The organism is Acetobacter farinalis (assembly GCF_011516935.1).
GTDB classification, from domain to species: domain Bacteria; phylum Pseudomonadota; class Alphaproteobacteria; order Acetobacterales; family Acetobacteraceae; genus Acetobacter; species Acetobacter farinalis.
In genome coordinates, this window is the sequence record NZ_WOTF01000003.1 from 173,014 (window position 1) to 230,684 (window position 57,671).

General features: G+C 56.8%; 47 protein-coding genes, 3 tRNA genes, 2 pseudogenes, 1 riboswitch and 1 other annotated feature (2 of these 54 only partly in view). Of the genes and pseudogenes, 28 read left to right on the forward strand and 24 right to left on the reverse strand.

The window, feature by feature from the left end:
* Both GOB82_RS05680 and ispF read right to left on the reverse strand, forming a co-directional pair.
* Nucleotides 1-1,137 carry the 5' portion of an 8-oxoguanine deaminase gene (locus tag GOB82_RS05680; RefSeq protein ID WP_166120824.1) on the reverse strand. The gene continues 228 nt to the left of window position 1, outside the view, so the window shows 1,137 of its 1,365 coding nt (coding positions 1-1,137); it begins with the start codon at nucleotides 1,135-1,137; its stop codon lies off the left edge, out of view.
* Nucleotides 1,138-1,254: 117 nt separating this feature from the next.
* Nucleotides 1,255-2,409, reverse strand: coding sequence for a 2-C-methyl-D-erythritol 2,4-cyclodiphosphate synthase (gene ispF, locus GOB82_RS05685; RefSeq protein WP_166120827.1), 1,155 nt, complete (start codon nucleotides 2,407-2,409; stop codon nucleotides 1,255-1,257).
* A gap of 424 nt (nucleotides 2,410-2,833) precedes the next feature.
* Here ispF and GOB82_RS05690 point away from each other — a divergent pair, with 424 nt between their 5' ends.
* Complete coding sequence (locus tag GOB82_RS05690) at nucleotides 2,834-4,975, forward strand: glycosyltransferase (protein WP_166120830.1); 2,142 nt, start codon at nucleotides 2,834-2,836, stop codon at nucleotides 4,973-4,975.
* A gap of 173 nt (nucleotides 4,976-5,148) precedes the next feature.
* Here GOB82_RS05690 and GOB82_RS05695 read toward each other — a convergent pair whose 3' ends face one another.
* The 8 genes from GOB82_RS05695 to GOB82_RS05730 all read right to left on the reverse strand — a co-directional run bounded on the left by GOB82_RS05695 (nucleotide 5,149) and on the right by GOB82_RS05730 (nucleotide 12,633).
* Nucleotides 5,149-6,558: a polysaccharide pyruvyl transferase family protein gene (locus tag GOB82_RS05695; RefSeq protein ID WP_166120833.1), complete on the reverse strand. Its 1,410-nt coding sequence runs from the start codon at nucleotides 6,556-6,558 to the stop codon at nucleotides 5,149-5,151.
* Between the two features lie 14 nt (nucleotides 6,559-6,572).
* Complete coding sequence (locus tag GOB82_RS13595) at nucleotides 6,573-8,660, reverse strand: glycosyltransferase (RefSeq protein WP_166120836.1); 2,088 nt, start codon at nucleotides 8,658-8,660, stop codon at nucleotides 6,573-6,575.
* Nucleotides 8,661-8,752: 92 nt separating this feature from the next.
* Nucleotides 8,753-9,907, reverse strand: a complete 1,155-nt coding sequence (gene glf, locus GOB82_RS05705; protein ID WP_166120839.1) for a UDP-galactopyranose mutase — start codon at nucleotides 9,905-9,907, stop codon at nucleotides 8,753-8,755.
* 236 nt (nucleotides 9,908-10,143) lie between these two features.
* Nucleotides 10,144-10,220 (reverse strand) — tRNA-Arg (locus GOB82_RS05710).
* 37 nt (nucleotides 10,221-10,257) lie between these two features.
* Nucleotides 10,258-10,563 carry an ETC complex I subunit gene (locus GOB82_RS05715; RefSeq protein ID WP_166120842.1) on the reverse strand — a complete coding sequence of 102 codons (306 nt, stop codon included), beginning with the start codon at nucleotides 10,561-10,563 and terminating at the stop codon, nucleotides 10,258-10,260.
* A gap of 22 nt (nucleotides 10,564-10,585) precedes the next feature.
* A tRNA-Pro gene (locus tag GOB82_RS05720) sits at nucleotides 10,586-10,662 on the reverse strand.
* Between the two features lie 57 nt (nucleotides 10,663-10,719).
* Nucleotides 10,720-11,205, reverse strand: coding sequence for a xanthine phosphoribosyltransferase (gene gpt, locus GOB82_RS05725; RefSeq protein ID WP_166120845.1), 486 nt, complete (start codon nucleotides 11,203-11,205; stop codon nucleotides 10,720-10,722).
* 318 nt (nucleotides 11,206-11,523) lie between these two features.
* Nucleotides 11,524-12,633: a PQQ-dependent sugar dehydrogenase gene (locus tag GOB82_RS05730; protein ID WP_166120848.1), complete on the reverse strand. Its 1,110-nt coding sequence runs from the start codon at nucleotides 12,631-12,633 to the stop codon at nucleotides 11,524-11,526.
* Between the two features lie 258 nt (nucleotides 12,634-12,891).
* On the opposite strand from GOB82_RS05730, the gene GOB82_RS05735 reads away from it, so the two are divergent.
* Nucleotides 12,892-13,587, forward strand: coding sequence for a YfdX family protein (locus GOB82_RS05735; RefSeq protein WP_166120851.1), 696 nt, complete (start codon nucleotides 12,892-12,894; stop codon nucleotides 13,585-13,587).
* Nucleotides 13,588-13,681: 94 nt separating this feature from the next.
* Here the strand turns inward: GOB82_RS05735 and GOB82_RS05740 are convergent, their stop codons facing one another.
* Both GOB82_RS05740 and GOB82_RS05745 read right to left on the reverse strand, forming a co-directional pair.
* Complete coding sequence (locus GOB82_RS05740) at nucleotides 13,682-14,653, reverse strand: NAD(P)H-dependent glycerol-3-phosphate dehydrogenase (RefSeq protein WP_166120854.1); 972 nt, start codon at nucleotides 14,651-14,653, stop codon at nucleotides 13,682-13,684.
* A 171-nt stretch (nucleotides 14,654-14,824) separates the two neighbouring features.
* A tRNA-Ser gene (locus GOB82_RS05745) sits at nucleotides 14,825-14,914 on the reverse strand.
* Between the two features lie 156 nt (nucleotides 14,915-15,070).
* Here GOB82_RS05745 and efp point away from each other — a divergent pair.
* From efp to GOB82_RS05760, 3 genes are all read left to right on the forward strand, one after another.
* Nucleotides 15,071-15,637, forward strand: a complete 567-nt coding sequence (gene efp, locus GOB82_RS05750) for an elongation factor P (RefSeq protein ID WP_166120857.1) — start codon at nucleotides 15,071-15,073, stop codon at nucleotides 15,635-15,637.
* Nucleotides 15,638-15,676: 39 nt separating this feature from the next.
* A complete protein-coding gene (locus GOB82_RS05755; protein ID WP_166121106.1) occupies nucleotides 15,677-16,507 on the forward strand; it encodes an inositol monophosphatase family protein in 831 nt (276 codons plus the stop codon).
* 97 nt (nucleotides 16,508-16,604) lie between these two features.
* Nucleotides 16,605-19,610, forward strand: coding sequence for an ATP-dependent DNA helicase (locus tag GOB82_RS05760; RefSeq protein ID WP_166120860.1), 3,006 nt, complete (start codon nucleotides 16,605-16,607; stop codon nucleotides 19,608-19,610).
* A gap of 117 nt (nucleotides 19,611-19,727) precedes the next feature.
* Here the strand turns inward: GOB82_RS05760 and GOB82_RS05765 are convergent, their stop codons facing one another.
* Nucleotides 19,728-19,931 carry a cold-shock protein gene (locus GOB82_RS05765; RefSeq protein WP_043550519.1) on the reverse strand — a complete coding sequence of 68 codons (204 nt, stop codon included), beginning with the start codon at nucleotides 19,929-19,931 and terminating at the stop codon, nucleotides 19,728-19,730.
* A gap of 119 nt (nucleotides 19,932-20,050) precedes the next feature.
* Nucleotides 20,051-20,728, reverse strand: coding sequence for a dienelactone hydrolase family protein (locus GOB82_RS05770; protein ID WP_166120863.1), 678 nt, complete (start codon nucleotides 20,726-20,728; stop codon nucleotides 20,051-20,053).
* A gap of 206 nt (nucleotides 20,729-20,934) precedes the next feature.
* Between GOB82_RS05770 and GOB82_RS05775 the strand changes: the two genes are divergently transcribed.
* The 3 genes from GOB82_RS05775 (at nucleotide 20,935) to GOB82_RS05785 (ending at nucleotide 25,395) form a co-directional block, all read left to right on the forward strand.
* Nucleotides 20,935-21,228, forward strand: coding sequence for a co-chaperone GroES (locus GOB82_RS05775; protein WP_025828601.1), 294 nt, complete (start codon nucleotides 20,935-20,937; stop codon nucleotides 21,226-21,228).
* Between the two features lie 60 nt (nucleotides 21,229-21,288).
* Nucleotides 21,289-22,929 (forward strand): chaperonin GroEL, encoded by a 1,641-nt coding sequence (gene groL / locus GOB82_RS05780; protein WP_166120866.1) that lies wholly within the window; start codon nucleotides 21,289-21,291, stop codon nucleotides 22,927-22,929.
* Nucleotides 22,930-23,220: 291 nt separating this feature from the next.
* A complete protein-coding gene (locus GOB82_RS05785; protein ID WP_166120868.1) occupies nucleotides 23,221-25,395 on the forward strand; it encodes an HAD-IIIC family phosphatase in 2,175 nt (724 codons plus the stop codon).
* A gap of 40 nt (nucleotides 25,396-25,435) precedes the next feature.
* Here GOB82_RS05785 and cysE read toward each other — a convergent pair whose 3' ends face one another.
* Both cysE and GOB82_RS05795 read right to left on the reverse strand, forming a co-directional pair.
* Nucleotides 25,436-26,287, reverse strand: coding sequence for a serine O-acetyltransferase (gene cysE, locus GOB82_RS05790; protein ID WP_166120871.1), 852 nt, complete (start codon nucleotides 26,285-26,287; stop codon nucleotides 25,436-25,438).
* Nucleotides 26,288-26,340: 53 nt separating this feature from the next.
* Complete coding sequence (locus GOB82_RS05795; protein WP_166120874.1) at nucleotides 26,341-27,594, reverse strand: UbiH/UbiF/VisC/COQ6 family ubiquinone biosynthesis hydroxylase; 1,254 nt, start codon at nucleotides 27,592-27,594, stop codon at nucleotides 26,341-26,343.
* Between the two features lie 207 nt (nucleotides 27,595-27,801).
* On the opposite strand from GOB82_RS05795, the gene GOB82_RS05800 reads away from it, so the two are divergent.
* From GOB82_RS05800 to tnpC, 6 genes and pseudogenes are all read left to right on the forward strand, one after another.
* Complete coding sequence (locus GOB82_RS05800; protein ID WP_166120877.1) at nucleotides 27,802-28,140, forward strand: P-II family nitrogen regulator; 339 nt, start codon at nucleotides 27,802-27,804, stop codon at nucleotides 28,138-28,140.
* A 67-nt stretch (nucleotides 28,141-28,207) separates the two neighbouring features.
* A complete protein-coding gene (locus GOB82_RS05805) occupies nucleotides 28,208-29,530 on the forward strand; it encodes a glycosyltransferase family 2 protein (protein WP_166120880.1) in 1,323 nt (440 codons plus the stop codon).
* Nucleotides 29,531-29,655: 125 nt separating this feature from the next.
* Nucleotides 29,656-29,957: pseudogene (locus GOB82_RS05810) on the forward strand (transposase); the annotation flags it as partial.
* 362 nt (nucleotides 29,958-30,319) lie between these two features.
* Nucleotides 30,320-30,679 carry an IS66-like element accessory protein TnpA gene (gene tnpA, locus GOB82_RS05815; RefSeq protein WP_166120883.1) on the forward strand — a complete coding sequence of 120 codons (360 nt, stop codon included), beginning with the start codon at nucleotides 30,320-30,322 and terminating at the stop codon, nucleotides 30,677-30,679.
* Nucleotides 30,676-31,023: an IS66 family insertion sequence element accessory protein TnpB gene (gene tnpB / locus GOB82_RS05820; protein ID WP_166120886.1), complete on the forward strand. Its 348-nt coding sequence runs from the start codon at nucleotides 30,676-30,678 to the stop codon at nucleotides 31,021-31,023. Before tnpA ends, tnpB begins: the two co-directional genes overlap by 4 nt.
* Nucleotides 31,024-31,086: 63 nt before the next feature.
* Nucleotides 31,087-32,697, forward strand: coding sequence for an IS66 family transposase (gene tnpC / locus GOB82_RS05825; RefSeq protein ID WP_166120889.1), 1,611 nt, complete (start codon nucleotides 31,087-31,089; stop codon nucleotides 32,695-32,697).
* Nucleotides 32,698-32,947: 250 nt separating this feature from the next.
* Here the strand turns inward: tnpC and GOB82_RS05830 are convergent, their stop codons facing one another.
* The gene (locus GOB82_RS05830; protein ID WP_166120892.1) at nucleotides 32,948-34,027 is read right to left on the reverse strand and encodes a transposase; all 1,080 of its coding nucleotides are present in this window, start codon (nucleotides 34,025-34,027) and stop codon (nucleotides 32,948-32,950) included.
* Between the two features lie 68 nt (nucleotides 34,028-34,095).
* Between GOB82_RS05830 and GOB82_RS05835 the strand changes: the two are divergent.
* The 4 genes and pseudogenes from GOB82_RS05835 to GOB82_RS05850 all read left to right on the forward strand — a co-directional run.
* Nucleotides 34,096-35,122, forward strand: a pseudogene (locus GOB82_RS05835) (IS3 family transposase); the annotation flags it as partial.
* Nucleotides 34,188-34,304: a sequence feature (AL1L pseudoknot), on the forward strand. It overlaps the preceding pseudogene by 117 nt.
* Nucleotides 35,123-35,433: 311 nt before the next feature.
* Nucleotides 35,434-36,432, forward strand: a complete 999-nt coding sequence (locus GOB82_RS05840) for an IS481 family transposase (protein WP_166120895.1) — start codon at nucleotides 35,434-35,436, stop codon at nucleotides 36,430-36,432.
* 179 nt (nucleotides 36,433-36,611) lie between these two features.
* On the forward strand, nucleotides 36,612-38,012 hold the full coding sequence (locus GOB82_RS05845) for an ammonium transporter (RefSeq protein ID WP_166120898.1): 1,401 nt from the start codon (nucleotides 36,612-36,614) through the stop codon (nucleotides 38,010-38,012).
* A gap of 447 nt (nucleotides 38,013-38,459) precedes the next feature.
* On the forward strand, nucleotides 38,460-39,005 hold the full coding sequence (locus GOB82_RS05850; protein WP_166120901.1) for a hypothetical protein: 546 nt from the start codon (nucleotides 38,460-38,462) through the stop codon (nucleotides 39,003-39,005).
* Nucleotides 39,006-39,421: 416 nt separating this feature from the next.
* Here the strand turns inward: GOB82_RS05850 and GOB82_RS05855 are convergent, their stop codons facing one another.
* From GOB82_RS05855 to GOB82_RS05865, 3 genes are read right to left on the reverse strand one after another with little or no spacing between them, the layout of a single operon-like run.
* Nucleotides 39,422-40,387, reverse strand: a complete 966-nt coding sequence (locus GOB82_RS05855; RefSeq protein ID WP_166120904.1) for a retroviral-like aspartic protease family protein — start codon at nucleotides 40,385-40,387, stop codon at nucleotides 39,422-39,424.
* 4 nt (nucleotides 40,388-40,391) lie between these two features.
* A complete protein-coding gene (pip, locus tag GOB82_RS05860) occupies nucleotides 40,392-41,354 on the reverse strand; it encodes a prolyl aminopeptidase (protein ID WP_166120906.1) in 963 nt (320 codons plus the stop codon).
* Nucleotides 41,354-42,334 carry a tyrosine recombinase XerC gene (locus GOB82_RS05865; protein WP_166120909.1) on the reverse strand — a complete coding sequence of 327 codons (981 nt, stop codon included), beginning with the start codon at nucleotides 42,332-42,334 and terminating at the stop codon, nucleotides 41,354-41,356. Before GOB82_RS05865 ends, pip begins: the two co-directional genes overlap by 1 nt.
* 136 nt (nucleotides 42,335-42,470) lie before the next feature.
* Between GOB82_RS05865 and GOB82_RS05870 the strand changes: the two genes are divergently transcribed.
* Both GOB82_RS05870 and GOB82_RS05875 read left to right on the forward strand, forming a co-directional pair.
* Nucleotides 42,471-44,732 (forward strand): primosomal protein N', encoded by a 2,262-nt coding sequence (locus tag GOB82_RS05870; protein WP_166120913.1) that lies wholly within the window; start codon nucleotides 42,471-42,473, stop codon nucleotides 44,730-44,732.
* 160 nt (nucleotides 44,733-44,892) lie between these two features.
* Nucleotides 44,893-45,366 carry a hypothetical protein gene (locus GOB82_RS05875; RefSeq protein ID WP_166120916.1) on the forward strand — a complete coding sequence of 158 codons (474 nt, stop codon included), beginning with the start codon at nucleotides 44,893-44,895 and terminating at the stop codon, nucleotides 45,364-45,366.
* 123 nt (nucleotides 45,367-45,489) lie between these two features.
* On the opposite strand, the gene yajC is transcribed toward GOB82_RS05875, so the two are convergent.
* Nucleotides 45,490-45,849, reverse strand: coding sequence for a preprotein translocase subunit YajC (gene yajC, locus GOB82_RS05880; protein WP_166120919.1), 360 nt, complete (start codon nucleotides 45,847-45,849; stop codon nucleotides 45,490-45,492).
* Nucleotides 45,850-46,015: 166 nt separating this feature from the next.
* On the opposite strand from yajC, the gene GOB82_RS05885 reads away from it, so the two are divergent.
* The 7 genes from GOB82_RS05885 to folE all read left to right on the forward strand — a co-directional run bounded on the left by GOB82_RS05885 (nucleotide 46,016) and on the right by folE (nucleotide 52,498).
* Nucleotides 46,016-46,888 (forward strand): ATP-binding protein, encoded by an 873-nt coding sequence (locus GOB82_RS05885; protein WP_166121109.1) that lies wholly within the window; start codon nucleotides 46,016-46,018, stop codon nucleotides 46,886-46,888.
* Between the two features lie 43 nt (nucleotides 46,889-46,931).
* Nucleotides 46,932-47,426 (forward strand): DUF2721 domain-containing protein, encoded by a 495-nt coding sequence (locus GOB82_RS05890; protein WP_166120922.1) that lies wholly within the window; start codon nucleotides 46,932-46,934, stop codon nucleotides 47,424-47,426.
* Nucleotides 47,427-47,578: 152 nt separating this feature from the next.
* Nucleotides 47,579-48,685: an aromatic ring-hydroxylating oxygenase subunit alpha gene (locus GOB82_RS05895; protein WP_166120925.1), complete on the forward strand. Its 1,107-nt coding sequence runs from the start codon at nucleotides 47,579-47,581 to the stop codon at nucleotides 48,683-48,685.
* A complete protein-coding gene (locus GOB82_RS13525; RefSeq protein ID WP_166120928.1) occupies nucleotides 48,678-49,682 on the forward strand; it encodes a bifunctional GNAT family N-acetyltransferase/(deoxy)nucleoside triphosphate pyrophosphohydrolase in 1,005 nt (334 codons plus the stop codon). The genes GOB82_RS05895 and GOB82_RS13525 overlap by 8 nt, the downstream gene beginning before the upstream one ends.
* A 108-nt stretch (nucleotides 49,683-49,790) precedes the next feature.
* Nucleotides 49,791-49,870: riboswitch (SAM riboswitch) on the forward strand.
* 105 nt (nucleotides 49,871-49,975) lie between these two features.
* Entirely contained in the window at nucleotides 49,976-51,184 is a 1,209-nt protein-coding gene (gene metZ, locus GOB82_RS05905) for an O-succinylhomoserine sulfhydrylase (protein WP_166120931.1), read from the forward strand.
* A gap of 179 nt (nucleotides 51,185-51,363) precedes the next feature.
* Entirely contained in the window at nucleotides 51,364-51,837 is a 474-nt protein-coding gene (apaG, locus tag GOB82_RS05910; RefSeq protein ID WP_166120934.1) for a Co2+/Mg2+ efflux protein ApaG, read from the forward strand.
* Nucleotides 51,838-51,889: 52 nt separating this feature from the next.
* Nucleotides 51,890-52,498, forward strand: coding sequence for a GTP cyclohydrolase I FolE (folE, locus tag GOB82_RS05915; RefSeq protein WP_166120937.1), 609 nt, complete (start codon nucleotides 51,890-51,892; stop codon nucleotides 52,496-52,498).
* A 232-nt stretch (nucleotides 52,499-52,730) separates the two neighbouring features.
* On the opposite strand, the gene GOB82_RS05920 is transcribed toward folE, so the two are convergent.
* Nucleotides 52,731-53,309 (reverse strand): DJ-1/PfpI family protein, encoded by a 579-nt coding sequence (locus GOB82_RS05920; RefSeq protein ID WP_166120939.1) that lies wholly within the window; start codon nucleotides 53,307-53,309, stop codon nucleotides 52,731-52,733.
* Complete coding sequence (gene moaB, locus GOB82_RS05925; protein ID WP_166120942.1) at nucleotides 53,302-53,856, reverse strand: molybdenum cofactor biosynthesis protein B; 555 nt, start codon at nucleotides 53,854-53,856, stop codon at nucleotides 53,302-53,304. The genes GOB82_RS05920 and moaB overlap by 8 nt, the downstream gene beginning before the upstream one ends.
* Nucleotides 53,857-54,105: 249 nt before the next feature.
* On the opposite strand from moaB, the gene GOB82_RS05930 reads away from it, so the two are divergent.
* The gene (locus tag GOB82_RS05930) at nucleotides 54,106-55,512 is read left to right on the forward strand and encodes a carbohydrate porin (RefSeq protein ID WP_242007216.1); all 1,407 of its coding nucleotides are present in this window, start codon (nucleotides 54,106-54,108) and stop codon (nucleotides 55,510-55,512) included.
* On the opposite strand, the gene GOB82_RS05935 is transcribed toward GOB82_RS05930, so the two are convergent.
* Nucleotides 55,496-57,671: the 3' portion of an AAA family ATPase gene (locus tag GOB82_RS05935; protein WP_166120947.1), read on the reverse strand. Its footprint extends 599 nt past the window's final position; only the last 2,176 of its 2,775 coding nucleotides appear in the window; its start codon lies beyond the right edge, outside the window; the stop codon is at nucleotides 55,496-55,498. The two genes, GOB82_RS05930 and GOB82_RS05935, sit on opposite strands and share 17 nt — an antisense overlap.

The following is a 57,671-nucleotide window of genomic DNA, read 5'->3' on the forward strand; positions in this document are numbered from 1 at the left end:
CGCCAGATGCCCGATATCATCCCGCCCCAGCACGGCAGCACCACCCCGGGTGGCAAGCTCCAGCACTTCCCGCGCCTGCATCATGGGGCGGCCATCTTCCGCCTCCAGCAGGCGGCCAAGCAGCATGGCCTGCCGGGCTTCCCCCAACATATGGCTGCCATCATTGGAGGCTGAGCCATCCACACCCAGCCCCACCCGCATGCCGGAAGCCACCATACGGCGCACCGGCGCAATGCCTGAACCCAGCCGCATATTGGAGCATGGGCAATGGGCCATGCCTGTACGGGTAGCCCCGAAACGGCTGATGCCCGCCTGATCCAGCTTCACGCAGTGAGCATGCCAGACATCCGGCCCCACCCATTCAACATCCTCGGCATACTCTGCGGGCGTCATGCCAAAACGCGCACGACTGTAGGCAATATCACTCTCGTTTTCCGCCAGATGCGTGTGCAGCATGGTGCCGGTGGCCCGTGCCAGCCGGGCCGCCTCGCGCATCAAATCAGGACTGACGGAAAACGGAGAACACGGCGCCACCACCACACGCTGCATGGCGAACGGTTCCGGGTCATGAAACGCCTCAATCACCCGTTGCGTGTCACGCAGAATAGCGGCTTCCTCTTCCACCACCCCATCCGGCGGCAGGCCTCCCTTACTCTCCCCCACACTCATGGACCCGCGCGCGGCATGAAAGCGCATGCCCATCTGCTCGGCAGCCTCCATCTGGTCATCCAGACGGCAGCCATTGGGGAAGAGATAGAGATGGTCACTGGTGGTCGTGCAGCCAGACCACAGCAGTTCCGTCATGGCCGTGCAGGTCGAGACGCGGACCATCTCCGGCGTAAGACCTGCCCAAACCGGATAGAGCGCCTGCAACCACCCGAAAAGCGCGCTGTCCTGCGCGGCGGGCAGAGCACGCGTCAGTGTCTGATACATATGATGGTGCGTGTTCACCATGCCAGGCATCACAACATGCCCGGTCATGTCCTGCACCTCATCCGCCTGCGGCAGAGGGTCCGCCGCACCGCCAAGAGCCAGAATTTCCCGGCCCCGCACAAGCACCCATCCGCCCGCCAGCTCGTCACGGTGCGCATTCATGGTGACCAGACGCAGGGCATTTTTCAGCAGAAGGGTACGCATCCGTTTCTCTTCCATCCGCCGGGAGACCCTCTCAGGCTTTCGCTCCCTTGAGCCAACCGGTTGTAAAGCGTCCCCTTGTGCACACTGTGAAGCGACAGACCGCCGCCCCAAAACAGATCAGGGAAGCAGAACCGAGACAGCCGCCGTGCAGGCAATCCCTTCTTCACGTCCTGTAAAGCCCAGACGTTCAGACGTGGTGGCCTTGACCGAAATCCGGCCCACATCCACCTCCAGCAGGTCCGCCATACGCTGGCGCATGGCAAGAGCGTGCGGACCAATTTTCGGGCGTTCACAGATCAGCGTGACATCCGCATTGATCAACATGCCGCCCCGCTCACGAATACGCTGGCCCGCATGCACCAGAAAGCGAGCGCTGTCCGCATCTTTCCATTCGTTTTTGCTGGGCGGAAAATGCGTGCCGATATCCCCTTCCGCAAGAGCGCCGTAAATCGCGTCACACAGGGCGTGAATCCCCACATCCGCGTCGGAATGCCCGGCAAGACCCTTTGTATGCGGCACAGTAATCCCGCACAGAATCAGGGGGCGACCTTCTTCAAAGGCATGCACATCATACCCCAGCCCCACACGCGGCAGGAGGGTCGGGCCGATCAGTCGTTCAAGGCGCACGAGGTCATCCTCATAAGTCAGCTTGATATTATCGTCATCCCCAGGCACCAGAGCAACGCTCAACCCGGCCTCTTCCAGCAGTGTCGCATCATCTGTTGCGGTCACTGAGGCCGCCCTGCGGTGCAGGTCCAGAAACAGATCAAAACGGAAGCCCTGCGGTGTCTGGGCACGGAACAGGTGCTCACGCGAGACTGTCCCGGCAATCACGCCTTCCTGCCCACGCTTCAGCGTGTCAGCCACCGGCACGGCGGGAATGGCCCCCGGATGCTCCGCCAGGGCAGAAACAACGCCCTGAACCAGCTTTGCCGTCACGTAAGGCCGCGCGCCATCATGCACCAGAACCAGATCCGGGCGCTCGCTCTCGGGCAAGGCATCCAGAGCTTCAAGCCCGGCCCGCACACTGGCCTGGCGGGTTGCGCCCCCGGCCACAGGCGGCAACACGGCAACACCGTCCAGTGCCTGCGCCAGCGCCTCGGGGTCTCCCACAGGCTGAAGGCAGCTTACATGCGGCAGAAGGGCCTCCGCTGCATGACGGATAACCGGCAGGCCCGCCAGCATCACATATTGCTTCGGGATTGCAGACCCGCTGGTCGCGGCGTAACGGCTGCCTGTTCCGGCAGCCAGAAGAATGGCGGCTATTCGCATGTTCGGAGCAATGCTGCGGGAAGCCTGACACGTCAAGGCCCAAAATTAAGCCCCGAAGCCGCCCACCGGGCATATTCTACCATCACAAGTCAGATATTATACAAGAACCACGCCTCTACACTTCTCATCCAAAACGAATTCCAGAATACCTCACCAGAAAAAAGATCAATATTTATTTGTGCTTATAAAATCCAATTTTTTATTGAGATAGAATTTATACAACTCCCTGATGTCAAAAAAAAATGTTACAGCGCGGCCAATATCTTGCTAATTTCAACAGATCTTAACGCTCCACAGACTGAACATGAGAACCATGAAAACATTAATGCTCACCTTTGAATGCCCTCCTGACGTTACGGGAGGTGGACTATGCACTTATGTTCAGGAATATATTAACGCAAAAATAGAAAAAAAAGAGCCGACAGTGATCCTGACGGCTGATTTCAGTGTACATGATGAAGTCTGCACTTATTTTGACTGCGTAAAAGTTATCCGTTTCAACCCGTCCACCGGTGAGTCCTTTAAGTATATGGGCCACTGGGCCGCCATAAGCTACGAGTTCTCCAATCAGGTCAAAAAAATCATCACGGATGGTTTCAAGCCCGACTGGCTGGAAGTGTGTGACGGCTTTGGCCTGGGATACTTCACGCTTCAAAGGAAAATGTGCCTCGAAGCCCCGTTCAAAGATCTGAAGGTACTCGTGACCGCCCATACGCCTGTCACGATGATTGACGAATGGGATAAGAAAAATATCTATGAACTTCCCACATATTTCACAAAATGCATGGAGCAGTTCTGCTTTCAGGCGGCCGATAAAGTTATCTCTCCCAGCCACTTCCTCAAGAAAAAGCTACTCACAGAGTTTCTCGAAAAAGAGATTCAGATTGACGTCATCCCGAATCCTTACGAGAAAGCCAAACTCAACCGGCCTCTGGAGAACGCCCGCGCCCGCACAGCCCACCTCCATGACATTCCGGATTACGCCATTGCCTCCAGACTCTGCTACTGGAAAGGCATCGAGCATGCTCTGGCGGGTTTTAACCTCTACTGGAGCAATGGCGGCCTTTCATCCCTCTACATCTACGGCTCTGACACGACATATTTCAGAAACAACAAATCCTTTCAGGAAACACTGAGCAATAAATACCGGAAATGGATTGAAAAAGGCCTCCTGAAATTTGCAGGCCTTAAAGAACATTCCGAAATTCTCCTTATCAAGAAACATCTCAAGGCGCTCTTCCATCCGTCTCTGTTCGAGAATTACCCGTACACCGTTATCGAACACATGGCTGAAGGTGGCATTATCGCCGCGTCCTCCAATGGTGGTCAGGCAGAGTTTATCAAGGACGGAGAAAACGGCTTCCTGTTTGACCCGCACTCCCCAACCGCCATTCAGGACGTTATCCTGAAAATCGACAGTCTGGACGGCATTGAAAGCCGCTATATTGCCAACAACGCAATCAAAACCATCAAGGAAACCTGTTCCTATAACACTGTCATGGCACAGAAAGAGCAGGTGCTTGCTGCGTCGAAACACACTGTAGCCAGCTCTTCCTTCCCCTTTGTGACCGGAAAAGAGCTTACGCACCCGGCCAGCAAAACCGGCTCCGCCCTGACAGTCGTCATTCCCCATTACAACCTTGGCGGATTGCTGATTGAAGCCATTGAAAGCATCAAATTCAGCAGCTTGCCCGACATCAACATTATTGTTGTGGATGACGGCTCTACCGACAGTGAGTCCCGCATTATCCTGAAAACGCTGGAAGCCCGCTACACGCATCTGGAAGTTCTCTACAAGAAAAATTCCGGCGTGGCGGACACCAGAAACGTTGGCGTGAAACATGCCAAAACAGATTACATCGCCCTGCTGGATGCTGACGATATTATCTGCTCCAACTATTATGAAACAGCCGTCAATATTCTCGAACGTTACAATAATGTCGGGTTTGTTGGCTGCTGGAACGAAGATTTCAACCAGAACGGTCGTATCCGGCTATGGCCGACTTTCAATCCTGAAGTTCCCTTGCAGGTGATCATGAACACCACCAACTGCCAGGGGCTGGTTGTCCGGCGCGAGGCCTATCTCACCTACGGCCAGCATGACCCGGATCTCGGCATGTTTCTGGATGACTGGGAATCAACCATCTCCATGGTTCTCAATGGTGTGCGCGGCGTGATGATTCCGCACCCGCTGTTTAAATACCGCATCCGGGAAGATTCCATTTTCCGTGACAAGTTCCGGATGTTTAACATCAACTACAATTACATTATCGATAAGCATAAGGCCCTGCTTGCAGACTCTTATGGTGAAATCATAAAATTCCTGAATGCCAATGGCCCGAATACACAATACCATAACCCGACCTTCGTCTCGGGCAACAATACACACACAACCACCTATGTCCCCAGTCCACCTGAAAAACTCCCCTGTCACCCCGAAGGGCGACTGGTTCAGCTTGTTCATAAATACTATGACACGGTAAATCAGCCAGGCACGATCCGCACGCTCCGTATCGGCCTGCGCAATATTGGCGTTGGCAAGCTTGCAGCACGGCTGCGCAAATAACACCGCCCCTTGATGGCCGCATTCACCTCAGCCTGTGAGTCCGGCCATCAGAGAATTTATTTTCATCAAACTGCCCGGGTGTTTCTCGTCTGGCTTCACCACTCATACCAGACGAGCCTCAAACCCGTCTTCTTCCTGATCTCTCCTTACAGAAACAGAGAGATCAAGACATTTTACCGGACGAAAACTCTCCGCAATATCCGGAGAAAAAATCCAAATACCGGCACGCGGAATATCCCGTAATACCATTCCCCCAAACGATGCAGACGTGACGAACGTATTTTTTCAAGGTCTGCCACAGCAAGCCTCAAGTCTGTCATCTCGTGCTTCAGACGAAACTGCTCATTCTCCATCTGCACCATGGCCTGCTTCAGACGAAGTTTTTCGTCCTCCAGACGCACGGCCTCATGCTTCAGGTTCAGAATGTCATTCTTCAGCCCCACCTCACCACGCTGCAAATGCAGGGCTTCATTTTTCAAGTCTGCCATCTCATGTTCCAGAGAACGGACATGTTCGGCAAACTCCTCCTTCTGCCTTCTTTCGCTTGCTTCCTGCTCTGAAAGGTTTTGCACCTGATCCTGCAGATTATCCTTATCGGCCAGAAGGGAATCATTCTGCTGCAAAACCGCCGTAAGACGCTCCCATTCCTCTTGACGCTCCAGATTAAGTTTTTTGATCGTTTCCTGAAGCTGTTGCACTTCAGATGCTTCGCCATGCCCTGCGCTCCCGGCCTCTGGCAAGCGATCATGAAACGAAACCTTTGGGAAACGATGCAATGTATAATCAAAAATAGCTTTGATTTTAAAGTAGCTTGACGGCTCAAGCCGAACGGTACGCCCTATCAACGCCGCAAGAACAGCCATGTGGAGGCGATCTGTTTCAACACACTCAAACTGGTTGATCAGCCCGGCCACAGCACGGAGAGGCCCCAGACACTGCGCTTCTTCCGCCCACTGAACATCGTTAAACAGAAGTGGCAGATCAACAGAATCACGAGGATGATTTTTCCGTATCCCCTCTTCATCACGACGCAGAATTTGCAGAACCGGATATTGGCCTTCTTCCTCCAAACCAGAAAAATGCTCTTCCTTGGTATAAAAGGCCATATCCGGACAGAGGAAAATCCGGCTCTCAGGCATACCCAGCCTGAGCAGTTCCTCATAACTCTGCCGCTCACGGCAGAAAATTGTCACCTGCTCGGCATAAGGAACAAGTTCGGCACCCAGCCCCGCGAAACTTGTCGGGAGAATGAGCAACTGCCCGCCACCTTGAAGAAAGGCCACAGCCTGCTCTGAATAATGGAACCAGAGTCCTTTGACCCAGCCCCCTCCCCCACCCAGCACAACATGGCTGTGGCCCAGAAACGCCTCTTTATGATGACCATAGATACAGGAGGGAGCCCACTCCATCTCCTTGAAAAAATCGAGCGTACCGAGCGCAATCAAACCATCACCAAGGTTTCCATAACCTGGGAAGAAAACCGCATTATTTTCTTTAAAATGCTGAACGCATGCAACCAGAGCAGAATTTTCCCTGATTTCTGCACGAATGGCCTTTCTGACATTTTTATAGGTATCTGCCATTTCAAAGCGCCCCCTTATTTAAGACGTTTTTCCAGAAGCTCATAAAATGCGGCAACCCTTCTGGCATATGTTGACTGCGCATGCTGTTGTTCAAAATGCTCATACAAACACTGAACTTTACTCTCAATTTCAAACTGTGGTGCGGCCAGAAATGCCTTGATCTGCTCAAGATACCTCGCAACAAGCACGTTATCATCCATGCTGTTCTGCACCAGAAAACCGGAATTTTCCTGTATCAATTCTGAAATACCACCCACATCAACCGTAATGATCGGGATCTTCATTTCAGCGGCTTCAAGAAGAACATTAGGAAGACCATCAAAGAGAGAGGTATATAAAAATGCATCCCCACTTGTAAACGGAAGGCTTTCCAAACCTCTAAAGTCGCCCTTGTAAACGATATTCGGGCAATCCCTGAAGTATTCCGGATCAAACCGATCAAGAACAGAGCTCCCGTAGACATAAATTGGCGTCTCGATCCCCTGATCATGTAATTCAAGAGCAATTTTACGCAGCAGGTCAGGCCGCTTTTGGGCATCAAGACGCGAAGCCCATATCAGACGACGCTCCCCTTCCTGCTGAACAACGGGACGTTCAGCAGGCTGCGTGTAGGTATAAAGCGTTTCAGAAGCCTCCCTATAGGTCGGAATGCGATATTCAAGCTGAGCTAAAGCCGCATGATTGTCCGAAATAACGTAATCTATGTGATTTCTATACTCGGAAAGGAAATTGTACTCACTTCCATCTTCATACAGAACATTATTCAGAACATAACAAGGAGGACAAAAATAAAAACAAACCAGCTGATAGGACAAAAAGAAATCAGCATAGGCCTTCATAACAGAAACACAGAACGGACAAAATTTAAGAAAAATTCTCGCCTGATTGGCAAAATTCTCAATAATCCTGACAGATATTTCCGGTATTTTCTCTCTATCTGTCTCACCAAGAAGCTCATACAGATCAAGAACCGTCACACCCTCAGGAACCTGGCAGCGTTCCTTGGAAAGACAAAGCTCTTCTCCCAGAAGAATCAGACAGGAACGTTTCTCCTCTTTGATCACTTCCCTTATGAAATTCAGAATATATTTCTCACCGCCCCCTTTGGAAAGAAACGGCAGAAAGAAAACATCCGTATAACTCTGGCCTTTCAGAATTTCACAAATTTTTGCATACGCACGGCCAAAGGTCTCAGGAATCCCAATATTGGTGAAAAACCGGGCGTCATGAAGCACATAAGGATGTATCTCCGGGTCAATGAGGTTCGCCCGATGAACAAGCTCCTGTATATAGAGAGAATCCATATAATGTTTTTTGAAATCGATATGTTTTTGGGCAATAACTGCCTCAGAGCGCTTCTGCTCCAGTATCCTTAAAAAACCCTCTCCACTGAAAAAATCAGAATTATACGCTATACGCTTCTGATCTCCTTGTAGAGCGGCCATGATACTTCCCCGCCTTTGCCGATAGAAAACAATTGTATCGGCAGCAATTTCAAACTCAAATCCCGCACTGACCAAACGCAGATTGATATCATAATCTTCATAGGCATAAATTGGATGAGATGCACAATCCCGATAGAGTATTTCAAGGATATCCTCCCGCCGCGCCATAAACCGCGAAACATAAGGATGCTCTCCAGCCATCCGGTAAATACCAACCTGAGCCAGCGGATAGAAACGGCAAACATAATTTTCATTCCCAAATGCGTGATAGTATTCCGGGAATAAAATCAGCTTGTCCTTTTCAGTCTGTTGAAAGTTTTTATGAAACTCATAAATGAAATTTCTGGAAACAAGATCATCAGCATCGGCTGTGATGATATACTCACCACTCGCTGCTTGAACCCCGCAATTCCGCGCGAGCCCCAGAGAGTGCACCTGGGTTGTTTCGAGTTTGACGGCATCAAAGCCTGAATAATCGTATTGTCTCAGGAGAGTGAGTGTTTTTTCATCGGCATGATCCACCACAATAACCAGTTCAGACCGGATATTGTACAGGTGAGCATGTTCAACAGTCTCTAACAGAGAACGCAGGGTCGGGTACAGAAGATCCTGTTCATGATGAACATTCAAGATAATAGAGACATCTATACCCGACACAGAAAAACCCTAAATGTTTCTTTTTAAGCTTACGCTCCCACGCTTTATAATACAAATCTCATTCACAAAGAACAAAAAAGGTGATTTATTTTTTATGCCGGATCTACAAAGAAAGATGGCAGAATAGTGTCATCTTCCTGAAGCACTATATCAATCTGATCACATGCGGCGAGTGCTTCTGTAATGGTGACATCCATGTCCAGATAGCGATAGGTGCCCAGACGACCAAGGAATGACACCTTTTTTTCAGCTTTTGCGAGCTCGATATAGCTATCAAGCATTTTCTTTTCATTAACCAGACGGATCGGATAGTACGGGATATCCGTCTCACCCGCGAGGCGGCTATATTCACGGAAACAGACGGTTTTAGAGAACTTTTCCTGCTCCCATGGCGCAAAGTGCTTATGCTCGGAAATGCGGGTAAAAGGCACAGCTTCATCACAATAATTGATGACAGCAGTCCCCTGATGGTCGCCTTCATCAACAAACCGCTCAAAATCAAGCGTCCTGTACCCAAGGCGGCCAAGACGGAACTGGAAGTAGCGATCTATCGGTCCGGTATAGAACACATGATCATAAGGTTCTTCCAGGCTCTCAAAAGAGCAACCCAGACGGATATCAATCCCGTCTACAGCCAGAATATTCTCTATAATGGCTGTATAGCCATCTTCCGGCATACCCTGATACGGATGATTGAAATAGTTATCATCATAATTAAATCGTAAAGGCAGCCGCTTCAGAATAGACGCGGGCAGTTCCGTGGGCTCAAGCCCCCACTGTTTACGCGTATAGCCGTAGAAAAACGCCCGATAGAGTTCAGGGCCAATCATGCTCAGCGCCTGCTCTTCAAAAGAGCGCGCCTCTTTAATGGAGCGGTCCGCCTTGCTTTCAATAAACGCCCGCGCCTCTTTCGGCCCCATGGTGGTGCCAAAGAACTGGTTAATGGTCAGGAGGTTCACAGGCAGCGTATAGACGCGGTCGCTGGAAATTGCTTTCACCCGATTCACATAGGGCCGAAACTTTCCAAAACGCTGAACATAGTCCCAGGCTCTCTGGTCCGCCGTATGGAAAATGTGCGGGCCATATTTATGGACCATCACGCCGGTTTCTGCATCCCGTTCTGTATGACAGTTGCCACCCATATGAGGGCGCTCATCAACAACTGTCACCTTGTGACCGCGCTCAGCCAGATGCCGGGCAATAATTGCCCCGCTAAAGCCAGCCCCCACGACGCAGAATGATTTCAAACTCTCAACTCCTGACAGATCAACATATTGACGCACTTAAATAACGGATAGCCCCGCAACTGTCTCGCGTGCGCTCCCGCCTTTCAGCCCTACCCTTCGGCCCATGACTCGGCAAGCCGAAGGAACGAAACACCATCGCAAAGACGTGCTTACTATAATTTTTTCTGGGAGAAATTGTGTTATTTTCAGGTAGCACCACGCCGCAGGCATAGCCTGACGGCACATCTTGGTGAAGATGGTGCGCCCTGCTGGATTCGAACCAGCGACCCACAGCTTAGAAGGCTGTTGCTCTATCCAACTGAGCTAAGGGCGCGCACTGTGCACCCCGATAATCTGAAACATCGCGGAAATCAATGGGTCCAGTTTTCGACCCGGTCAAACCAGAAATTATCAGCATAGACTTTGGGGACTTGCCGGCGCTCTGCCGGGATCTCAACCGTATAGTCAAGATTCTCGCGCTGCGCATAGGCCGCAGCCTCTTCGCAGGACGCGAAGCGCAGGCGAATTTGAGACTTGGTATCCTGGCTTCCTGTCCAGCCCATCAGCGCATCCTGATGTTTAGGAGCAGTCTGACCGTATTCAAACACCCACTCACGCGTGCCAGCCAATCCTGACTGCCCCGCAGCTTTGGGCTGCCTGTAAATCCGTGCCGGCATGCCTATGCCTCCAGATAATATATGGTCGGGGCGCCCGGACTCGAACCGGGGGCCTCGTGTACCCAAAACACGCGCGCTACCAGGCTGCGCCACGCCCCGAATGCAGCGGAACCTAGGCGGCATTCATAAGGCTGGCAAGCCCACTATGGTAAAAAATCAGTCAGCCCCCTCCATTTTTCGGCTGGCAAGCGGGGGAACGAACAGCGGAGCGGTATCCCACGGGAACAAAACCCAAGTATCCTGCGGCACTTCCACAACAAAATGATTGGTCAGTGCCTTCCCTGCGGGTTTGGCATACAGGCAGGCAAAATAGGCTTTGGGCAGCCTCTCCCGCACGACGCGGGCGGTCACGCCGGAATCAACCAGATCATCCACCACCAGAAAGCCCTCGCCATCACCGGCCGCATCGGGGGCTTTGATAATGGTGGGCTTGCCGCGTTCTTCCTCATCATACGTGACAACGGAAATCGTCTCGACCAGACGGCAGTTCAGTTCGCGTGCGATAATGGCCGCCGGGATCATCCCGCCGCGTGTGACGGCCACCACACCTTTGAACGGCATTCTGGGCACAAGAGCCTCAGCAAGAATGCGGGCATCCCTGTGTAACTGATCCCACGTGACAGTCGCGTAGTTTACGGCCATCTGGCGCTACTTCCTCTTCAAACAGATACAGGTCAGACAGACCAGCCCGGTTCAGACCAACCCGCGCCGGACCTTGCCATGTTCTTCTGCCACCAGTCAGGGGCAGCCTGCAAATTCAGGAACCATGGCATGACCTGCGCGATTGACCGGGGGCTGAATGAGCACGGCTGCATTCGCCTTGGCAGGGAGGCGCTGGGGATCGCCTTTTCGGCACGCGGCAAGGTAAAGCCCGAACGGACATTGCCCCTCCCTCTGCCCATGACGCCGGGCCGGCACCGGCCACGCGCAACCAGGTCCGGACGTCTGCCCGGCCTTAAATCAGCGCGCTTTTCCGTAAGTCAGACGATAAAGCGCGCCCGAAAGATCATCACTGATCAGCACACTGCCATCCGCCATGGGCTGCACATCCACCGGTCGCCCCCATACCCTCTGCCCCTGCCGGAATCCGCTGACCAGCACCTCCGGAGTCTGCGGTTTTCCATCCGCTCCAAAACGCACCGCCACAACCTGATACCCAACCAGAGCGCTGCTGTTCCATGAGCCATGCTCTGCAATCATCAAAGCTCCCTGCAGGGCTTTGGGAAACTGGGAGCCACCATAAAAACGTAACCCCAGCGCCGCGACATGCGCCCCCAGCAATAAAGCAGGTGGTGTAAACTCACGGCATGACCGCTGCATTCCGAACTCAGGATCGGGCAGAGTGCCCTGATGACAGTACGGATAGCCAAACGACTCCCCGGGGTGGCTCACCCTGTTCAGTTCATCAGAGGGAAGAGTATCTCCCAGATTATCGCGCCCGTTATCCGTAAACCATAATGCCCCGGTGCCCGGCTGCCATGTGAACCCGACCGTGTTGCGTATGCCAAACGCCACATCCTGCCGGTCTGTTCCGTCAGACCGCATACTCAGCAAGCGGCCAAAATCATGCCCAACGTCACAGATATTGCACGGTGCGCCAATAGGCACATACAGCCTGCCATCCGGGCCGAACGCAATGAATTTCCATGAATGATCGCCGCCCCGATACGGGAGGGAGTCCGCAACGGTCTGGGGCGCCGGGGGCGCGTCCAGATGGTGCTCAATATCACGTAACACCACAATCCGGCGCGGCTCGGAGACATAGAGAGCCCCCTGATGGAACGCCACACCCACCGGCATATCCAGCCCCCGAGCAAGTGTGCGCACTTTTGTGGCCCGTCCGGCCTTATCTGTGGAAACGGCGTACACCACGCCCTGCCCCATCGTGCCGACAAAAACCGTGCCCTGCGCGCCAAGGGCGATTTCTCGCGCACCCGGAACCTGATCGGAAAAAACCGCGATATGAAACCCCGCAAGCACCCGAAGCTGATCAGGCTCCGGCGCCGCCAAAGCCGACCCGCCTCCCGATGCACCGGCAAGCAGGCTGAGTGCCACGGCACAAGAGCACAAGACACTGGTCCCTTTTCAGCATGGCACCCCCTTTTTCCTTCAATAAAGACCGCCGCGTTATTCTGACACAAACATTACTCTTCGCACTTTACAAAATAAATACATCAGACTTTCCAGTGTAGAACGCGCATCTGCACACCCTCACATGGTCTGGATGCCTGCACTTGAGAGTTGCCCACAGCATCAGAGTGGCCCATAAAGATAGAATAGGGAGGGTTTTACTGACACTCCTTCATAATGAACAAACGGACATTTACAATGCGCATGAAAACTTCTCTGGCCGTTCTGGCCTTTCTGACCGCAGCACCGGTTGTCGCTCACGCCGATTCCGTTCACACCAAGTGGGAAAAGTTCAAGGCAGGCCACGCCTTCCGCCAGCTGTCCGCCGATGGCGAACGCGCCATGGCAGATATCGCCAAAGCGCGTGAAACGCTTGCCTCCGGCAAGACCGATGCAGCCATTCCTGCCCTGTACGATGCCAAAAAACGCCTGACAGCCGCCGACAAGGCCGGGAAGAAATTTGATGCGGCGGAAAGCCAGCTTCAGCCCGCCCCGCAGCATCCGGCCTCTCCCTCCCATACGCCCGTAACCACGCCGACCACGTGGATTCCTGTGGGTGGTGAATTTATTGCCTCTGAAACTCTGGCTCCGGAAAAGAAGGCCGCCATTGCCACAGCAAACGGCCAGCTTAAAACCGGACAGCCCGATCAGGCCGCCCAGACCATGGAAGTTGTCGGTGAAGACGCTGATTTCATTGTCGCCCTCGCCCCGCTGGCCCAGACACAGGGCGCGCTGAACCGCGCAACAGTCTTCGCGGAAGGCAAGCACGCGCCGGAAGCCGTCGCAGCGCTTGACGAGATCCTCAATGGTCTTGTCTTCGTCTCAGAAGGGTTCATCGCTACAGCCATCCCCGACCACGGGCACGGCAAGACTCCCGCAAAATCCAAGAACTAAGCATTTTGGTGGTCCAGCGGCGGGGCATGTCCCCCCGCCGCCGGGCCTGCCATGATGCTGGTCTGGAGTTCAGGCACTCCGCTCTTTTGCCTGATCAATCAATTCTTTTCATTTCAGGCCCCGCAGGCCGCGCAAGAAGCTGCTCAACCAGATCCTGCAAAGGCACACGGCCTGTCACGATAGCCGCCACGGCATCCATCACGGGCACACTCACCTGATGGCGGCAGGCCAGTCTGGCAAGCGCCTGCGCTGTTACAACCCCTTCCGCAACACCGCCCGCTATACGCTCGGCCTCCTGTGGGGAGAGCCCTTGCCCCAGCGCATGGCCCACGCGAAAATTGCGGGATGACGTGCCCGTACATGTCAGGAGCAGGTCTCCCATACCGGACAGGCCGGAAATGGTGGCGGCATTGCCCCCCAGCACCTGCGCCAGACGGCTGATTTCTGCCAGCCCACGCGTTACAAGGGCGGCGCGTGCATTCTCGCCAAGCCCCGCCCCGATCGTCACACCTGCCGCAATGGCGATAACATTTTTGGCCGCCCCGCCAAGCTGCACGCCGATGGTATCGGTGCTGTCATACAACCGGAAAGCGGGCGTTCCGAGACCATCCGCCAGAGCGCGTGCAAGCCCGCCTTCTCTGGCGGCAAGCACAGCCGCAGCAGGCAGACCCTCAGCAATTTCATGTGCAAAATTGGGGCCGGAGAGCACGGCTCCGGCATGGCCGGGCTTTACGCGCTCAAGACTATCAAGCGGAAAATGCAGGTTTTCCGGCTCAACGCCTTTGCAGCACAAAATAATCGGGGACTGTGTGTCCAGCTGTGCCAGTATGCCGGGCAGATGCTGCATGGGCACGGCCACAAGCGTCATATCCGCCTGCACAGTCAGCGCATCCGTCACGGTTATAGTCTCAGGAAGAGGATAGGCGCTCAGCCGCGGCATGGCCCCGCTGGCAAGGCGCGCGGCAGGAGTCCGCGCCCAGAGATGAACAGCCGCCCCGGTTCTGGCCGCATGGAGAGCCAGTGCCGTACCCCAGGCCCCGGCCCCGATCACCGCAATGCGTTTCATGTCAGGACCACCTCCAGCAGAACAAGCATCATGCCCATCTCACCAGACAGGTGATGAGCCTTCCTTGAAAGGCTTTAAAGAATTCTACGGAATTATGCCACGGAAGACCACGAGGCAGGGAAAGCCACTTTCCGGAGAATACTGAGAATTTCAGGGATTTTCTTTATCTGATGGCGGAAGGGGTGGGATTCGAACCCACGGTACGGTTACCCGCACGCCAGTTTTCAAGACTGGAGCCTTCAACCACTCGGCCACCCTTCCTGCACCAGAATGAGTGCCTTATAAACACGGTCGTGCTGGCTGTCCAGCGGGTGAAAAAGCCTTTTGTCTTTCCTGTTTCCGCTCCTCGCGGGTTGCTCTAACCGGCCCGGAGTTGTAGAAGCCCGGTCTTTAACCCCATCCATTCAGGGACGAGTTATGAAACAGCAGGCGAACCTGATCCGGGCCGGACAGGTCATCGAGCATGATGGCCGTCGCTGGACGGTGCTCAAACAGCAGATCATCACCCCCGGCAAGGGCGGCGCGTTCATCCAGGTGGAAATGCGCGACCTCAAGACCGGCAACAAAACCAACGAACGCTGGCGTACAGCCGACAGTGTCGAGCGCCTGATGACCGAGGACAGGGAATATCTGTATTCCTACACCGATGGTGCGTCTCTGGTGCTGATGGACCCTGAAACGTTCGAACAGAGCATGATCCCTGTTGATCTGCTGGGTGACCAGGCACCGTTCCTGCAGGACAACATGACCATCAACGTTCACCTTGTGGAAGGTGATCCGGTCGGGGTTGAACTGCCGCCGCACGTCACGCTGGAAATTATTGAGGCTGATCCGGTGGTCAAAGGCCAGACGGCAAGCTCTTCCTACAAGCCCGCAGTGCTCTCCAATGGTGTGAAAACCATGGTGCCGCCCTTCATTGAAGCCGGCGAGCGCATTGTTGTCCGGACTGAAGACGCCTCTTACGTCGAACGCGCCAAAGACTGATCTTTCGCATTACTCCAGACAGGACAAAACATCGTGGCCATGCGTCTTTCTCCCGTCATGACGGTGATGCAATCCGCTGCCCAGAAGGCAGCCAAGCGTCTTCTGCGCGATTTCAATGAAGTCGAGCAGCTTCAGGTCAGCATCAAGGGACCGGGTGACTTTGTTTCTCAGGCAGACCTTCGTGCAGAGCAGACTCTGCGCGAGGAACTGGAGCGAGCCCGCCCAGGCTATGCCTTCCTGATGGAGGAATCTGGCGAGTCCGGTGGTGAAAACTGGACATGGCGCTGGATTGTGGACCCGCTGGACGGCACGACCAACTTCCTGCACGGCATTCCGCACTGGGCCATTTCCATCGGTCTTCAGCGCCGCATGCCGGATGGCCGGATCGAACTGGCTGCCGGGCTGGTCTACAACCCTGCCGCCAACGAGATGTTCTGGGCGGAAAAAGGCACGGGCGCGTTTCTCAATGAGCGCCGCATCCGTGTTTCCGCGCGGCGGGACATGCAGGAATCCGTTTTTGCAACCGGCATTCCGTTTGCAAAGGTGCCTGCCCGCCAGCGCCTCCCGTTTGCCCGCGTCATGGGGAACCTCATGCCGCGCGTTGCGGGAATCCGTCGCTTTGGTGCCGCCGCACTCGATCTCGCATGGGTCGCGGCTGGCCGGTATGAAGGCTACTGGGAATTCGGCATCAAGCCGTGGGATTGCGCAGCGGGCATCCTGATCGTGCGTGAAGCAGGCGGACAGGTGACTGACCCGGCCGGTCTGGATCTGGATACCATGCCTGATGATGTCATGATCGTGGCTGGCAACGGCATCATGCACAAAAAGCTGCTTGAGATTGTTGCAGACAGCCTGACAGACCAGCCCTGAGTCACCGCTGAAAAGGCGACAGACTTCCCCTGCAGGCAGGAGTCGCCTTTTTACACCCCCTAGCCACACACGCCAGATTGCGTAAGGTGGACCCTCCATGCAGGCCTCCTTCCCCTCTGCGCACGACGCGCCCGCCATTACGGCGCATCATCGTGGCTTCTCCCTTCTGACAGAAGACGGCGAGTTTCTGACGCTCTCCGCGCCAGAACTCCGCGCCCGGCTGAGCAGCATGCCCTGCCCGCTGGTCGTTCATGCGCCGTCTTTCGCACGGAAGCTGGAGATACCCCCTCCAGGGCAACCCTCCCCCTGGCTGGACCTTCTGGAACTTTTCACCTTCGTTTATCCAGCGCGCACGGCCGCCCCCACACCACGTGGTCTGGCTCTGGCGCTTGACATTGAGGACGGGCGGATTGGTCAGGCCGAGGCGGATCTTCTCCCCTTACTGGTCGAGACCATGCTGGCCGAACTGGCCCGCCAGAAATCCGGCCCCCATGGAGAGATGCTGGCAGCTCTTACCGTCCGGCTGGCACAGGCTGGCTGGCCCTGGGCTGGCACCGTGGCCGAAACGCTGGGACTGCCGGAAAAGCTGGACAGCAAGGGCGCCCTGCCGGAAGAAGCGCTACAGCCTGCGGATGCCCTGCGCGTGTGGCGGGTCCTGCCCAAATGGGAGGATATCGCCCCCCGCCCCCCGCCAGCCTCACACCCCATCACGCCAGCCGAAGCCCGCGCCCGCCTGCGTTCCTTGTTAGGTGAAGGCTCGGAAAGCCGGGCCGGACAGGCCGATTTCGCAAGTGTATCCACCGCCGCGTTTGAACCGCGCATCCATCGGGGCAACCCGGCCATCGTGCTGGCGGAAGCCGGAACAGGAACCGGGAAGACCCTTGGGTATATCGCTCCGGCCAGCGTCTGGGCACAGCGCAATGGCGGCAGTGTCTGGATCAGCACCTACACGCGCCATCTACAACGCCAGATTGAACAGGAAACCCACCGCCTGTTCCCCGATGCCGCCACACGCAGGCATCATGTTGTTCTACGCAAAGGGCGCGAGAACTATCTCTGCCTGCTGAACATGGAAGAAGCCGTCAACAGCGCAAGCTCCCGCCCGGCTGGCGTGACCATTGCACTGGCCATGCTGGCGCGCTGGACCCGCGCCACAGCGGACGGAGATCTGCTGGGGGGAGACCTGCCCGGCTGGTTTGGAGACCTCTACGGTCAGGGGACGATCTTCGGCGTGGCGGACCGCCGCGGGGAGTGCATTCACGGCGCCTGCCCGCACTACCAGCGGTGCTTTGTAGAACACACTATCCGCCGCGCGCGGGAGGCAGATCTCGTCATTGCCAACCACGCCCTCGTCATGGCGCAGGCGGCCTATGCACAGGCCGCCATGGGGGACGATACCGAGGAAACGGAAGAAGACGGCACGCCCTCCCGCTACGTATTCGATGAAGGCCACCATCTGGCGGACGCCGCCGACGGTGCCTTTTCAGCCGAACTGTCCGGGCTGGAAGCCGCAGAACTCCGCCGCTGGCTGCTGGGGGCCGAAGGCAGGCGCTCCCGTGCTCGCGGCCTGAAGCGGCGGCTGGATGATCTTGTTGTCGGCTTCCCGCGTCTGGAAGCGCCACTTGATGCCGCCCTTATGGCCGCCCATGCCCTGCCCGCGCCCGGCTGGTCCGCCAGACTCGCGGGCACAGATACAGCCGACGCGCCCCCGCCGGAACCACCCGCCCCTGAAGACCCGTCCGGATTGTTTCCACCCACCCCCATCCTGCAGGAACCGGTTCTGGAAAACCCGACCGAGAGCTTCCTGCGCCTGCTCCGCCAACAGGTGCTGGCACGAAGTGAGGATCGTCGGCAGACACACCAGTATGGGGCGCTGGAATGTGACCTGCACCCGTTGATCCCGGATATGGCCGCAGCCGGACAAGCGCTGGCCCGGGCGCTCAGCCGCATTGCTGAACCCCTTCGCACCCTTGCTGAACGGTTGCAGGCACGCCTTCAGGATGATGCGGACACACTGGACAGCGTCACACGTGGCCGTATCGAAGCCATGGTGCGGGGCTTGCGTCGGCGCGCCATCAGCCGGCTGGATGCATGGATTTCCATGCTCGATACGCTTGAACAGCCCCCGCCACCGGACGTTACGCCTTCCCATATCCACTTCATCCGTCTGGACAGACGGCAGCAGCAGCGCCCGGGGGAGCATGATGTCGGGCTTCACCGCCACTGGCTGGACCCTACCATTCCCTTTGCCGCCGTCATGGCCATGCCTGCACAGGGCATGCTCATTACATCCGCCACGCTGCGGGATCAGTCAGAAACCGCTACGGACTCCGCCCAGAGCCAGAACGAGGCAGAATCCGAGGATGCGGAACGCGCGTGGGAAGCAGCCGAAGCTCGCACCGGGGCCAATCACTTCCCCTCCCCGGCGCTGCGCGCCAGCTTGACCAGCCCGTTTGATTATGCGCGGCAGACACGCACTTTTATTGTCACGGATGTGGACCACGCCAGCATTGCGGATCTGGCCGCGGCCTATCGCACCTTGTTTGAAGCCTCGGGCGGTGGCGGTCTGGGCCTGTTTACCGCCATCTCCAGGCTGCGCGGCGTACACAGCCGCATCGCTCCGGCACTGGAGGAAAAAGGGCTGCCCTTATACGCCCAGCATGTAGACCCCATGGATAATGCCACGCTGGTGGATATTTTCCGCACGGAGGAACATGCGTGCCTGCTCGGCACGGATGCCATGCGCGACGGTGTGGACGTACCGGGCAATGCCTTGCGTCTGGTGGTGTTTGAACGTGTGCCGTGGCCTCGCCCGGACATTCTGCACAGAGAACGCCGCATTCACCTCTCGGGAGGTGACACCACAGGATATGATGACAGGATTGCTCGCCTGCGCCTGCGGCAGGCCTTTGGACGGCTGATCAGAAGCCAGTCAGATAAAGGTGTGTTTGTGCTTCTGGACCGGCGCACGCCATCACGCCTTCTTTCAGCGTTTCCGCCCGGCGCGGAAGTTCAGCGCATGGGGTTGGCGGACGCGGCGCGGGAGATCAGGGCGTTTTTGCCTGACACGCAGGCAGCCCCTGCAAGCGCGCGCGCATTTTAAGGCACTTCATCGCACAGTAGCGCGCAGTCCGGCTGCCAGATGGACCCCGGTAAGCAGACCAAACAGGCAGACCAAAACGCACGTCCGGGCTTTTCAGCCCTTCGTTTCAAGCAAACTTCAGATCGGCTTGAGTTCAGTCGCGGCGACTTTACCACGCTCGGTGACGAGTTCGTATGAGACCTTTTCGTTCTCATTCAGACCACGCAGACCGGCTGCCTGCACAGCTGTGATATGAACGAAAACATCCTTGCCCCCATCGTCGGGTGCAATGAAGCCAAAACCTTTTGTGGCATTAAACCATTTAACTGTACCGGTCGGCATAGGCGGGTAACTTTCCCTGATATCTCCTACCGGACAACCATATGGCCGGTTACAGGATGTACTTATCGGGTCACGAAGATGCGGTCTTGTCAATCAAAATACCCGCCTTGCCCGGTGCCCTACCCGACATGAAAGCGCAGATGAGCCTCCAGAAAGGCAAGACTACGCTTCTGCGCCAGCTCATAGGCGTCCCGGTCAAAATCCGCACGAAGAGGGCACCCGAAGCCATGACCCGCCCCGTCATACAGGTAAATTTCAAGTTCAGGATGGGTCGCGCGGATCAGACTCACATCTGTGTGCGGAATGCTGGCATCGGCTTCCCCAAAGTGAAGCTGAACGGGGCAGCGCGGAGTCTCATCAACGCGGGACGCAATACCGCCCCCGTACCACCCCACAGCGGCCGCGAAACTGTCCGTCCGTGAAGCTGCCTCCCACGCCAGAAGCCCGCCCCAGCAATAGCCGATGATGCCGACTTTCGCCGCGTTCAGTGCGACCGCGCAGGCTTCAAGATCCAGCAGGGCCCCGGTCAGGGATATACGGCCTCGCAAGGCCCGGCCGGTCTGAATATCGACTTTCCCATACCCCAGCTCCACTCCCGGCCTGACCCTGTCAAACAGTGCCGGGGCCAGCACGTGAAAGCCCTGCTCCGCGAATGTCTCACACACATCGCGGATATACGCATTCACACCGAAAATTTCCTGCGCCACCACAAGTGCGTAAGGCATATCGGCATTGCCTGCTTCATAGGCTGAAAATTCATGCCTGTCCGCCGCTTTCAGTCTGATGTTCTGCCCCATGATCGTACTCCCTTGAGTGTGGAAATAAACGCAAAAGAAAGTTTTCCACATTTCTTGACTTGGGGGGAGGACAAACCTATCTCCTGTTTTGGCACTCCCGGGGTGGGAGTGCTAACGCAACGCGGCGTTTTTACGCGCGGTCAATGCCGGTGGTGTTGCTTCCTGACAAGGGCGCCGCCGCAGCAAAAAACATGGAGCGATCCATAATGACGAAATTTCGTCCCTTACACGACCGGGTAGTCGTTCGTCGCCTCGCTGGCGAAGAGAAGACGGTTGGCGGCATCATCATTCCTGACACGGCCAAAGAAAAGCCGATGGAAGGCGAAGTCGTTTCCGCAGGTCCTGGCGCTCGCAATGAGCAGGGGCAGGTTGTCGCGCTTGATGTCAAGGCTGGCGACCGTGTTCTGTTCGGCAAATGGTCCGGTACGGAAGTGAAGATCGACGGCGAAGAGCTGCTGATCATGAAAGAAAGCGACATTCTGGGCGTGATTTCCGCCTGAGTGTGCCGCGCTGATCCGCTTTTCGACCTTGTAAACTGATCTCTCACAGGAGAATTTGATATGGCTGCCAAAGACGTAAAGTTTGGTGGTGACGCACGCCAGCGTATGCTGCGTGGTGTCGACATCCTCGCTGATGCCGTAAAAGTCACGCTCGGCCCGAAAGGCCGCAACGTTGTGCTCGAAAAGAGCTTCGGCGCACCGCGCATCACGAAAGACGGTGTGTCCGTTGCCAAAGAAATCGAACTGGCTGACAAGTTCGAGAACATGGGCGCACAGATGCTGCGCGAAGTGGCGTCCAAAACCAACGATATCGCTGGTGACGGCACGACCACGGCAACCGTTCTGGCTCAGGCTATCGTTCGCGAAGGCCACAAGGCTGTTGCTGCCGGCATGAACCCGATGGACCTCAAGCGCGGGATCGACAAAGCTGTCGCCGCTGTTGTTGAGGAACTGAAGAAGAACTCCAAAAAGATCACCACCCCGGCGGAAACCGCCCAGGTCGGCACCATTTCCGCCAACGGTGAAGCCGAAATCGGCCAGATGATCTCCGAAGCCATGCAGAAAGTGGGTTCCGAGGGCGTCATCACGGTTGAAGAAGCCAAGCACTTCCAGACGGAACTGGACGTGGTTGAAGGCATGCAGTTCGACCGCGGCTACATCTCCCCCTACTTCGTGACCAACACGGAGAAGATGACGGCTGATCTGGAAAACCCCTACATCCTGATCCATGAAAAGAAGCTGTCTTCTCTTCAGCCGATCCTGCCGCTGCTTGAAGCTGTTGTGCAGTCCGGCCGTCCGCTGCTGATCATTGCAGAAGACGTTGATGGTGAAGCTCTGGCAACCTTGGTTGTCAACAAGCTGCGCGGTGGCCTGAAAATTGCCGCTGTCAAGGCTCCGGGCTTTGGTGACCGTCGTAAAGCCATGCTGGAAGATATCGCCATCCTCACCGGTGGTCAGGTTATCAGCGAAGATCTCGGCATCAAGCTGGAAACCGTCACGCTGCCCATGCTCGGCACGGCCAAGAAGGTCCGTATCGACAAAGAAACCACGACCATTGTTGATGGCGCTGGCAAGCCCGACGAAATCAAGGGTCGTTGCAAGCAGATCCGTGCGCAGATCGAGGAAACCACCTCTGACTACGACCGTGAAAAGCTGCAGGAACGTCTGGCCAAACTGGCCGGTGGCGTTGCCGTGATCCGCGTTGGCGGCTCCACGGAAGTTGAAGTCAAGGAACGCAAAGACCGCGTTGATGACGCCCTGCACGCAACCCGCGCCGCAGTGGAAGAAGGCATTGTTCCGGGTGGTGGCACGGCTCTGGCCCGCGCTTCCGCAAACCTGACACACCTGCACTACCATAACGACGATCAGCGCGTTGGTGGCGACATCATCCGCAAGGCTCTGCAGGCTCCCCTGCGCCAGATCGCTCACAATGCTGGTGAAGACGGCGCCGTGATCGCCAACAAGGTGCTCGAATCCAAAGACTACGCTTTTGGCTTCGACGCACAGGCTGGCGAATACAAGAACCTGGTTGATGCCGGTATCATCGACCCGACCAAGGTTGTCCGCACGGCTCTTCAGGACGCAGCCTCTGTTGCTGGCCTGCTGATCACGACGGAAGCCATGGTTGCTGAACGCCCTGAGAAGAAATCCGCTCCTGCTGGCGGCCCTGACATGGGCGGCATGGGTGGCATGGACTTCTAAGGTCCGGTCACATCCGCACTGCATGGATTGGCTTTGTCAGCCCATGCAGTGGCAGATTTGTAAAAGAGGCGAATGTAACCTTGGTTACATTCGCCTCTTTTTTATGATATTTTTACAGAATGGCTTGCCGTGCAAAACATTCTTGGTTTGCACACATGGCAAACCCAGCTGCAATAGTTATATTCTCCTAGGTTATGAGACCTGGATCGGTCTCATTCATGCTGCACATATTGTCTTGCTGGCGCTCTGCTGCCGTTCAGATGGGTCATTATCTAAGTAGGTTGAGTGAAAATGATTGAAACAAAAGAGTTCCAGGGGCCACCCAAAAACATATCCCCACCCCTTACTGAAGAGGTATGGTCATTTGGCCCCGTTAATGGCTCTTTCCTAACGGAATCATTCATTCTTGCCCCTAACGGAAAAATCGAGGGATACTCCCATCCCAACGAACGATCATGGCGTATAGAAAATTATCGCCTTCTTATTTTGTCAGAAGATGGCAATCTCATGTGGCGCTCCGTTGAAGCCTTCAAGGATGTCAAAGGGCTTATCAACATTATTCTGGAACACCCTTTTTCAACCAACACACGATTTGTTCTGAAGCAAAACCCCTCTCAGAAAACACCCGTACATTCCGTCCAACCAGCAGCACCGACACCCACTCCTCCCGCACCCGCAGGACTGCCAGACGCAGAATACCTGTTCCCGTCCGACCTCGAAGTCACCCCAGTAAAAATCGGGAAAATACTGCTGGTTGGGTCCAGCCTGACAGCCCTCTACCATGAGCAGCTCCGGGCCCGGCATCCCGAGACAAAATTTGACTATATTCCTTATGATTTTGTCAGCACTCTCCCTGAATCCCCCCCTTCCCCGGTTTCAGAATACAATTTTCAGTATTTGCAAATCCCCCTTCGTTCTGTACTGAGCGACCGGGTTATCTGGGGTTTCCGTTTTAATGAGGAAGGCTTCAGCAAAACTATTCTGCAGGATGCATACAGCATAATTGATGCGATGCTTTCCACTGCAATGATCTATAATGAGCGGCACGGCTTGTTAACATTTGTGTCCAATTTCATTGTGCCACAAATGAACGCCGCGCCCAGCATGTATGAACGCGGCAGCAACACAGATCTGACAACTCTCGTCCAGAGACTGAATGACTGTCTCGGCGAACGCGTTGCGACCTATAAAAATGCCTATCTTCTGAATGTTGACTCAGTCGCAGCGACAATCGGAAAACGTTATATTCTTGACGATCTGATTTATTTCTATTCTCACGGGGCTGTTTCCTATCAGGACTGGGATGACTTTGGTTCAATAGCCCGGAATGAACCAATTCCCTCTCTGGAAACCGTCTATCCGATCAAAAAAGATGTCTTCCTTGACGCCATTTTCCGACAGATGGTGACAGCTTACCGGACAACCAAGCAGATCGATCAAGTCAAGGCCGTTGTATTCGACCTTGATAACACGCTCTGGCGCGGCCAGATTGCTGAGCATTACCGCCCGGAAACTCAGCCCTGGCCTCGAACTGATGGGTGGCCTCTTGGAATTTGGGAAACCATTCACTACCTACGCGCCCGAGGTATCCTTGTCGCGATCTGCTCCAAGAATGATTACGACTATGTCAAAACCAGATGGGATGACGTTATCGATCCGAAATTCCTGTCTTTAGAAGACTTCTCCTCGGTCAAGATCAACTCAATTCCCAAAGCGCAGAATATTGTCGAAATCTGCAAGGAATTTAATATCAAACCGGAAAGCGTTGTGTTCGTTGACGATAACCCGGTCGAGCGGGCAGCTGTTGCCTCTACATTGCCGGATATCCGGGTTATTGGTGGCAATCCTTACCTGACCCGCCGCATCCTCCTGTGGTCTGCAGAAACACAGATTGCACGCATGACGGAAAAGTCCGGCAAACGTGAAGAAACCCACTCAACCATGGACAGGTCAGAATCTCTTGATCCTCTAAATTGTGACATCTCTTTTATCTGCATTAAAAGCACAAACCAGCGGGAATTTGCTCGCGTTCTGGAACTAACCAACGAAGCCAAGCAGTTCAACACAAATGGTCAACACAGAAATTTTGAAAATGTTACAGAATTTCTTAAAAACACAGGGAAAATTCTCGCTTTTAGCCTCAAAGGAAAGTCCGCGGAATACAGCCTTGTTGGTGCACTTTACCTGAAAGACTCGGAAATTATACAATATGTTATGACTGACATCACCTTTGGAACAAAGATCGAGGAGACTGCCATAGCAGAGGCTGTCAAACTACTACGCAGTGCCCATACGAGCGACACTGACATCACAGCAAGTATTAAAGAAACGCCCGATAATACCCCCTGTCGGGAGGTTTATTTGCGGGCAGGATTCCGTGAAACTGCTTCCAAAAATGGTGCGAGGCAATTTGTCTTGACTGGCACAGAAGCCCCTAAGCTACCGCCTCATATCGAAAAAAACTGATATTCTTTCCCCACATCATTAAAAGATGCGGGGATTTTTATCAGATAATATAGTCAATAGGTGGAAGCATCTGATCCATGCTGAGCGCTGGCATTCCAGAATGCCTTGTTCCTACCTTACGCGCAGGATTACCGACCACCGTGGTAAACGGTGGAACGGACTCAAGGACAATCGAGCCCGCTCCTATTTTAGCACCTTCGCCAATTTCGATATTACCCAGCACTTTCGCACCTGCTCCAATCAACACCCCACGCCTTACCTTCGGGTGACGATCACCGGAGTGCTTACCTGTCCCCCCCAGCGTAACTTCCTGAAGAATAGATACATCGTCTTCAATAATGGATGTCTCACCCACTACAATACCGGTTCCATGATCAAACAGTATACGGCGCCCAAGGCGTGCAGCAGGGTGAATATCAACCCCGAAAAGCTCGGAACCGCGGCTTTGCAAGTGCAATGACAGATGCCGCCGCCCTGAACGCCAGAGCCAATGTGCAACCCGATAACTCTGAACCGCGTGAAAGCCCTTAAAAAACAAAAATGGCGTTACATAATCCGGACACGCTGGATCACGCTCACGAATTGCCACCATATCCGCAGCAGCAGCGCAAACAATTTCCGGCTGTGCGTCAAAACTTTCTTTCACCAGCTCTACCAGAGCATCCGCCGCAACAGATCGATCTCCCAACTTGCGCCCCAGCAATGCAGCCAGAGCTGAAGCAAAATCCGTGTGGCTACGTATTCCGGTCGTCAGTAAACCCCGCACCAGCGGATCATGACATACACAAGCCTGCTCAATCATCTGCTGCCAAAGCAACTCCAGCTTTGGCGAACACAAACTTTCTTCGTCAAAATGGCTGGATAAGACAGAAGGTAAGTGCGGCCTGCTCATGCGCCGGTCCTTTCTTTCAGAAGGTAGCAGATTTATGAAACTACTTGCCCGCGTTAAAGCCCCATTGCATGCTTTACGAATGCCTTTCTCAAGGCAGGCAGACGATGAACCCCAGCTATACCGATATCACGAGCCAACCTGACAACAGGATTATTATTGCTGAAAAGCCTATCTAATGCATCTGTTGCTGCAAGCATCAGCATATTGGCAGGACGACAACGCGCCTGATACCGAGCCAACAAGACCGGCGCTCCCAGATCTTCTCCTTTGGCGTGCGCGGTTACCAGAATATCACTTAAAGCAATAATATCCCGAAAGCCTAAATTAAGTCCTTGCCCCGCAATCGGATGAATACCGTGCGCGGCATCTCCTACCAGCAACAACCTTGTATCTGTGTAACGCTGAGCATATTGTGCAGACAGCGGATAAACCCAACGGCGACCGATTGGACTCACCTTTCCAAGGCGATTGCTCCCCATACGCCGTTCAATTTCTTTCGCGAAAACATCATCAGGCAAATCCGCAAAACGTTGTGCAAGAGCATCCTTATCGCTCCAAACAATAGCAGACAGATAAGGATGCTCTTCAGTGCCAGCCATAGGGAGCTGCGCAAACGGGCCTGCTGGTAAAAAATGTTCCAGTGCCCCATTATCATGCGGAAATTCATGCGCTATCGCGCACACAATGGCTGTTTGCCCGTAAGAAAGCTTTGTCAACGGAATGCCCGCTTCAGAACGAAGGCGACTTTTGCGTCCGTCTGCCGCAACCACCAACGATGCCTTGAAAGATTGACCGTCATCGAGATGAATGTCAGCACCTTCCGGTCTTCTGATCACTCTGGCTTCTGCAGGAGCCAACACTGTAATACCCGGCACAATGTGAAGCGTAGCATTCAATGCGACACGTAAAGCACGTGCTTCTACCATCCACCCAAACGGCTGGCGCGCATCTTCCCGTGTAAACTCCAGAAAGAGTGAGGATGCAGGCTCCCCAGGCCGACCGTCAGTCACAAGAATATCTTCAATTGGGCAGGATGATAACGGCAACGCCTGCCAGATTCCCGCTTCTTCAAGCAGTTTTTTAGGGCCTGCTGCGATTGCATAAGCACGACCATCAAAATCAGGATGTTCCATAGGCGACAAATCAGCGCGATCGACAATCGCAACACTTATACCATCCACAGCAAGACGACACGCCAGAGACGCCCCAACAGGCCCAGCACCGATAATGCAAACATCAACATCCCGCACTGAGGGGCGTGATGGAGTGACAGCATTCTGAATAGCAGACGCAGAAGTGGCAGCCATAGGCGTTATTCCTCATACACAATGCCCGATAACAACGACCACAAAACTGGCCTCGAGCAGGAAAATCCCCTTCTTTTAGCCCACCTCAGCAGAAAGGCCAGACTGGAAGGCTCGTCAACGACGCAAATATCTGGCATTGTTTTCCGGAACAAAACTTACATATGCGGGCTGCTGACAGCCGGCAAAAGCGACAAGGATCTGGGTCTTATGAAGCTGGTGACCGCGATTATAAAGCCTTTCAAGCTTGATGATGTCCGTGAAGCCCTTGCGCCACTAGGAATTCAAGGCCTGACAGTCTCTGAGGTAAAAGGCTTTGGTCGCCAGAAAGGTCAGACAGAAATTTATCGAGGGGCAGAATATCGCGTCAGTTTTCTTCCTAAAATCAAGGTTGAAATCGCAGTTTCCGATGCCTTGGTTGATCGCGCCATTGAAGCCATTCTAGACTCGGCTCACACAGGAAAAATTGGTGATGGCAAACTTTTTGTAAGTGAGTTGAATCAGGTCATCCGGATCAGGACGCGTGAGACTGGAGAGGACGCTTTGTAAGAATTAAATTACATTGTATAAATTAAACAATCGGTAAGCTTATTATTCCTCGTCAGGAGATGTTTTAATGAAAAAGTATCTATGCTCTGTTGTTGTTTGCGCACGATGGGAGTCACCCTATATTACAGAATGGCTTACGTATTATAAATCCATTGGTTACGATCACGTCTACTTATACTGCAATGACGACAACCCAGAAGAACTTTACAAGACAATACTTCCATTTGTTGTTGGAAAAGATCCGTTTGTTACATTTGTTGACTTTACCTTCAAAGGACTGCAGCATCAAATGTATTTACATTTTCTAACAAATTATCATCAAGAAACTGAGTGGGTGAGCTTCTTTGATGTTGATGAATTTTTAAATATCCCTGCGTTTTCAGATATTTCTGCGCTTATCAATCATTATCCAGGTGTTGATTGCATCGTTTTCTACTGGTTAGTTTTTGGGCACAACGGCTTTGAAAAGAACCCTTCTGGATCAGTTCTGGAAAACTACAATCGTCGCGGTATAGGCGTAAACGAGTATACAAAGTATATTTGCAAAACAGAATCTCTGATGGATGATAAAATTTTCTCTCCCGCAGGATTTGGTTTCTGGCATAATCCCGTATGGCACAGTTATAAAAGCATAAATGCTGTTGACGTCCTCGGTCGCCACGAATTCTCTCCCCACACCCTTTCACAAGAACAAGTAAAAAAGATAGAGCATACTGCAAATGTTCACCACTACATGATAAAATCATATGAATACCTCAAACACCGCGTAGAACGTGGAACTGCGGGCTCTTTTTCCGGTCAGGTTATCTGGGATACCAGCGAGGAAAGCCAACGCGCTGCATTAGAACAGTCTTTGCGCGAATTTAATGCCTACCAAGACGACAGTCTTACTAACTATTGGAAAAACTTGATACACAAAGCATATGCTACGCGCGTAGCATCTCCTGCCGCAGGAACTTTAATATCCAGCAACAAACTTTGCTCTCAGAGCAGCTTAAGTGAATGGTCTATTGGAAATGATATTCATTCTGATGCTAAAAATGCTGTCAATGGCATTATAAACGGCCTTGCAAAATTTCATACCTCATTGGAAGACAATCCATGGTGGGAAATAGATCTAGAAAAAATTTCAACTATCACAGACATTGTAATTTACAATGTTTCTGATCACCTATCCAGTAGATGTAAAAATATCAAAATTGAGTTCTCCACAGATGGATATATATACAAAACTTTATTCGAGAAAAAGGACTCTATAGCTCTTGGGAATATTTTAGGAAAACCCTTCCATATTCATACAGAAGACCTAAAAGCTAGATTTGTCAGAATTGTCCTGCTTGATCGAAATTTTTTACACTTAGACCAAGTATTAATATATGGCGAACTCTAGCTGTCAGGTTGCGAGACGTCATTGGCGGTAGCATGCGTCGTCTTTCATTTCCGGATCAGCCGTGACGTGCCCCCCGGAAATGTAACCATTTAAAAGTAGAGTCCGATCGAGAAGGATACGGACGGATGAAGCGCAGTCGTTTTACGGAAGAGCAGATCATAGGGGTGCTGAAGGAACAGGAGGCTGGGCTCAAGGTCTCTGATCTTTGCCGCAAACACGGGATCAGTGATGCGACGTTTTACAAATGGAACACCCGCTATGGTGGCCTTGAGGTATCTGAGGCCAAACGGCTGAAGGCCTTGAAAGATGAAAACAGTCGTCTGAAGCGTCTCCTGGCGGATGCGATGCTGGATAATGCGGCGTTGAAGGAAATTGTTGGAAAAAAGTGGTGACGCCTGTCGCAAAGCGGCAGGCGGTCCTACACCTGGAGGGTTCGAAAAACCCACTGGTTTTGAGGGTTCCTCTGTGATTTCATTTCCCCTTAGTTGATTGGGGATGATGAAAGATGAAGCAGCCGGGTTTCTTTGATGTTGAAGAACGGCTTGCCCGCTTGAGCGGGCTTGGTGATCAGTTCGAAGCATTTGCCCCTGCCCCGAACATGCCCTCAGATTTAAGTTAGGGTCTGTGGGTTGTTGTATGCCGTTTTGGCGTGTTGAGCGAAAGCCTCTGGCGTCATGCCATTGAGGCTGGTGGTAACCGGCCGCTTGAGGCCGCCTTATGATTGAAGATTGTGACTGGTAACTTACCGTCGTTAACGACGTCGTTATTGACGTCATTTGAGAGGTAAGAATGACCCAGGAAATCCTGATTGGCGTTGAACGCCGCCGCCGCTGGTCGGATGAACGGAAGCTGGCGATACTGTCTGAAGTTGGTGTGGATGGAGCGAGTGTATCGGATGTGGCCCGTCGACATGACCTGACCCGCCAGCATCTTTACCAATGGCGGACGTCATTCCGTCAAAGACTATCTTCCCCGGATCAGTCTGTGGCGTTTGTTCCTGTTGCTTCAGTGACGACATCTGCTGTGACATCTGGCGGTGGACCTGACGCACTGGCCATAGTGCTGTGCAATGGCCGTAGTATCAGGGTGACGGGACATCCTGCCGAAGATCTTCTGGCCCGGGTCATCCAGATTGCGGAGACGGCATGATTGGCGTGGGCAACGGCGTGCGTGTCTATCTGGCCTGCGGGGTGATCGATATGCGCAAGGGCATATCGGGTCTGGCAGCACTGGCACAGGACGTGCTGCGTCAGAACCCGACATCAGGGGCGCTCTTTGCCTTTCGTGGTCGCCGTGGGGACAGGATCAAGCTTCTGATGTGGGACGGTCAGGGGTTCTGTCTTTATTACAAGGTGCTTGAGAAGGGACGTTTTCCATGGCCGTCTCCGGCAGAGGGCGTTGCACGCCTGACGACAGCACAGATGGCCATGCTGTGGGAAGGCATGGAGTGGAGACGCCCTTCCTGGTCTGCACCACCGTCTCGCGTGGCCTGATTTTTATGGCGTGAGAGTGCAGAACATTTTGAATTTTCTTAGGTTTTCTGCTATTTTTTCATAATGACGTCTGCACCTGCGGTCCTGCCTGATGATCCGGATATCCTGAGGGAAATGATTGTTTCCCTGCAGACCGAAGTGGCTCGGCTTTCTGCGTCGGCCCGGGCCTATGAAGCTCTTGTCCAGTCTCTCAAAATCCGGATCGCACGTCTTCAGAAACAGAAATTCGGGGCCAGTTCAGAAAAGATAGACCGTGAGATTGAACAGCTCGAACTGCTCCTTGAAGATGTAAAAATCGCCATCGCGGCAGCCGATCCTTCTCCTGATATCAGCGAGCATGATGTCAGCGATGATGCAGTCTCTCCCTCACGGCAGCGTGGCAAACCAAAGGTTTCTGACACGACACCACGGGAGCGTCTTGTTCTCGACCCGGGTGAGGCCTGTCCTGCCTGTGGCGGTCCCCTGCGTCTTGTAGGCGAAGATGTCACCGAAATACTGGACTTTATTGCGGCAAAACTGAAAGTTGTCGAAACAGCACGGCTGAAGAAATCCTGCCGTCACTGCGAAACACTGGTGCAGCCTGAAGCACCGTCGCGCCCTGTCCCACGGGGGATGGCGGGCCCCGGGCTTCTGGCCCATATCCTGGTCTCGAAATTCGATGACCACATTCCGCTTTATCGTCAGAATGAGATCTTTGCCCGTCAGGGTGTGGACATTCCCCGTTCAACCCTGATCGACTGGTGTGGTCAGGCCGTTGCCGTTCTGCGTCCTCTCACAGATCTGATCCGTCAGGATGTCGTAAAAGCAGATCTGCTACATGCTGATGATACACCCATCCAGGTTCTTGACCCTCGTCTGCGTCAGGCTGGCAAACCCCGGGGCGTAAAGGAAGGGCGGATCTGGACCTATCTGCGCGATCCCCGCCCCTGGGGCGGGAGTGATCCGCCCGCCGTGGCCTACTGGTTCTCTCCCGATCGCAAGGGGATCAATCCCCAGACCCATCTGGCACAGTTCCGGGGCATTCTGCAGGCTGACGCCTACGCCGGGTTCAGGGATCTGTATAAACCAGATGCAACGGGAAGCGTGCATGTACGCGAAGCGGCCTGCTGGGCCCATCTCCGCCGGGCCTTCCATGATGTCTGGAAGGGCAGCAACTCGACAATCGCAAGGGAAGCGCTTGAGCAGATCGGAGCGCTCTACGATATCGAGCGGCAGATCACCGGGCACCCGGCCTCGTATCGTCTGGCTGTCCGACAGGAACAAAGCCGCCCCCGTGTCACAGCATTCCACGCATGGTGCGAAACACAGCTTGCCCGTATCCCTGGAAAGGGGGAACTGGCAAAAGCGATCCGTTATGCGCTCAACCGGTGGAAGGCCTTTACCCTGTTCCTCGAAGATGGTCGTGTCGCCATTGATAACAACCCTGCCGAACGCGCCATACGGCCCGTATGCGTGGGACGAAAAAACTATCTCTTTGCTGGTTCCGACACCGGCGGTGATAATATCGCTGACGCCATGACGCTTATCGAAAGCGCAAAACTCTCCGGGCGTAATCCGCAGGATTATCTCGCCGATGTTCTCGCCCGCATCAACGAACACAAGATCAACCGCCTCCACGAATTGTTGCCATGGAACTGGCAACCCGCGAATACGCTTCACAAAAAGGCCGCATAATCAAGGCGGCACAGAACGGCCGGTTACGGATATTCACCCTGACACGCTGTCAAAATGGACCCGTCTGCATGAACGGGCCAATGCGCCTGCGGTGAGTGACCTGGAGACCCGCAAAAACCGGGTAATTTCTGGCGAAGCGGGCTGGCTTGATGACGTTGAGGTGTTGCGGGGCGCACCAAGGGTATCGTTCGGACCGATTTCCACGATGCCCGGAGTTGATTTCGCCGGTTTTGCCGACTTGCAGACAGAGTCAGCCTGCGGTTTCCAGACGCTCGTGGAAGATCAGCCGATTAAAGTTGTAGGCCAGGTTGCAAAGGGTCAGTTTCGCCTCAGCGCGGGCGAGGCCGATGGTGCGGATGAACAGGTTGAACCGGTTCTTCTGATGCCCGAAGACATGCTCAACATGCGCACGGATCGAGGATTTGGCGGCATTGGCCCTCGCGGTTGCCTTCGACATCGGCTTGCCCATGGGTTTGCGCCGATGAATACGGGACGTGAGCATCTGGTCCGACAGCCACTTCTCGTTGCGCCTGGATCGATAGGCACTGTCTGCCCAGACCTCTGAACTGGTATTGTCCGTGCTGACGACCTGCCGGAGAAGACGTCCGTCCGGCGTTGACGCCGAAGTTACCGCCATGCCCCGGATGAAGCCGAAGCGTCGGTCGATGCTGATGTGGGATTTGTAGCCGAAGACCGGCAGGGCGATCATGGGGAGTGGCGTCCCATCTGCCCGATACCGGATTTTTCCGCCAACCTTGAGGGTCCAGCGCGCGTCGGTATCCTTCTGTGCTGCCTTGTTCGGCTCGTCCGGCCAAATGTCGTTGGCGCTCTTCCCTGACTTGATCGCTTCGCGTTCGTCCTCGGTGTTCCGCTGTCTTGGCGCAGGCACCAGCGAGGCGTCCACGATCTGCCCGGACATTGGAATGTAGCCCTTCTTCCGGAGTTGCCAGTCAAAGGCCTTCATCACCCGCCTGAGCGTTCCCGTTTCGGTCAGGCGATTGCGAAAATGCCGGATCGTGTTCTCGTCCGGCGTTCGATCCCCGAGCGACAGCCCCAGAAATCGCAGCCAACTCAGCCGATCGCAGATCATGAACTCCATCCGGGCGTCTGACAGAGTATGCTGCGCCTGCAGGATCAGGGCCTTGAACATCATCACCGGATCGAATGGTGGGCGGCCGCCTTTGCTACCGTCGCCATACCCAAGCCCTTCGACCAGCCACGCCCGGAAATACTCGAAATCCACCGTCTCCTGCAAAACCTCGAGCGGATCGCCCTCTTTGCTCAATGCATCAAGGTGATCGCTCAAACTGAACAGGGACTTGGGATCCATAGCAGGCCTCCGTGATCGCGCACCTTCAATGAATCACCATAGCCGTCCAAACGCTACCAGTTTTTGCGGGTCTCCAGCTGCCTGATCGAGAGAAGATCAGGCAGCTGGAGCGAGAGAACCGCGAATTGCGTCAAGCCAATGAAATCCTGCGCAAGGCTTCTGCGTATTTTGCCCAGGCGGAACTCGACCGCCGGTTCAGGCCATGACGCGCTTCATTGATGAGCACCGGCAGACATATGGTGTCGGGTCAATCTGCAAGATCTTGCCGATTGCGCCATCTGTCTATTATGCAACCGTTGCCAGGCAGAAAAATCCCTGTATGCGCAGCCAGAAAGACAAAGAGCTGTGCGATGAAATTCGTAGAGTATGGAACGATAATTTTTGTGTCTACGGAGTGCGCAAGGTCTGGCATCAGCTCAGACGCGAAGGCAGGACTATCGCCCGCTGCACGGTAGAGCGGCTGATGCGCCAGATGGGACTTAAAGGCATCATTCGTGGCAAGGGGGTCATAACCACCCGACCTAATCCGCAACGTCCGTGTCCGCAGGATCTGGTGCAACGCCAGTTTCATGCTCCAGCCCCCAACAGGCTCTGGGTTTCGGATTTTACTTACGTTTCCACATGGCGGGGCTTTGTTTATGTGGCCTTCATCATTGATGTGTTTGCCCGCGTGATTGTGGGCTGGCGCGTCTCGTCCACTGCCCATACTGACTTCGTGCTGGATGCCCTGGAGCAGGCTCTGTGCCAGAGGCGGCCTGAAGGAAAAGTGACCCATCATTCGGACCGCGGCTGTCAATATGTGTCCATTCGCTACACGCAAAGACTGGTTGAAGCGGGTCTCGTTGCTTCTGTCGGAAGCGTTGGGGATTCCTATGATAACGCTCTGGCGGAAACCATTAACGGGCTCTACAAAACTGAACTCATCTATCGGCACGGGCCATGGAAAAACAGGGAAGCGGTTGAACTGGCAACACTTAAATGGGTCGACTGGTTCAACAATCGACGGATCCTGTCCTCCATTGGAAACATCCCCCCCCAGCAGAAGCTGAGGCTCGCTTTTATGCACAACAAAAATCACATGCATTAGCTGCGTAGTTCAGATAAAAACGTCTCCACAAAACCCGGGGCAATTCAATCCGCTGGCTGCGTCGGGAACGCAAAAGTGACGAGCGGACGCCCCGTCGTCAGGGCAAGCCGCGCGAGTCACGTCTGGACGCGCATGAAGCATTTATTGCCGACATGATTGAAGCGCAGAAAGACATCACGCTCCACGAGATGATGGCGCGCCTGAAAAGCGAATGTGACATTGGGATCGGGCGTAGCATGCTCAGTCGCTGGCTGCGGCAGCACTGTTTGGTCCCGTGATTTGATGGTGCATTATTTTCACATGAGTGGAAGGATGCACTATGGGCCAGGTTCACCACGGAAGCGCCACGACGACAGCGGCAGTCCGTCGAGCGATACAACATAGTCAAGAGAGCCTGAGGGTTCTGGCGAAACGCTACGGGATCAACCCGAAGACGGTCGCCAAATGGAAGGGGCGGACCGATACGTCGGATCGACGCACCGGTCCGAAGGTCGCGTCCTCGACCATCCTGTCGACCGAAGAAGAAGCGATCGTTGTGGCCTTCCGCCGCCATACCCTGCTGCCTCTTGATGATTGCCTTTATGCGCTTCAGGCGACGATCTCGCATCTGACGCGATCTTCCCTGCACCGTTGTTTTCAGCGCCATGGGATCAGCCGCCTGCCCGAGAGCGAGAGCGAGGGCGAGAGGCCGAAACGGTCGAAGTTCAGGAGTTATCCGATCGGCTATTTCCACATCGACATTGCTGAAGTCCGCACTGAAATGGGGCGCCTTTATCTTCTGGTGGCGATAGACCGGACCTCGAAATTCGCTTTTGTCCAATTGCACGAGAAAGCGACATGTCGCGTTGCCGGTGACTTCCTGCGTGCTCTGGCCGCTGCGGTTCCCTACCGCATCCATACCGTGCTGACCGATAACGGCACGCATTTTACCGATCCGGCCGGCAAGGGATGGACACCCGAAGACATCAAGGCCATGCGGGCAGATGGTGTCCTGTTCCGGTGCCATTCTTTTGAACTGGCCTGTGCTGATCTCGATATCGAGCATCGACTGACAAAGCCGCGACATCCCTGGACGAATGCCCAGGTCGAGAGGATGAACCGCACGATCAAGGACGCCACCGTCAAGCGCTTCTACTACGAAACACATGACCAGTTGCGTCAACACCTCGCCGACTTCGTTACCGCCTACAATTTCGCCCGCAGGCTCAAGACCTTGCGCCGCCTCACTCCATATGAATTCATTTGTCAGCAGTGGGAAAAAGAACCATCACGGTTCATACATAATCCGCACCATCAAATCACAGGACCAAACATCTAGCGCCAATCTCATGCTCAGAATCGCTCATCCAAGATTTCCCAAACAGGCTCCAAGCCTCATGCCCCTTGCCTAATTCATTTCGACAAAGCTACGGTATTTTTTAATTCGTGCTATTATAGCCCGCTAAACCATGATTCTAACTCTTAGTCATCACTACCGCTGAAGGAGCGTTCACACCCATGACCTCGCGGTCTTTCATAACGTCGCCATGTGCAGGTGGCCTTGGCAAACTTACAGCATTGCCCGCTTTGGGTAGTGGGTTTCTGCTTCTTTTTGCCGGTGTTGGCACCGCTCAGGCAGCCGACACAACCCCCGCCATTGATACCGGCGATACCGCCTGGATGCTGGTGAGTACGGCCCTTGTGCTCATGATGACCATTCCCGGGCTGGCACTGTTTTATGCGGGCATGGTGCGCAAGAAGAACGTTCTGGCGACTCTGATGCAGTCTTTTGCCCTGTGCTGCATCATGTCCATTGTCTGGATGGTTGCGGGGTATTCTCTGGCCTTCACCACAGGCACACCGTGGATTGGCGGCCTCTCCCGCATGTTCCTGAACGGAATTGGCGCGCATATCCATAACGGGGTTGATGCTGCCTTCACGCTGGGGGCGGATTCTCCAAACGCCACGACGATGACGATTCCCGAGAGCATCTTCATGATGTTCCAGATGACGTTTGCCATCATCACCCCTGCCCTGATTTCCGGTGCGTATGCAGAGCGCATGAAATTCAGCGCCATGTGCGTTTTTTCGATCTTCTGGTCCCTGCTGGTCTATGCCCCCATCGCGCACTGGGTCTGGAGCCCGGTAGGCTGGTTGGCTGGCCTTGGAACGGCGGATTTTGCCGGTGGCACAGTCGTTCACATCAATGCTGGTATTGCCGGGCTTGTCTGCGCTCTGGTTCTTGGCCGGCGCAAGGGCTTCGGGCAGGAAGATCTCTCTCCGTTCAATCTGACCTATGCTGTTATCGGGGCTTCCCTGCTGTGGGTCGGCTGGTTCGGCTTTAACGCGGGCTCTGCTGTTGGCGCGAACGGTCGTGCCGGGATGGCTATGGCCACCACCCAGATTGCCGCCGCTGGCGCTGGCGTTGCCTGGATGCTGGTCGAGTGGCTGCGCAGCGGCAAACCGACTGTTCTGGGCGTTATTTCCGGTGCTGTTGGCGGCCTGGTGGCCATCACACCCGCGGCAGGCTTCGTGCTGCCGGGAAACGCTCTGATAATCGGGCTGATTACCGGCGTTGTGTGCTACTGGAGTGCTACGTCGCTCAAGCACATGCTGGGGTATGACGACAGTCTGGATGCCTTTGGTGTTCACGGCGTGGGCGGGATTGTCGGGGCGCTGCTGACCGGCCTGTTTGCCTACGGCCCGCTTTCTGCCACCGATGCCAACCCCTCTGGCGTGACTGGTTCTCTGCATCAGTTCATGGTTCAGGGGGAAGCCGTTATCGTCACCATTCTGTGGTGCGGCCTTGTCTCCTTCATCCTCCTGAAGGCCATTGACCTGACTCTTGGCCTGCGCGTCACGCCGGATGAGGAACTTGAAGGGTTGGATATGACCCTGCACGGTGAGCGGATCAACTAACCGCTTTCACCCATAGTGTTTATGGTCTGCATAAGCCCCTTCCCGCCTCTGCGCCGGAAGGGGCTTTTTACATCTGCGTTGTGTTCCCTGTTACGCCTCTTTCCTGGAGGGGCTGTAGCCCACGTCTCTCTGCGCATAGAGCGCAGGCACTCCGTGTTATACTAAAACCATTACGGTTTGACCGATGCGGTCTTCCCCCGAAATGTGCCCGCGCCAGAGACTCTCCAAGGCTTCCGGCGCGCGACAGGTCGCACGCTATGCTCATTGGTAATGCCGTGACACGCCTGAAAAATCCGCCATCCCTGATCCTGCAAAAAGCCAGACACACGGCTGCCGGGATAACCCTTTTCCAAACACATTTATTCGTCATAAGATACAATGCTAGTCAGGGTGCTTCGGCATGGTGCCGCATCTTCCGCCCCTGGTATTGGATGAGGTTCTGCCCTTATGACATCTTCCGCTCGCATCGCGCTTGCAACATTGGCGCTGAGCTGTGCAACAGCCCTTTCCGCTCCTGCCGCTCATGCCCTGAGCTCCAAAGAATGCCACGCCAGCTTTGCTGCGGCTCGTACCGCCGGAACCCTTGATGGCCAGAGCTACAAGCAGTTCAAGGCTGCCAAATGTGACGCGGCCGCAACGCCCGCCACCACCCCTGCTCCGGCAGCGGCTCCGGCTGAAGCTGCGAAAACCGCAGTAACGACGCCTGCAGCCGCCGCGACGGCACCTGCTGCAGCTTCAGCAGCAGCACCGGCAGCCACTCCTGCTGCGGCTGCTCCGGCAGCAGCTCCTGCCGCCGCAACAACGGCTGGCGTTGTGTTCCCCAGCGCCATTGCTCCGCAATATGCCAAGCTGAGCGCTGGCAAAGGCCGCATGAAAACGTGCCTTGACCAGTACAACGCCAACAAGACCACCAATGGCAACGCCAACCTGAAGTGGATCCAGAAGGGTGGTGGTTATTACAGCCAGTGCAACACCCACCTGAAGGCAGGCTGATTTTCAGACCGGAGCGCCGTTCTGGCGCTCCGGTCTTTCAGGACGATCACGCGCTGCCCGCGCCGATGTCCGGCAGACCATTCTGCCTGTTATTGAAAAAGCTCAAGTATAACCAACAGAGGCTTTTTCAGTATTTTCCCTGATGGATGCGTCATTCCATACGCATGACCACCCCCTATTTCCGCACAGACCTCATAAAGCGCTACGCTCCCCTGCGCTGTGCATCGGAGCCGAACAGGCGCAGGGTGCGATACGGCGGACCCGCCGCCTGCCGTTGAAACTCTGGAAAATACGTTGCGTGGCTTATCCCAACGAGCACAGGATGTGATCTGACATGCCGCCGGGAGGCTTGGGTTTCCGTCTGACGCGGGCACGGAGTCTGGCGTGAGAACCGTATCAGCCCTTCTCCAGCGGCTTTAGTCGTCCTTCTGTGCCGCCTGTCTTTTCAGCGCCGGCATGACGTAGAGTGTTCCGGTCTGATACGAAATCCAGACACGATGCGCCGCAAACCAGTCTGACCCCAGCAGCATATCCACGGAATCATGAAGAGGGGCGACGGTCAGAACCGGTGCCTTTTCCTCCTCCTGTCCGATCTGGAATGTATGGAACCGGTGCCAGTGGTAGACCTGCTGATGCCCATCCACACCACTGGTCAACCCACCCGGATCAGCCGACAGGGTGCGGGCTGTCACCCCAAGTTTTTCCACGGCTTTATCTGATACAATACGGGAGCGCGCCCCGCTGTCCACCAGAGCACGCAGCGGCATGCCATCCAGCAGCACCTGAACCACCACGCGCCGTCCGGCGGATTGCAGGGGCACAGCCCGATAGATCACATGCCAGTCCACGGGGCCGGCGCAGGCCGCAGACCCGTTTTTAACCGACCAGAATGTCAGCCAGCCCTCCGCCACATTGAATTCCACATCGTAACGCGAGAGCAGGTCTCCCCCGACCAGCCCCTCAACCGGCGGCTGTGTGACAGGCTTGCCGGGCAGATCCCCCACAGGAACAGAGACCGGCCCGGTTTCCAGCCCCCCAAGCCTCAGAGAGCGCAGAATGACATTGGGCACCATCCGCCCCATGCCACCCGTGCCACGCATGACGGTATGGACAGAGGGGTCCAACTGCACATCAAACCGCTCTGCCGCCTCGGGCGAGAGCAGACTGCCTTCAGACCCGGTATCCACAATCATGCCCGCCGGATGCCCGTTGATCTGCACCGGGATGTTCAGAAACCCCAGATCATCATGCAAGGGCACACGGGCTATCCGTTCATGGTGGCATAGCCCTTCCGCCGCCAGCACCGTGCTGGCAGGAGCCACAAGCCCTGCCGTGGAGCAGACAGCAAGGAACAGAACCGCCCGGATACCCTGTGTGCCCATGCTCTCAGCCCAGTTCCCGTGCAAAATGGTCCGTTGCCTCCAGCAGAGCGCTCAGAATGCCGGGCTCAAAGAGCGCATGGCCTGCTGCGTCAATCAGCCTGAACTCCGCTTCCGGCCACGCCCTGTGCAGATCCCACGCCGTGCGGACCGGCGTGGCCATATCGTAGCGGCCCTGCACGATAATGGCCGGAATATGCCGGATACGCTCGACATCACGGATCAACTGGCCTTCTTCCAGCCAGCCGCCATGCACGAAGTAATGGTTTTCAATGCGGGAGAAGGCCAGCGCATAGTCAGCATCCTCGTGCTGGGTTTCAATCTCCGGCGCGGGCAGCAGAGTGAGCGTACGCCCTTCCCACAGGCTCCAGGCCAGAGCGGCTTCCTGCCGTACCGCGTGATCATCCGACACCAGACGCTTGCGGTAGGCGGCCATCATGTCCCCCCGCTCCGCCAGAGGAATGGGGGCCAGGAAATCTTCCCACTTGTCCGGGAACACCCAGGAGGCCCCTTCCTGATAATACCAGAGCAGCTCCGCCTTCCGCAGGGTAAAAATCCCGCGCAGCATCAGGGCCGTGACACGCGTGGGGTGTGTCTGGGCATAGGCCAGTGCCAGTGTGGACCCCCATGAGCCGCCAAAAACTGCCCATTTATCAATCCCGAAGAACACACGCAGGCGTTCAATATCCGCCACCAGATGCCAGGTGGTGTTGTTCTCGAGCGAAGCGTGCGGCCGGGAGCGACCACATCCGCGCTGGTCAAACAGCACAATACGATACCGGGACGGGTCAAACAGGCGCCGCTGCGCGGGAGAACACCCGCCACCGGGGCCACCATGCAGAAACACCACGGGAATACCGAGCGGATTCCCGCATTCTTCCCAATAGACCTCGTGGCCTTCCCCTGTGTCCAGATAGCCATGCGCGTAGGGTTCGATAGCAGGCCATGGGGCGCGCTGTGGCTCGGTCATCAGTCTCGTGTTCCTTCTCTCGGCTGAGCAGTTTTTTGCGCACGCGGGTGCGCACGGGTCCACACATCAAGCAGGCGCGCTTCATCTGCAAGAGTGTATCTCTGTGTGGTGGAAAGGCTGGCATGCCCCAGCAGTTCCTGAATGACGCGCAGGTCTGCGCCGCCTTCCATCAGATGTGTCGCAAAAGAATGCCGGAGCGCATGCGGCGTGACGTGGTCGGGCAGCCCTGCCATGCTCCGCCATTCCCGCATGGCCTTCTGGGCCACGCCAGCCTGCAACCGCCCGCCACGCACACCGGGGAACAGGGGGGCCTCCGGCAACGGGGACGGATGCCGCGAACCCCAGGCTTCCAGAGCCTGCTGCACCACAGGCAGCACCGGCACCAGACGCTCCTTGTTGCCCTTTCCCCTGATCCGCAGAACGCCACTGCCGCGCAGGGCCGCCAGATCTGAAACATTCAGGTTGAGGGCTTCTGAAATACGCAGCCCGCAGCCGTATAGAAGCAGAAACAGGGCCCCATCCCGCTGCTGCGCCATAGGCGTGAGCGCCAGTGCGGCAATATCCTCCGGCACGGCTTTGGCATCCGTCACGCTCAGCGGGCGCGGAAGAGGCTTTTTTGTACGGGGAGTGGCCAGCAGGGCGACAGCGGGATTCTCCACCCCCTGCCTCCGGGCCAGATACCGGAAAAAGGACCGCACTGCGGAAACACGCCGCGCCCGCGTACGCGCCGCCCGGTCCGGCGTGCTCTGCCGCTGGCGTGAAGCGGCTGAACGCGCCTGCTCCTGCGCCAGCCAGGCACGCATATCCCGCAGGCTGATGCGCCCCAGCCCGGCCATATCCGGCAGGCCATCCAGATGCGTTGCCATAAAGCCCAGAAACCGGGCCAGATCGGCACGGTAGGCCTCGATGGTCAGGGGAGAGGCCCGCCTTTCCGTTGCCATCCATTCCAGAAACAGCCGGACGGCGTCTTCCGCTGTCATCGCATCCCCTCAAGCAGGCTTGTGCAGAGACCTCCGCACCCCTCAACGTATTCTGAAGGCGATGCTGACTTGTCCAGAATTTTTATGATTTCGCAACACTGTTCTTTAACCGGGCCTCCGCTTACATAGAAACACCATGGCGCCTGCACCTCTCTCTCCTCCTCCACCCGCACGCCCTCCGGCTTCCGCCGCTGGCGCTGCGCGCCAGAGAGTGCCTGTGCTGCTGCCCATGCCGTTCCCCGGCCCGTTTGATTATGCCGCCCCTGCGGGCATGCCCCTGCAACCCGGCGATATTGTGACGGTCCCCCTCGGCCACCGCAGGCAGACCGGTGTTGTCTGGGATAGCGCAACCACCCTGCCCCCGGAATTCGCGCCGCCCCCTACCCCCACGGTGGATGCGGCAAAGCTGCGCGCCGTGGTGGAGCGGCTGGACCTCCCGCCGCTTACCGCCGAACTCCGCCGGTTTGTGGACTGGGTTGCCGCCTATACGCTCTCCGCCCCCGGCATGGTGCTGGCCATGACTCTGCGCCTGCATATGCGGGGTGCCCCCACGCCCTCCACCGGCTGGCTGGCGGCCTCCCCTCTGCCTGAGGGCATACGCCTCACCCCCGCGCGCCAGAAAGTGCTGACCCTGCTGGCGGATGGTACCGCCCGCACCACAACAGACCTTGCCTCGGCCGCCGGGGTTGGTCCCGGTGTGGTGAAAGGACTGGCAGACAGCGGCGCCCTGCGCCCGGTAACACTCGAGCCGGAACGGGCCTTTGCCCAGCCGGACCCACACCATAACCCACCGGTTCTGGAAGGCGCACAAGCGGAGGCAACAGCCGCCCTCCGGCATACCGTGGCGGAAGGCTGTTTTTCCGTCACGCTGCTGGAAGGGGTGACCGGCTCCGGTAAAACGGAAATCTATCTGGAAGCGCTTGCCGCCTGTCTGGAGCAGGGCAGACAGGCCTTGGTGCTCCTGCCGGAAATCGCTTTATCCGCCCAGTGGATGGAGCGTTTTACCCGCCGCTTCGGCACACAACCCGCCATCTGGCATTCGGAAGTAGGCCAGCGGGCCCGCCGCCTGACATGGCACGGCGCGGCGGACGGCAGCGCCACCGTGGTGGTGGGTGCGCGGTCCGCCCTATTCCTGCCGTTCAGGAATCTGGGCCTGATTATTGTGGATGAAGAACACGAAGCCCTGTTCAAGCAGGAGGAAGGGGTCATCTACAGTGCGCGGGATATGGCCGTAGTGCGGGCGCGGCTGGCCGGGTTTCCCATCGCGCTGGTTTCCGCCACACCCAGCCTTGAAACACTGGCCAATGTTGAGGCCGGGCGCTACCGGCATCTCGTTCTGCCCTCCCGCCACGGGGGGGCCACCCTGCCGGAAACCCGTATTCTGGACATGCGGGACCACCCTCCGCCACGCGGCCTGTTTCTCTCCCCGGTGCTGACGGAAGAGCTGAGCGCGACTTTCGAGCGGAAGGAACAGGCCATGCTGTTCCTCAACCGGCGCGGCTATGCTCCCCTCACCTTATGCCGGGCCTGCGGGCACCGGATGGAATGCCCGCACTGCACCGCATGGCTGGTTGAGCACCGGAACCGCAAAATCCTCTCCTGCCATTTTTGCGACCATACCGAACCCATGCCGGAAACCTGCCCATCCTGCGGGGCGGAACAGAGCCTGACCCCCATCGGACCGGGGATTGAGCGCATTACGGAAGAAGCCCGCCACCTGTTTCCCGATGCCCGGATTCTGGTGATGGCCAGTGATACGCTGGGCGGCCCTGCCGCCACGGCGGAGGCTGTGGGCAAGATTTCCCGTCAGGAAGTTGATCTGGTGATCGGCACCCAGATTGTCGCCAAAGGCTGGCATTTTCCGCATCTGACCCTGGTTGGCATCGTGGATGCGGACCTCGGCCTTGGGGGGGGAGACCTCCGGGCGGGGGAACGCACCATTCAGCTTCTGCATCAGGTGGCGGGGCGTGCGGGGCGTGCGAGCACACCCGGCCGCGTTCTGCTGCAAAGCTACACGCCGGAACACCCGGTGATGCAGGCTCTGCTCTCCGGAGATTTTGATGCCTTCATGGCGCAGGAAGCCGAGCAGAGACGCCCCGGCTTCTGGCCGCCTTACGGGCGGCTGGCCGCCCTTATCATCAGTGCCGAAACGGCTGCCGCCGCGGATGATACCGCCGCAGCCCTTGGCCGGGTGGCCCCTTATGGGGAGGGTATTCAGGTTCTGGGGCCAGCCCCGGCTCCCATGGCCATTCTGCGCGGGCGGCACAGGCGGCGGCTTCTGCTGCGCACCCGCAAATCCATAGCCGTGCAGCCCATTCTGCGGCGTTGGCTGGGCATGATCAAACCCGGCAAAGGCGTGCGTATTGATGTGGATATTGATCCCGTTTCTTTTCTGTAACAATTTTTTTGATCAGGCAGGCTTCCGCGCATCATTTTCAGGATGTGTTTTCTGTAACGATAGAGTATCGTTTTGTCGTAAAAGCGTGATCTGAAGCCTGCTTTTCCCTGTTAAGATCGGGCAGGACACCCGCTGAGAAAAACTCTGGAGGATCCTGCCCATGAAGCACCATTCTCTTATAGGTCTTGCCATCTATTTTTCATCCTGGATGGGCGTGGCGCTTCTTGGTCTGGTCTATTGTGACTGGCATGTAGTAGCATCCACCCTTGTCCTGATGCCGCTTATCTCCCTTGCTGTGGGAACCGCTGTCGTTCTCTTCCTGCGGTTTGTTTTGAAAAAAGAGCATCGGCTGGCCCGGCTTTACAGATCCAAAATTCAGAAGCCGGTGTGGCGCGCCATTTTCTGGCTCCTGCCCCTGCCAGCACTGACGCCCCTTGTGCTGGATATCCTGCACGGCCACCCGCAGAACACGGATGCGCTGGGCCTCAAAATTCTGACTTTGCTGGGCGTGATCATGGCTGGGGAGGTTCTGGCGCTGAACGTGACGGAAGACCTTGCGGAAGCAGAAACCACGCCTGCGGCAAACGCCGTTACCCCACACGGCAGTCTGGTAAATGAAGGGGAGAACCCCTGACCGGGGCGCACTCCTACCCCTGAACACTCCGGTCATAAAAAAAGCGGACCGAAAGTCCGCTTTTTTACGCGTGCCTTTACACTGGCGCCTTGCGGCGCGCAGGCCTGATACGAAACGGCGAGATTATTTAGCCTGCGCCGTATCATTCGCCGGCTTGGCGGTGCTGGTCAGAACCGTGCTGACCGTATTGCGCAGCACCATCACCCGAACGTTCGGCGCGATTTCCACTTCAATTTCCTGACTGTCATCACGCGCTTTCTGCACGATACCGATAATCCCGCCGGAGGTGACAATGCGGTCTCCGCGGCGCAAGGCTTTCAGTTCGTTCTGCAACTGCTTCTGCTTCTGCTGCTGCGGGCGGATCATGAGGAAATACATAATCCCAAAGACCGCAACAATCGGCAGGAAGGACACCAGACTCGACCCCACACCACCGCCTCCGGCGGTCTGGGCATAGGCGGCAGGAATAAGGAAATTGGACATGAGCACAGTCTTTCCAGAATGACGGGTTGCGCAATGAAGATGCGTGACCATAATTTTCACGGCTCACACGTCAAGCATCCTTGAAGACAAGCCGCCTCTTTGCCTTACTTTCCAGCCGGACGCCCTGCGCCCGTACTCGGCCCGCACACTGATGGATCCTACCCTGATGGACACCGCTCCCCTCTCCGTCCTTGAACGTATTGCCTCAGCTCTGGAGCGCCTTTCCCCTCCTCCGCCCAGTCTGGAGGGCGTGGATAAAGCTGATGCGTTTGTCTGGCTGCCTGAACGCGGGCGGCTGCTGCCGGTGCCCCATGTGGCGCATGTGGCGGCCACGCTGCTGCAGGGTGTAGACTCGCAACGCCAGACGCTGCTGGAAAACACGGAACACTTCGCCCGCGGCCTTCCCGCCAATAACGCGATGCTCTGGGGCGCACGTGGCATGGGTAAATCCTCACTGGTGAAGGGGGCACACGCGCTGATCAATCAGGTAGATGGAAAACCCTGCGCCCCCGGCCAGGGACGGATTGCCTTGGTGGAAATCCAGCGGGAAGATCTGGCTACCCTGCCGGACCTGCTGGCCATGCTGCGGGAGAGCCCCCGCCGCTTCATTATTTTCTGTGATGACCTCTCCTTTGAAAAGGAAGACAGGGATTACAAGGCTCTGAAATCCGTTCTGGATGGCGGCATTGCCGGGCGGCCTGAGAATGTTCTGTTCTACGCCACCTCAAACCGCCGGCACCTGATGCCGCGTGAGATGATTGAGAACGAGCGCGCCAGCGCCATCAACCCCTCCGAAGCCACGGAAGAGAAAGTCTCCCTGTCCGACAGGTTCGGCCTCTGGCTGGGTTTTCACCCCTGCCCGCAGGATGTGTTTCTTGACATGGTGCGCACCTATGCCACAGAGCGCAGCCTTCCCATCAGTGATGAGGATCTGGCAGCACGCGCCAACGAGTGGGCCATCACCCGGGGCAGCCGTTCAGGGCGGGTTGCCTTCCAGTTTATTGAAGACCTGACGGCAGAACTGGCCTCCAGCCGCTAGACCATTTTATTGTTTTAACCGGCCGCCAAGGACGCTCCGCTTTATGACTTTTCCCGTTTTTGAAAGTTTCTCGGCAGAACCAGTGGACAACGTTGCCCATATCATTCAGGTGGCGCTAACCCCGGTTTTCATGCTCTCGGGCATCGGTACTTTGCTGAACCTGTTCAATACCCGCCTTGCCCGGGTTTCGGACCATATTGAACAGACAAACGCCCTGCTGATGGACGGGAAGAATGATCCGAACCGTAACCAGACACTGGAGAAGCATCTGGCCCGCCTGCACCGGCGCACGCTGATGCTTGATGCAGCCATTCTCTCGGGCGGTCTGGGTGGTGCGGCCTCATGCGGAGCGGCCTTTGTTCTGTTTCTGGGCGGCGTGCGGGATTCCTCCGTGGCGACATGGCTGGTCATCATGTTCGGGCTGGCCCTTGCCTGCACTGTGGGGGCTCTCGCCCTGTTTCTGGGTGACGGCCTGATTGCCTGGCACGGGCTGAAGCGGGAAGGACCTATGCCCAGACCAGCATCCAAAGCCTCCTGATTTTCATTTCATAAATAATTCACTCATAAAAACGGCAATCCCGGACTTCAATCGCCTCTGCGCCTTGCCTCTTTGTGTGATATACGGTTGCATGCATTCCGTTACGGCGGTGTTAACCTGACACAGCCCCGAGAGTCATGACACGAGGTAAGATGAACCAGACCGTTCAGACTGACGCATCCACCGGAACCCCCGTTTCCGGTAAGGCTCACAGCACTGCGGATCTGCGGCGCATCCGTTCCAACCCGAACCACTGGTATCCCGTTGCATGGTCACGGGAACTCAAACCCGGCAAGACAATCGGCACCCGATATGCCGGAACCCCTATTGCTCTGGTGCGCCCCACGGAAGGGGCCATTTTTGCACTGGAAGACCGTTGCGCGCACCGGCAGGTGCCGCTCAGCAAGGGCAAGGTGTGTGGCCAGTCCGTTCAGTGCTGCTACCATGGCTGGGCCTATGGCCGCTCCGGCCGCTGCATTGATGTGCCCTATCTGGGCAAGGGCAAGCTCCCCAACGGGGTGCGCACCTTCCCCTGCCGGGAACAGGATGGTCTGATTTTCATCTTCCCCGGAGACCCGGACAAGGCGGATACTGTTCCCTTGGCACCGCGTCTGGCCCGTGTGGGAGACCCTGCCTACAAAACCCGCTCCTTCGGGCGGGAGGTAAAATGCCACTACAGCTTCATGCATGAAAACCTGATGGATATGAACCACCAGTTCATGCACATGAAACAGATGGGCCAGATGCGCCCGCGCTTTCTGGGGCAGGAGCGTGAACCCGGTCTGGTGGAAGCGCGCTATTCCTTTGCCCGCACAGGCGGCAAGCAGCCTCTGGGTGAAGCCCTGATTTTTGGTGAACGTCGGGACGCCTCCGAGAAATTCCAGCACCGTGACGTGATGACCATCCGCACGGAATATCCCTATCAGACCCTGCGGATCCAGACAGGCGATGAAGACCCGGTGATGGATTTGTGGATTGTCTATGTGCCGCAGGATGCGGAAGAACTGACCAACCGCACCTTTGGCCTGCTCTCCGTCAAACGCCCCAAGGTGCCGGGTGTGCTGGAGCTGGCATGGCCCTTCCTTGTTGCCTTCACCGAACGGATTTTTGCGGAAGACCGTGAGATTGTAGAACTGGAACAGAAGGCGTGGCGTGAACTGGGCGGAGACCACAATGTGGAGGTCTTCCCCGTGATCAACGCCCTGCGCGGGCTTCTGGCAGAATGCGGGATCGCTCCCGCAGCGGCTGCGAATGCCTGATATCGCATCTCTGGTTCTGGAGGCGCCGCCTTTCCGGTTGCGCCCCCTTCAGCCTGATGATGCGGCTGCCCTCCACAATCTGGTCAATGACTGGGAAGTGGTGCGGATGCTCAGCCGCCTGCCCTTCCCCTATCCGCGCAATCTGGCGGATGAGTGGATAGAGTCCACCCTGCATACGCATCGGTCCGGTGAGGGCTGCCATTTCGCCATTCTGGATGAAAACGGCACGTTTCTGGGCTGCGTGGGGCTACGTGTTCAGACCGTACCGCAGGTCGGGCGTGTGGGAATGCTGGGATATTGGGTGGGCCGCCCGCACTGGGGGCGGGGCATTGCCACCCGCGCTGCCGGGCGTCTGGCCCGCTGGGCGCTGGCCAATATGGATATCGACCGCCTCCGCGCCACCGTGGCGCAGGATAACGAGGCCTCGGCCCGTGTGCTTCAGCATATCGGCTTCCGCTCCATTGGCACGGACAGCCAGATGTTCATCGCCCGTGGCAAGGAGCACCCTGTTCTGGTGTTTGAAGCCACGCGTGAAGATCTGGATGCACCGGCGGGTGACCAGACAGGCGGGCAGCAGGCCGGGGGCGCACCGCTCTCCCGCAAGCTTGTTCTGGTTTCCGCCGCAGCGCTGATTGATGCGCAGGGCCGCATCCTTCTGGCAAAGCGCCCGGAAGGAAAAAGCATGGCCGGCCTGTGGGAATTCCCCGGCGGCAAGGTGGAACCCGGAGAAACGCCGGAGGCCGCACTGGTGCGGGAGCTGGAAGAGGAACTGGGGCTTGATGTCTCCCGCGCCTGCCTCGCCCCCTTCACCTTCGCATCCCATGCCTACAAGGCGTTTGACCTGCTGATGCCGCTTTATCTGTGCCGCCACTGGTCTGGCACACCCCAGCCTAAGGAAGGCCAGACACTGGCCTGGGTGACCCCGGAAACCCTGCATGACTACCCCATGCCGGAGGCTGATCTCCCCTTTGTACCGCTCCTGCAGGAACTCCTGTAAAGGGTGGTGCTCGCCCCCTGCATGGCTGGCCGCGTGCGGAAGGCGAAGGATAGTCTTGACGAACATACCCTGCCTCCGCATAACAAACCTTATCCGGTGTCCTGAAGGACGCTGAACCCTCGTGATTTGTACGGCCGGCTTGCGGCGAGGTAAAATAAACGCGCTAAAGAGGCCATGGCGACGCTGTGCCGACGCCACGGTTTCCACGGTCAAATCGAGCTGTAAGGCTGAAGCGGAAACCCCCGAGCTTCTCTTCACGCCGTACGCCGCAGGAAAGAACCGGATACCTCGTTATGAGTGACAGCAAGACTTCTTCTTCCAAAAGCTGGCGTCCTGCCACCCGCCTCCTGCATGCGGGCCTCGAACGCACCGAATATGGTGAAACCAGCGAAGCGCTTTTCCTGACATCCGGGTTTGTTTACGAAAACGCGGAACAGGCCGCCAAAACCTTCACCGGTGAAGTCTCCCACTACCAGTACAGCCGGTTTGCCAACCCCACGGTTGCCGCGCTGGAAAACCGCCTGGCCGATCTGGAAGGGGCCGAAGCCTGCGTGGCAACCTCCACCGGCATGGGCGCGGTTTCCTCCGCCCTGCTTTCTCACGTGAAGGCAGGGGACCGCGTTATCGCCTCCCGCGCCCTGTTTGGCTCCTGCCACTGGATTGTTGCCAACCTGCTGCCGCAATACGGTGTGGAAACCGTGTTTGTGGATGGGAGCGACCTCACGGCATGGGATGAAGCCTTCAGCAAACCGGCAGCCGCTGTCCTGCTGGAAAGCCCCTCGAACCCGATGCTGGATGTGCTGGACCTCGCCGCCATTGCGGAACGCGCGCACAAGGCCGGGGCACTGGTGGTGGTGGATAACGTTTTTGCATCCCCCATCTACCAGAAGCCGCTGGAACTGGGGGCGGATGTCGTTGTGTATTCCTGTACCAAGCATATTGACGGGCAGGGCCGCGTTCTGGGTGGGGCCGTGCTGGGCCGAGAAGACTGGATCAAGGAAACGCTTCAGCCCTTCGTGCGCAACACCGGCAATGCGCTCTCTCCTTTCAACGCATGGGTCATGCTGAAAGGGCTGGAAACACTTTCCCTGCGTGTGGATGCCATGGCCCGCAATGCCGCGGCAGTGGCGGATTATCTGGCCTCCGCCCCCGGTGTTATCAGCGTGCGGTATCCGGGCCGGAAGGACCACCCGCAGTATGACCTCGCCCAGCGCCAGATGACAGGCGGCAGCACCATGGTCGCGTTCGAGGTGACCGGCGGGCAGGAAGGCGCATTTGCCTTCATGAATGCCCTGCAACTGATTGCCATTTCCAATAATCTGGGGGATGCGCGCTCTCTCGTGACCCACCCGGCCACCACAACGCACATGAAAATCGGTGCGGAAGAACGGGCCAGACTGGGTATTTCCGAAGGGGCCATCCGTTTCTCCGTGGGTCTGGAAGACAGTGCCGACCTGATTGAAGACCTCGCCCGTGGCGTGGCCGCGCTGGCCAGAGGCTGACCCCTGCCCTCGCCTGTCTGCTTTTGTACCGGAATGGTATCAGAGCAGACAGGCGTCTTCCCTTCCGCAAGCGCTTCGTGATACTGGCTGCGGACTGTTGCCATCTCTTCAGCCGCGTGGGCCAGACCCCGAAAGCCTGAATCTGGCCTTGTTATTTCTTGCGCAGGAGCAGCTTCCCCATGCCTGACTGGCCGGACTCACCGCCCATGTCCCCTGACCATGATGATACCATGAGCGACCTTTTCGCCTCCGCCCCGATGTACGAGGCGGTAACAGGGGACATGCGTGTCTGTGTTCAGGTATTCTGGCTTCCAGAACAATCCGAACCGGATGAGGATATGTATTGCTGGGTCTATCGCATCCGCATTGAAAACGGTGGCTCGGCCCCCATCCAGCTTACGGAGCGGACCTGGCAGATTACCGATGGCGCGGGGCGCACGGAATATGTGCATGGGGAAGGTGTGGTTGGGGAGCAGCCGGTTATCCGCCCCCAGAACGGGTTTGACTACACATCCGGCGTCTCTCTGAGCACGGCGGGCGGCTTCATGCGCGGCTCCTACCAGATGCGCAACATCAATTCCGGCAAGCGGTTTGATATCGCCATCCCGGCCTTCAGTCTGGATAGCCCCTTCCAGTTCCGGCAGATCCACTGACCGGAACCGGCCACCCACGCTTCACGACAGATGCATAATGCAGGAGAATGGCATGAGCGACCCTCTGCCCAGAACTGACCGCCCGACACGAGCAGAAACGGAAGAGGCCATTCGCACCCTCTTGCGCTGGGCGGGGGAAGACCCCACCCGCGAAGGGCTGCATGACACCCCTGCCCGCGTGGCCCGCGCATATGAAGAGTTTTTTCAGGGCTACGAGATTGACCCCAAGACGCTTCTGGAACGGACGTTTTCCGAGGTGGACGGGTATGATGAGATTGTGCTGCTGCGCGACATCCGCTTTGAAAGCCATTGCGAACACCATCTGGCTCCCATCATCGGCCGCGCCCATGTGGCCTATCTGCCCCGCAAGCGCGTTGTCGGGATTTCCAAGCTGGCGCGCGTGGTGGATGCCTATGCCCGCCGCATGCAGATTCAGGAACGGCTGACAGCCCAGATCGCCAACACCATCAATGATGTCCTGCAGCCGCACGGCACGGCTGTCATTATCGAATCCAGCCATGAATGCATGACCACCCGTGGCGTGCACCGCCCCGGTGTTTCCATGGTCACCAGCCAGATGCTCGGCACCTTCCGCACAAACTCCGATACGCGGCGGGAACTGATGGCCATGCTCAACCGCCCGGCGGCCAGCGAGTATTAAGCCGGCACAGTCTACCTGCACCAAGCCTGCCTGCGCCGGGTCTCCCGGCCCGGCGGCGCCCCCTCTCCCCGTCTGACAGTCAGCGGTGTGGAAGCAACGCCCTTAGCGGGCCACGACCACCAGTTCCGCCACCCATGAGGGGCGGGGCTGGTGGAAGGCGTTTCATCGAAGGCTCCCTCCTGTCGAACCTTCCTCCAAGGAGGAAAGGCACAACAGCAGGAGCCGAGAGGCACTATATCGTTACTGTCGCGCCGAGCACGGTCAGGAACTGCGCCAGCCAGGCCGGATGTGCGGGCCAGGCGGGGGCTGTCACCAGTTCTCCATCCGTCACGGCATCTGTCAGGGGAATGTCGGCATAGGTGGCACCCGCCTGTTCCACTTCCGGGCGGCAGGCCGGATAAGCGGAGACCGTGCGCCCCTTGATGATATCCGCGGCACTCAGAAGCTGTGCGCCATGGCAGATGGCGGCCAGAGGGCGATCCGCAAAGGCTTTGACGATCTCCAGAACGCGCGGATGCATGCGCAGATGCTCCGGCGCGCGACCTCCGGGAATAATCAGGCCGATATAATCGTCCGTATCAATCTCGTCGAACGTGGCGTTCAGCGTAAACGCGTGGCCGGGCTTTTCGCTGTAGGTCTGCGCGCCTTCAAAATCATGGATGGCGGTCAAAATTTTCTCCCCGGCCTTCTTGCCCGGGCTGACCACGTCCACCTTGTATCCGACCATCAGCAGTGCCTGATATGGCACCATGATCTCATAATCTTCCACATAATCACCTGCCAGCATCAGCAGTTTGATCTCGTCAGTCATGGGATGATCCCTCTTCCGCCCCTTCACGCAGGCGGGGCATGAGTTCAACAAAGTTGCAGGGGCGATGGCGGTTATCGAGCTGGAACACGAGAATATCGTCCCACCCGTCCTTCACCGCGCCGGTTGAACCGGGAAGGGCAAACAGGTAGGTGCCTTGCGCAACCCCCGCCAACGCGCGGGACTGAATGGTGGACGTGCCGATCTTGCTGTAGGACAGCATCCGGAACAGTTCTCCAAAACCTTCAATGCGCTTTTCAAGCACGCGCTCGAAGGCTTCCGGCGTTACATCCCGACCGGTCACACCCGTACCGCCGTTGGTAATCACCACATCAACCTGCGAGTCTCTGATCCAGCGTTGCAGCTGTTCCGTAATCTGCTGGACATCATCCCGCACAATCGCGCGATCAGCCAGAATGTGGCCTGCCTGCTCAAGGCGCGAAATCAGCGCCTGGCCGGATGTGTCTGTTTCAAGAGTGCGGGAATCCGATACCGTCATCACCGCAATGCGCACCGGCAGAAAGGGGCGGCTTGTGTCGATTTTTGTCATGACGTGAATTCATCATCAGACACCGGCGGCGTCAACGCGTCCGAACGGTAACTCTGTTGTACCAAAGCGTCAAAACTTCACCAAAAAGAGCAATAAGTGCACTGGTGTAAAAAAAAGTTTAGACATTCATATCCTATTTTGAAAGAATATATGCATGTTTTCTATACATCCACCAGAGAATAAAAAAAAAGCAACATGAAAAAACTCTCTTCAGACCTGTCTTTCCTTTGCATCCTGTCCGCTACATGCATGGTGATACCGGCCCTTTCCCCGAAGGCTTCCGCTCAGTTGCTGACAGGCGGGAACAGTTCAGTCGGCCTGTTGCCGAGTCTGGAGGCAAATAATGAAGCGAACCCGGTAGAAGACCCCGGTCCGCTTTTTTCCGCTCCATACGGAAAAGCGCATTTCTTTGGAGACTGGTGGGGAGCCCAGCCCTGGCTGCTGAACCATGGCATTCATATTCTGGCCGACGTGCATGAAGAACTTGCCGGCAATTTCCGTGGTGGCATGCGCCAAGGTGTGACGAATGCCGGCCAGGTGGGTGTTGAACTGGATGTGGACTGGGGCAAGCTCACAGACCTGAACCTGCTGAAGGGCTTCTGGTCTCACATGATGGTGGTGAACGGGCACGGGCAGAACCTGAGCACCAAATATATCGGGGATGCCGTCGGGGGTGTTCAGCAGATTTACGGTGGCCGCGGTAACGTGGTGGCGCACCTTGTATATCTGTACGGTGAACATGCCTTTGCGCACAACCATGTTGATATCAGCGCAGGCTGGATCCCGGTTGGCAGCTTCTTCGCGGCCTCTCCCCTGTTTTGTATGTACATGAACGTGGCCGTGTGCGGTAATCCCGCCCCGAACAAATACACCGAAGGCAACCGTGACTGGCCATCAGGCAATCTGGGGGCCGTTGCCCGCGTGATGCCTACCAGTACGACCTATGTCATGGCTGGCCTGTTTGCCGTTTCTCCTCATTCTTTCAATGGCGGGATTTCCGGCTGGGCCTGGGCACAGGATGGTCTGGGCAAGTTCTCAACCCCTGTTGAAATCGGCTGGCTGCCTTCCTTTGGCAAAAACCATCTGGTTGGCCACTACAAGGCTGGCTACAGCTACGATAACTCGAAATACAAAGATCTGTATGAAGACATCAACGGCAACGCCTGGGTGCAGACAGGCGAGCCGGCCCGGTATCACGCAGGCCGCGCCAGCGCGTGGGTGATGGCTGACCAGATGCTTGTGCGGAATGGCGAAGGCCCGACCAACGGTCTGGTTGCCATGGGTGGCTATATGTGGACCGATGGCAAGACCACCGCCATGTCCCACCATCTGTGGGGGGGCCTGCTTGAAACCGGCAAGCCCTGGGGCCGCCCGAATGACAGCATCGGCATCATGTATCAGTGGCTGAAAATGAGCCGCACCGTGGCCCTGCAGCAGGAGGCCTCCATTATTGCGGGCCAGCAGTTCCAGCCCACCCAGTGGGGGCAGACCTGGGGTGTGCAGTCACATGAAAGCATTTACGAGCTTTTCTACAATGTGCATGTGGCCAACGGCCTGACACTTCAGCCGGACTTCCAGTACATCAACCGCCCCGGCGCCACGACAACGTTCCATGACGCCGCCGTTATGGCGCTTCAGTTCAACGTCGTTCTGTAATCTGCGGAATGGGCCGCAGGGTGAGAGCCCTGCCGCCCATCCTGCCAAAAGCCTCGGCGTGGCAGGTCAGCACAAGAATCTGGAACCGGGTGGCGGCATCAGCCAGCACATCGAACATCCGGTCCAGCCGCTGCGAGTCTGAAAAACCCAACGCATCGTCCAGCACCAGAATGGCGGGAGACTGGCGGGCATGCAGCAGTTCCGCAAAGCCCAGCCGCACCAGAACCGCAATCTGCTCGCGCGTGCCATCCGAAAGCCTTGCAAACTCTTCCTCTGTGCGCCGGGCCAGACCGGACAGGCCGAAACCGGTGTCCATCACCAGAGACGCACCGGGAAACACGGCTGAAAACGCAGGCTGCATGGTGCGTACCAGCGGCGCGAGGTAACGCTCTGTCTGCGTTTTTTCCGCCTCTGTCAGGGTTTGCTCAAGCAGGGCCAGCGCCGCCCGCTCCCGCTCATACCCCTCACACTCCAGCCTGAGCCGTGCGGCGGTGCGGCCTGCCTCGGCTATTTTTTCATCCAGCCCCTCGCCTTCGGCCACATGTACGCGGGTTTCCCGCTCCCGAATATCCTCCCGCAGGCGGGTGATAGCCACACGGGCACCCTCAAGCGCCTGCTCACGCCGCGCGATGCTGGCCTCCACCACGGAGAGCGGTTCCTCCGTCTCCCGTCCGGCCTTCAGGCTTTGCAGATGCGCTTCAGCCTGAGCCAGCGCGTGCCGGGTCTCAGCCGCACGGGTTGCCAGAGCCTCATCACTCTCACGCGCCTGACTGACAGCCAGTTCACGCCCAACCTGATCCTGCGCCGCCTGCTTCTGCCTGAGCACGGCATCGGCCTTTTCCTGAAGAGCCAGCGCCGCGGCAAAAGCGGCCTGCTCCCTCCGCTCGCCCTGCCGTGCCTCTTCCGCCATGCGGGAGGCCCTGTCCTCCGCCTGTCCGGCCTGTTGCTGCATGCTGTGCAGAGCCGCGCCGGGCACAGCGCCCTGCTCTGTGGCCCGCTCCTCTCCGGCCTCTTCCCCGGTTCCTGCTGCGTCCGGCCCCTCTTCCAAGGCCTCTTTTTGCAGAGACAGTCCTTCAGCCTGCTCCCGCAGGAGCGCAGCCTGTCGGTCGCTCAGCTCCTGCCGCAAGGTCGCCAAACCCGCGAACAGGGTGGCATCCTGCTCATCCCGCAGGGTGGGCAGAGACGCCACGAACGCCGCGCGGGCTTCCGCAACCCGCGTTTCCGCCTGTCGCCGTTCTTCAAACAGATGTTCCGCATGCTCGGCACTCTCGCAACCAGCTGCCTGCAAGACCTCCTGCATCGTCCGGCGGGCGGCTGTTGCGGTGGCCAGAGCCTCATCCTGATCTGTCACAGCGGGCGTAATGCGGAATTGCCCGACACCCTCCACCACCAGATCCGCCGTATGGGTCAGAACGGTTTCCCCTTGCGGGCAAGGCACACCGTCAAGCCGCACCCGGCCTTCAGCCTCAGGCTGAAGGGCCACGCTCAGGCGCGTGGCGCGGGCATTCAGCGTGGCCTGTGCCGTTTCCTGATCTCGCACGGCTTTCCGCACCTGACGGATCAGCTTTTCATCCACCCGCAAGGCCGCCAGAGTAGCGCGCGCCTGCTCCAGCCGCGCACACGCGGCTTCGGCCCGCTGTACCGCCAGCCGTTCCCGCTCAAGGGCCGCCTGCTGCTGCATCACGCTGGCCCGGCGCGCCAGCGCCAGCATGGCCTGCCGCGCGGCCTGATGCTGCTGCTCGGCCTGTTCTCGCCGCTGGCGGCTTTCCTCATACCGCTGCCGGGCCAGTGTGGCACGCTCCGTGAGAGCCGCCAGATCATGCTGTGCCTCAGCGCACTCGCTTTCCAGCCTGCGCTTGCGGAGATGAGCTTCCTGCCGCCGTTCCTGTTCGTCCCGTATGCTGGAGTGGGTCTGGGTGAGGGTGGCAAGAGCGGCTCTGGCAGCCTGCTCCTCCGCATCCGCAACGCGCAGCCTGTCCCTCTGCTGCCGCAGCGCCTGAAGTCTGGCTTCATCCTGCGCCCGGCTTTGCGGATTTTCCTGCTCCTGCAACGCGCGCCGCGCCTGCTCCAGCGCCACCAGATCTTCTTCCAGCGCAGCCCGCCGGTTTTCAAGCTCGCTCAGAGAGGCCTGTGCCTGTGCTTCCTGCTCCAGCGCCTGC

Coding starts and splice junctions, on each gene's coding strand:
- ispF (WP_166120827.1), bottom strand. CDS start 2,409: ATGCGAATAGCCGCCATTCTTCTGGCTGCCGGAACAGGCAGCCGTTAC.
- GOB82_RS05695 (WP_166120833.1), bottom strand. CDS start 6,558: ATGGCAGATACCTATAAAAATGTCAGAAAGGCCATTCGTGCAGAAATC.
- GOB82_RS05715 (WP_166120842.1), bottom strand. CDS start 10,563: ATGCCGGCACGGATTTACAGGCAGCCCAAAGCTGCGGGGCAGTCAGGA.
- gpt (WP_166120845.1), bottom strand. CDS start 11,205: ATGGCCGTAAACTACGCGACTGTCACGTGGGATCAGTTACACAGGGAT.
- GOB82_RS05735 (WP_166120851.1), top strand. CDS start 12,892: ATGCGCATGAAAACTTCTCTGGCCGTTCTGGCCTTTCTGACCGCAGCA.
- GOB82_RS05740 (WP_166120854.1), bottom strand. CDS start 14,653: ATGAAACGCATTGCGGTGATCGGGGCCGGGGCCTGGGGTACGGCACTG.
- efp (WP_166120857.1), top strand. CDS start 15,071: ATGAAACAGCAGGCGAACCTGATCCGGGCCGGACAGGTCATCGAGCAT.
- GOB82_RS05755 (WP_166121106.1), top strand. CDS start 15,677: ATGCGTCTTTCTCCCGTCATGACGGTGATGCAATCCGCTGCCCAGAAG.
- GOB82_RS05760 (WP_166120860.1), top strand. CDS start 16,605: ATGCAGGCCTCCTTCCCCTCTGCGCACGACGCGCCCGCCATTACGGCG.
- GOB82_RS05765 (WP_043550519.1), bottom strand. CDS start 19,931: ATGCCGACCGGTACAGTTAAATGGTTTAATGCCACAAAAGGTTTTGGC.
- GOB82_RS05770 (WP_166120863.1), bottom strand. CDS start 20,728: ATGGGGCAGAACATCAGACTGAAAGCGGCGGACAGGCATGAATTTTCA.
- GOB82_RS05775 (WP_025828601.1), top strand. CDS start 20,935: ATGACGAAATTTCGTCCCTTACACGACCGGGTAGTCGTTCGTCGCCTC.
- groL (WP_166120866.1), top strand. CDS start 21,289: ATGGCTGCCAAAGACGTAAAGTTTGGTGGTGACGCACGCCAGCGTATG.
- GOB82_RS05785 (WP_166120868.1), top strand. CDS start 23,221: ATGATTGAAACAAAAGAGTTCCAGGGGCCACCCAAAAACATATCCCCA.
- cysE (WP_166120871.1), bottom strand. CDS start 26,287: ATGAGCAGGCCGCACTTACCTTCTGTCTTATCCAGCCATTTTGACGAA.
- GOB82_RS05795 (WP_166120874.1), bottom strand. CDS start 27,594: ATGGCTGCCACTTCTGCGTCTGCTATTCAGAATGCTGTCACTCCATCA.
- GOB82_RS05800 (WP_166120877.1), top strand. CDS start 27,802: ATGAAGCTGGTGACCGCGATTATAAAGCCTTTCAAGCTTGATGATGTC.
- GOB82_RS05805 (WP_166120880.1), top strand. CDS start 28,208: ATGAAAAAGTATCTATGCTCTGTTGTTGTTTGCGCACGATGGGAGTCA.
- tnpA (WP_166120883.1), top strand. CDS start 30,320: ATGACCCAGGAAATCCTGATTGGCGTTGAACGCCGCCGCCGCTGGTCG.
- tnpB (WP_166120886.1), top strand. CDS start 30,676: ATGATTGGCGTGGGCAACGGCGTGCGTGTCTATCTGGCCTGCGGGGTG.
- tnpC (WP_166120889.1), top strand. CDS start 31,087: ATGACGTCTGCACCTGCGGTCCTGCCTGATGATCCGGATATCCTGAGG.
- GOB82_RS05830 (WP_166120892.1), bottom strand. CDS start 34,027: ATGGATCCCAAGTCCCTGTTCAGTTTGAGCGATCACCTTGATGCATTG.
- GOB82_RS05840 (WP_166120895.1), top strand. CDS start 35,434: ATGGGCCAGGTTCACCACGGAAGCGCCACGACGACAGCGGCAGTCCGT.
- GOB82_RS05845 (WP_166120898.1), top strand. CDS start 36,612: ATGACCTCGCGGTCTTTCATAACGTCGCCATGTGCAGGTGGCCTTGGC.
- GOB82_RS05850 (WP_166120901.1), top strand. CDS start 38,460: ATGACATCTTCCGCTCGCATCGCGCTTGCAACATTGGCGCTGAGCTGT.
- GOB82_RS05855 (WP_166120904.1), bottom strand. CDS start 40,387: ATGGGCACACAGGGTATCCGGGCGGTTCTGTTCCTTGCTGTCTGCTCC.
- pip (WP_166120906.1), bottom strand. CDS start 41,354: ATGACCGAGCCACAGCGCGCCCCATGGCCTGCTATCGAACCCTACGCG.
- GOB82_RS05865 (WP_166120909.1), bottom strand. CDS start 42,334: ATGACAGCGGAAGACGCCGTCCGGCTGTTTCTGGAATGGATGGCAACG.
- GOB82_RS05870 (WP_166120913.1), top strand. CDS start 42,471: ATGGCGCCTGCACCTCTCTCTCCTCCTCCACCCGCACGCCCTCCGGCT.
- GOB82_RS05875 (WP_166120916.1), top strand. CDS start 44,893: ATGAAGCACCATTCTCTTATAGGTCTTGCCATCTATTTTTCATCCTGG.
- yajC (WP_166120919.1), bottom strand. CDS start 45,849: ATGTCCAATTTCCTTATTCCTGCCGCCTATGCCCAGACCGCCGGAGGC.
- GOB82_RS05885 (WP_166121109.1), top strand. CDS start 46,016: ATGGACACCGCTCCCCTCTCCGTCCTTGAACGTATTGCCTCAGCTCTG.
- GOB82_RS05890 (WP_166120922.1), top strand. CDS start 46,932: ATGACTTTTCCCGTTTTTGAAAGTTTCTCGGCAGAACCAGTGGACAAC.
- GOB82_RS05895 (WP_166120925.1), top strand. CDS start 47,579: ATGAACCAGACCGTTCAGACTGACGCATCCACCGGAACCCCCGTTTCC.
- GOB82_RS13525 (WP_166120928.1), top strand. CDS start 48,678: ATGCCTGATATCGCATCTCTGGTTCTGGAGGCGCCGCCTTTCCGGTTG.
- metZ (WP_166120931.1), top strand. CDS start 49,976: ATGAGTGACAGCAAGACTTCTTCTTCCAAAAGCTGGCGTCCTGCCACC.
- apaG (WP_166120934.1), top strand. CDS start 51,364: ATGCCTGACTGGCCGGACTCACCGCCCATGTCCCCTGACCATGATGAT.
- folE (WP_166120937.1), top strand. CDS start 51,890: ATGAGCGACCCTCTGCCCAGAACTGACCGCCCGACACGAGCAGAAACG.
- GOB82_RS05920 (WP_166120939.1), bottom strand. CDS start 53,309: ATGACTGACGAGATCAAACTGCTGATGCTGGCAGGTGATTATGTGGAA.
- moaB (WP_166120942.1), bottom strand. CDS start 53,856: ATGACAAAAATCGACACAAGCCGCCCCTTTCTGCCGGTGCGCATTGCG.
- GOB82_RS05930 (WP_242007216.1), top strand. CDS start 54,106: ATGGTGATACCGGCCCTTTCCCCGAAGGCTTCCGCTCAGTTGCTGACA.